Raw genomic sequence first — 55,713 nt, 5'->3', positions numbered from 1 at the left:
AAATAGGCTGAGATGGCTGTGAGCTTGAATTGCTCTGTGTATTTGCCCATAGGTCCCCCAAGGGTTGGATTTTTTGTCCAACTTCTTGGGGGCAGTCCACCCTGTGGGAGCGGGTTTACCCGCGAAGAGGCCGGTACAGGCAATAGAGATCTGTCACACCGCCATCGGCGCCGTCATCGGCGCATGGTGCTCATACCCTTCCAGCCAGAAATCGCTAGGCTCGATCTTCTCCAGCCACTCCGGCTCGTACTTCCCTGTGTCGGCAAACGCTGGCACGCGGTCGCTGATCACCAGCTTCGGCGCCTCCAGCGGCTCACGCTTGAGCTGCTCGTTGAGCATGTCCAGGTGGTTCTCATACACATGGGCATCGCCGATGAAGTAGGTGAACCAGCGCGGGGTGTAGCCGGTCAGGCGGCCGAACAGCGACAGCAGCGCCGCGCCTTCGGTGAGGTTGAACGGCGTACCCAGGCCCAGGTCGTTCGAGCGGATGTAGAGGGTCAGGGAGATTTCTCTGGTCTCAACGTTCGGGTGGAACTGGTACAGCAGGTGGCACGGCGGCAAGGCCATTTCGTCCAGCTGCGCGCAGTTCCAGCCGTGGAACAGGATACGGCGGCTGCCCGGGTCATTGGCGATGGTGTCCAGGCACTGCCGCACCTGGTCGATGGCCTTGTACAGGATGACGAACGCGACGCCGTCCTCCTCGTCCTGAGCGATGCGGCGGAAGCCCGCCTTCTCGGCCATTTCGATGGCCGCCGGGTTGCTCAGCGGGATGCGCTTGTAGCCCGGCCACTGGCGCCATTGCACGCCGTAGATCTCACCCAGGTCGTCATGGCCCTGACGGAACGGGTTGGCCAGCCACTGGGCGTTCTCGTTGGCGTTCTGGTCCCACACCTTGCAGCCCAGTTCGCGGAATTCACCGGCGTTCTTCACGCCACGCAGGAAACCGACCATTTCGCCGATCGCCGACTTGAACGCCAGTTTGCGCGTGGTAATGGCCGGGAAGCCCTTCTGCAAGTCGAAACGCAGCATGGCGCCCGGCAGGCTGATGGTGCGGATGCCGGTGCGGTTGCCCTGCAGCGTGCCGTTGTCGATGACGTCGCGGACCAGGTCCAGATACTGTTTCATGGCTTACCTGTAGCAAAAACGGCAGGGGGATCGCCCCTGCCGTGGGATTAATCAGGCGGGTTTCGCCGTAGGCTTGCGATTATAAGCCCACCAGATCAGGCCAAGGCCAGCCAGGATCATCGGCACGCACAGAATCTGACCCATGGTCAGCCAGCCCCAGGCCAGGTAGCCAAGCTGGGCATCCGGTACGCGGACGAATTCGACGATGAAGCGGAAGATACCGTAGAACAGCGCGAACATGCCGGATACCGCCATGGTCGGCCGCGGCTTGCGCGAGAACGCCCAGAGGATCAGGAACAGCGCCACACCTTCGAGTGCGAACTGGTAAAGCTGCGATGGGTGACGCGGCAGCTGCGCCGGGTCGCTGAACGGCGGGAAGACCATCGCCCATGGCACGTCGGTGGCCTTGCCCCACAGCTCGGCGTTGATGAAGTTGCCGATGCGCCCGGCCCCCAGGCCGATCGGCACCAGCGGGGCGACAAAGTCCATCAGCTCGAAGAACGACTTGTTGTTGCGCTTGCCGAACCACAAGGCCGCCAGCATCACGCCGATGAAACCGCCGTGGAACGACATGCCACCCTTCCACACTTCGAAGATCAGCGTCGGATTGGCCAGGTAGGCGTGCAGGTCGTAGAAAAGCACGTAGCCCAGGCGACCACCGACGATCACACCCATCGACAGCCAGAACACCAGGTCGGAGAGCTTTTCGCGCGTCCAGGTGGGGTCGAAGCGGTTCAGCCGGCGCGAGGCGAGCAGCCAGGCACCGCCGATGCCGACCAGGTACATCAGGCCGTACCAATGGATTTTCAGCGGCCCGATGGCCACGGCCACGGGGTCTATCTGCGGGTAAGGCAGCATGGAACTTCCTCTCGATTCAAATCAAAAAGCTGAGGCCGACACAGAACAGCAGGGCTGCGAACAGGCGTTTCAACAAACGTGGCGACAGCTTGTGCGCCAGGCGCGCGCCGAAGCGGGCGAAAAACATGCTGGTCACGGCAATGCCGAGCAGCGCCGGCAGGTACACGTAACCCAGGCTGTGGGCCGGCAGGTGCTGCTCGTGCCAACCCAGCAGCATGAAACTCAGGGCACTGGCCAAGGCAATGGGCAGGCCACAGGCCGAAGACGTGGCCACTGCCTGCTGCATGGGCAGGCTGCGCCAGGTCAGGAACGGCACGGTCAGCGAACCGCCGCCGATGCCGAAAATGGCCGAAGCCCAGCCGATCACCCCACCTGCACCGATCAGCGCGGGCTTGCCGGGGATGCCACGACTGGCCTTGGGTTTGAGGTCCAGGGCCATCTGCGCGGCGATGACCAGGGCGAACACACCGATGATCTTTTGCAGCAACGGCCCCTGTATCAGCGAGGCGGTCTTGGCGCCGACACCGGCCCCAAGGAGGATGCCGAGGGTCATCCAGGCGAAGATCGGCCATTGCACCGCACCCTTGCGATGGTGCTCGAGCACGGCGTTGATCGAGGTGAAAACGATGGTTGCCAGCGACGTACCGACAGCCAGGTGGGTCAGCACCGAGGCATCGAAACCCTGCAAGGTGAAGCTGAACACCAGCACCGGCACGATGATGATACCGCCGCCCACGCCGAACAGCCCGGCCAGCACACCGGCGCAGGCGCCCAACAGCAGATAGAGCACGAATTCCATTCGTCTTCCCCGAGAAAACAATCCGGCATGGTAACGGAAGCCGGGCTCGGGGCTCTAGTGAACAGTGTGTCAGGATGGATCCTCCCTGCCGCTGTGGGTACAGTGGCGAAAAAACGGAGGCCCTACCGATGTGCCTGATCGTATTCGCCTGGCGGCCGGGGCACACCCTGCCGCTGATCGTGGCGGCCAACCGCGATGAGTTCTATGCCCGCCCCACCCAGGCCCTGGCGGCCTGGGAGGATGCACCCGGGGTATATGCCGGGCGCGACCTGGAAGCCGGCGGCACCTGGCTGGGCGTCGGCCCGCAGGGGCGGTTCGCGGCGCTGACCAATATTCGCGACCCGGCGCAGGCACTGGGGCCACGCTCGCGGGGCGAGCTGGTGTCGGCGTATCTGCAGGGGGAGTTGGGGGTCGAGGCCTATCTGGACCAGGTGGCCAGCCGCAGCAGGCAATATTCAGGGTTCAACCTGCTGGTGGGCGATGGACGGCAGTTGGGCTACCTGCATGCCCAAGACGCGGCGCCGCGCTTGCTGGAGGCCGGGGTTTACGGGCTTTCCAATGCCGGGCTAGATACGCCTTGGCCGAAGCTGGTGAAGGCGCGCAGTGGGCTGGAAGGGTTACTGGAAACGCCAGAGCCACAGCGCTTGCTAGCGTTGCTGGCCGATGCCGAACCGGCGCCGGAGGGCGAGTTGCCGGAGACGGGCGTGGGGTTGGCGACCGAGAAGTTGCTGTCGAGCGTGTTCATTGCCAGCCAGAACTACGGGACGCGGGCGAGCACGGTGCTGATAGTGGATGATCAGGGGAAAAGGCGGCTTATTGAGCGCAGTTTTGGGCCATTTGGCGGGCACTTGGGGGAAGTTGAGTTACTGGCCTGATAATTTGATGTTGCTTGCTCCGGCCCCTTCGCGGGTAAACCCGCTCCCACAGGGATTGCGCCGCATCTGACGGCTGCGCTGTACCTGTGGGAGCGGGTTTACCCGCGAAGAGGCCGGACCAGGCCACCTCACATTCAGAGGGTTTTATTAGCCCCAGGCCCGATCATCCGCGCCAACCCAAGGTTTTTCAGGGCCAGTTGCAGCGAGCTGTGGATAACCTGCGGGTTGTCATGGCTCAGGGCCTCGGTCAGCAATTCCTTGGCCTTGCCCAGGTTGATCTGGCGCAGCATCCACTTCACCTTCGGCAGGTTGGTGGCGTTCATCGACAGACTGTCGAAGCCCATGGCCATCAACAGGATCGCCGCTGCCGGGTCACCGGCCATCTCACCGCAGATACTCACCGGCTTGCCTTCGCCATGGGCGTCGCGCACCACCGTGTTCAGCGCCTGCAACACCGCCGGGTGCAGGTAGTCGTACAGGTCGGCGACCCGCGGGTTGTTGCGGTCCACCGCCAGCAGGTACTGGGTCAGGTCGTTGGAACCGACCGACAGGAAGTCCACCTGCCGCGCCAGCTCCTTGGTCTGGTAAACCGCCGCAGGAATTTCCACCATCACGCCAACTGGTGGCATCGGCACATCGGTGCCTTCGTCACGCACCTCGCCCCAGGCGCGGTGGATCAGGTGCAGCGCCTCTTCCAGCTCATGGATGCCGGAAATCATCGGCAGCAGGATACGCAGGTTGTTCAGCCCCTCGCTGGCCTTGAGCATGGCGCGGGTCTGAACCAGGAAGATTTCCGGGTGGTCGAGGGTGACGCGGATGCCGCGCCAGCCGAGGAACGGGTTTTCTTCCTTGATCGGGAAGTACGACAGCGACTTGTCGCCACCGATGTCGAGGGTACGCATGGTCACCGGCAGCGGGTGGAAGGCCGCCAGCTGCTCGCGGTAGATGGCCAGCTGCTCTTTCTCGCTGGGGAAGCGCTGGTTGATCATGAACGGCACTTCGGTGCGGTACAGCCCCACCCCTTCGGCGCCACGCTGCTGGGCACGGGCCACGTCGGCGAGCAGGCCGGTGTTGACCCACAGCGGCATGCGGTGGCCGTCCGGGGTAACGCACGGCAGTTCGCGCAGGGCATCCAGGCCCTGGGCCAGCTGGCGCTCCTCCTCGACCACGTCGCTGTACTGCTTGCGCAGCACTTCGCTGGGGTTGGTGAATACCTCACCCTTGTAGCCGTCGACGATCATCTCGATGCCGTCGACCTTGGAATAAGGCAAATCGACCAGGCCCATCACCGTGGGGATGCCCATGGCGCGAGCCAGGATGGCGACGTGGGAGTTGCCCGAGCCCAGTACCGAGACCAGGCCGACCAGCTTGCCTTCAGGCACTTCGCCGAGCATCGCCGGGGTCAGCTCTTCACTGACCAGTATGGTGTTGTCGGCATACACCAGCGACTGCGCGCGGGCTTCCTGCAGGTAGGCCAGCAGGCGCCGGCCCAGGTCCTTGACGTCGGAGGCGCGCTCGCGCAGGTAGTCATCGTCCATCAGCTCGAAGCGGTTGACGTGCTCGCCCACCACCTGGCGCAGTGCGCCCTGGGCCCACTGGCCGGTCTTGATGACTTCGGTCACCTCACCGCCCAGAGCCGCGTCTTCGAGCATCATCAGGTACACATCGAACAGTGCACGCTCCTCCGGGCGCAGCTGGGTGGCCAGCTTGGCCGACAGCTTGCGCATATCGTCGCGCACACCTTCGAGGGCGTTCTGGAACAGCTTCAGTTCGGCGTCGATGTCATCGACGGTCTTGTCCGGCACCACTTCCAGATCGGCTGGCGGTAGCATCACCACTGCGCGCCCCACGGCGGCGCCAGGCGAGCCCGGTACGCCGACGAAGCGCGCTTCCTGGATGCCCTTGCCCTGGCGGCCGAGGCCACGGATCGAGCCAGTAGCCTCGGCGTGGGCGATAACCCCTGCGAGCTGGGCGCTCATGGTGACCAGGAAGGCTTCTTCGCCCTCGTCGAACTGGCGGCGCTCCTTTTGCTGGATGACCAATACCCCGACCACGCGGCGGTGGTGGATAATCGGCGCACCGAGGAAGGAGGCGAATTTTTCCTCGCCGGTTTCGGCAAAGTAGCGGTAACGCGGGTGGTCGGCAGCGTTTTCCAGGTTCAGCGGCTCTTCCCGGGTACCGACCAGGCCGACCAGGCCTTCGTTGGGGGCCATGCTGACCTTGCCGATGGAGCGCTTGTTCAGGCCTTCGGTGGCCATCAGCACGAAGCGGTTGGTTTCCGGGTCGAGCAGGTAGACCGAGCAGACCTGGCTGCCCATGGCCTCCTTGACACGCAAGACAATGATCCCCAACGCCGACTTGAGATCTTTGGCGGAGTTTACTTCCTGGACGATCTTGCGCAGCGTATTGAGCATGGCTCGGGGTCGAACTCCGTCGTCAGTCGCGCGTCAGCAGACGCGGTGCTAGCTCTTTCAGGGCGCGTCGGTAGACCTCGCGCTTGAATGTCACAACCTGGCCCAGCGGGTACCAATAGCTGACCCAGCGCCAGCCGTCGAATTCCGGCTTGCCGGTCAGGTCCATCCGCACCCGTTGTTCGTTGCTGACCAGACGCAGCAGGAACCATTTCTGCTTCTGGCCGATGCACAGCGGCTGGCTATGCGTACGCACCAGTCGCTGGGGTAAACGATAACGCAACCAGCCACGGGTGCAGGCAAGAATTTCCACATCATCGCGTTCAAGGCCAACTTCTTCGTTCAGCTCGCGGTACAGGGCATCTTCCGGCGTCTCGTCAGGGTTGATGCCACCCTGGGGAAACTGCCAGGCATCCTGGTTGATCCGTCGAGCCCATAGCACCTGCCCGGCATCATTCGTGAGAATGATCCCGACATTGGGGCGAAAACCATCCGGGTCGATCACGGCAGCAACCTCGCAAACGCATGTCACCGCATTGTTCCACAAAGCTTGCGAGCGCAGCAACGCGCCCGCCAAGCTTATGTGCAGCAGCGTGAAAACTCCGTATTCTGCGGGCCTACCCTGTGGCTTATGCGAGTGACCGCGATGCGCCTGGCTTTATTCGACCTGGACAATACCCTCCTCGGTGGCGACAGCGACCATGCCTGGGGTGACTACCTTTGCCAGCGCGGCATCCTCGACCCGGTTACCTACAAGCAACGCAACGATGGCTTCTATCAGGAATACCTGAATGGGACCCTGGACCTGCAGGCCTACCTGGCCTTTTCCATGGAAATCCTTGCGGCAACACCGGTAGCCCAGCTCGACGAATGGCACCGCGACTTCATGCGCGCCTGCATCGAGCCGATCATCCTGCCCAAGGCGCTGACCTTGCTGCAGCAGCACCGCGAGGCCGGCGACCAGCTGGTGATCATCACCGCCACCAACCGCTTCGTCACCGCACCGATTGCCCGGCGCCTGGGGGTTCGCGTGTTGCTGGCGACCGAATGCGAAACGCGTGATGGCCGCTATACCGGACGTAGTACCGATATACCGTGTTTCCGTGAAGGCAAGGTGACGCGGCTGGAGCGCTGGATGCTGGAAAACGGCTTCGACCTTGAGGACAGCTATTTCTATAGCGACTCGATGAACGATTTGCCGCTGTTGCAGCGGGTGGCGCATGCGGTGGCGGTGGACCCCGACCCGAAGCTGCGGGCGGAGGCCGAGATGCGTGGGTGGCCTGTGGTTTCGCTGCGGGATTGAGGTTTTCCTGTAGCGGCCACTTCGCGGGCATGCCCGCTCCCACAGGGATCACCACAGGCCTGGAGGGCTGCGCCGTACCTGTGGGAGCGGGCGCGCCCGCGAAGAGGCCGGTACATACAGCACTAGGCTGTCAGACCGGCTTGGCCCCCATCAGCCCGGCGATGGACAGGAAGCAAACCCCACTGAACACCGCCAGTGCCAAGGTAAAGCGCAGCCCCACCACCTCGGCCTTGCGCAGCCGGTTCAACCGCACCAGCAGCCACCACACGGCAAACGCGCCCAGCGTATAGATGACGCTGGACGCCAGCACCCAGGTCTGCCCCAGCGGCCAGCCCACCAGGTGCACCAACCACCAGCCGGTGAACGGCATGCTCACCAGGCACAGGCCCATCACCAGCCAGACGAACACCAGCGGCCGACGCAGCAGCTTGGCGTAGGCCTCGGCATCGCCCTGGCGGCGAGCGCGCACGGTCCAGAGCGCCAGGCCCAGAGCACCCAGCAGCAGGAGCGCGGTGGCGATGATGTGCAGGGTCTTGAGGGTGGTCAGGTGTTCCATGTCTCGGTTGTCCTTAAGCAGGCCATTTTGTGCAGGCTTCTTCGCCGACTTGCCTGCTCCCACAGGGATATCACAGGTCCTGAAGCCTGCGCAGTACCTGTGGGAGCGGGCAAGCCCGCGAAAGGGCCGTCAGCCCCAGCTTAGCCGCTCAGCCCAGGAACAGCTTGTAAGCCGGGTTGTCGGTTTCGTCCCAGTACGGGTAGCCGATCTTCGCCAGCGCCGCCGGCACCATGTGGCGCTCGTCCTCCGGCACCTGCAACCCCGCCACCACGCGCCCGTCAGCGGCGCCATGGTTGCGGTAATGGAACATCGAAATGTTCCAGCGCCCGCCCAGCTTGTTGAGGAAGTTGAACAGCGCCCCCGGCCGCTCGGGGAACTCGAAGCGCAGCACCATCTCGTCACTGGCACCGGCCGAATGACCACCAACCATATGGCGAATATGCAGCTTGGCCAGCTCGTTGTCGGTCAGGTCGGTAACCGGGAAGCCCTGCTCGGTCAGTTGCTGTACCAGCGCCGCACGCGGGTCGTTTTCCGGGTGGGTCTGCACGCCGACGAAGATATGCGCCTCGTCGGAGGTGTGCTTGCGGTAGTTGAATTCGGTGATCTGGCGCTTGCCGATAGCCTCGCAGAAGGCCTTGAAGCTGCCCGGGCGCTCAGGGATGGTCACGGCGATGATCGCTTCGCGCTTTTCACCCAGCTCGGCACGCTCGGCCACATGGCGCAGGCGGTCGAAGTTGACGTTGGCACCGGAGTCGATGGCCACCAGGGTCTGCCCGGTCACGCCGTACAACTCGACGTACTTCTTGATGCCCGCCACGCCCAAGGCACCGGCAGGTTCGGTGATCGAGCGGGTATCGTCGTAGATATCCTTGATAGCCGCGCAGATTTCGTCGGTACTGACGGTGACCACTTCATCCACATGATGGCGGCAGATGTCGAAGGTGTGCTGGCCGATCTGCGCCACCGCCACGCCGTCGGCGAACAGCCCGACCTGCGGCAGCACCACGCGCTCGCCGGCCGCCATGGCCGCCTGCAGGCAGTTGGAGTCGTCCGGCTCGACACCAATCACTTTGATTTCCGGACGCAGGTATTTCACGTAGGCAGCAATGCCGGCGATCAGGCCACCGCCACCCACCGGCACGAAGATCGCGTCCAGCTGGCCTGGGTGCTGGCGCAGGATCTCCATGGCCACGGTGCCCTGCCCGGCGATGGTGTGCGGGTCGTCGTAGGGGTGCACGTAGACGAAGCCCTTTTCATCGACCAGTTTCAGCGAATAGGCCAGCGCCTCGGGGAACGAGTCGCCATGCAGCACCACCTTGCCGCCCCGCGAACGCACGCCCTCGACCTTGATCTCCGGGGTGGTCTTGGGCATCACGATAGTGGCCTTGATGCCCATCTCGCGCGCGGCCAGGGCCAGGCCCTGGGCGTGGTTGCCGGCCGAGGCGGTGACCACGCCACGGGCCAGTTCTTCCGGGGTCAGTTGGGCCAGCTTGTTGTAGGCCCCGCGGATCTTGAACGAGAACACCGGCTGCAGGTCTTCGCGCTTGAGCAGAATCTGGTTGCCCAGGCGCTTGCTCAGCTGCCCGGCGCTCTGCAGCGGGGTTTCGACCGCAACGTCGTAGACGCGCGAGGTGAGGATCTTCTTGACGTACTGTTCGAGCATCGGGAATGCATCACTGGGCCGCGGGACAAGGGCTGGGAGTCTACCCCAGCGCTACGTCGGGCGACCACAGCAATGCCGCCCGAGCCGTTATACTAGGCTCTTTTCAAAACCGCCCTGCCCCCTCTCGGAGCCCGCATGACCCAGGACCAACTCAAACAGGCCGTCGCCCAGGCCGCTGTCGACTTCATTCTGCCCAAGCTGGATGAAAAGAGCGTCGTCGGCGTCGGCACCGGTTCGACCGCCAACTTCTTCATCGACGCCCTGGCTCAGCACAAGACCGCCTTCGACGGCGCGGTCGCCAGCTCCGAAGCCACTGCCCAGCGTCTGAAGGGCCATGGCATCCCGGTCTACGAGCTGAACAGCGTCAGCGAACTGGAGTTCTACGTGGACGGCGCCGACGAGAGCGACGCGCACCTGAACCTGATCAAAGGCGGCGGCGCAGCCCTGACCCGCGAGAAGATCGTCGCCGCCGTGGCCAAGACCTTCATCTGCATCGCCGATGCCAGCAAGCTGGTACCGGTGCTGGGCGCGTTCCCGCTGCCGGTCGAAGTGATCCCGATGGCCCGCAGCCACGTGGCGCGCCAGCTGGTCAAATTGGGCGGTGACCCGGTGTACCGTGAGGGCGTGGTTACCGACAACGGCAACGTGATCCTCGATGTGCACAACCTGCAGATCACCAACCCGGTGGAGCTGGAAGCGCAGATCAATGCCATTGTTGGCGTGGTGACCAACGGCCTGTTCGCGGCGCGGCCGGCAGATTTGCTGCTGCTGGGTACCTCTGAGGGCGTGAAGAGCCTCAAGGCCGAGTAACTTTCTGCTAGAGCTTCGCCCTCGATTCGCAGCACAAGGCTGCTCCTACAGGGGTACGCGGTTTCCTGTAGGAGCAGCCTTGTGCTGCGAATGGGCTGCAAAGCAGCCCCACCTGCTCACTCCGCTGGCTGTTTGAACACATAGAACAGGTTCGGCTCACTGACCAGATAGATGGTCCCCGCCTCATCCATCGCAATCCCCTCCGCCTGTGGCACCGTCGCCTGCAACCCCTGGAACCCCTTGCGCAACGACAAGGTACTCAGCGGCCGGCCCTCCACATCCAGCTCCAGCACCAGCCGCGACTCGTCCGACAGCGCCAGCAGGTGCCCGCTGCGCTCATCGAACTGCAAGCTCGACAGGTCCCGCACGAACAGCTGCGAATCGCGCTTGCGGTCCTGCACCACATGCACCGCATAGGGCTGCTCAGGATTGTCGTGCGGGAAGCCATGCACCTCGTAGATCAGCATTGGGTCACGCTCCTTGGCCACGAACAGGCGCTTGCCCGCCGAATCATAGGCCAGCCCCTCGAAGCCCTTGTTGCCATTCAGGCCAATGCCCAGGGTCAGCTGCTCGGCATCGCCGGCATCGAGGAACATCGTGTCGTCCTCCAGGCGCACGCGAATCAGCCGCTGCTGACGCTCGTCGGTGATCACATAGCTGTTGGGCCCGACGTACTCCACGGCTTCCGGGTCGCCGAAGCCGGTCAGCGGCACTCGGCGCAGGATGCGCCCGTCCAGCGACAGCTCGATCAGCTCCGAGCGTGCATTGGTAACGGTAAACAGAGTCTTGCGGTCGGGGTCGTAGGTCAGCGCCGAGATGTCGTCATCCAGCCCCTCGATCGGCTGCGCCTCCACCACCACCCGGTAACGGTCCAGGCCGATGCTTTGCTCGGCTGGCTGCCACCAGGCCTTGAGGTTGAACCAGCCACGCTCGAACAGGCGAAACTCCTGCCCGGCCAAGCCGAGCAGGATCAGGCCGATAACGACCAGAACAGGGAACGGACGAACAAAACGGCGCATGAGGGAAGACTCGACACAGGGGTGACGAATCTAATCACGAACAACTGAAGTAAAGCTTAATGCCAGCATCCGAAAAGTCGGACGTTTGGGTCAGTTTTTGCTGAAGCGATAGAACAGTGCAGGCTCGCTGACCATGTACAGGTTGCCCTTGTCGTCCATGGCCACCCCTTCGGCACGCGGGATGGTGTCCTGCAGGCCGTTGAAACCGCCGAGCAGGGTCATGAAACTGACTTGCTGGCCCTGCTCGTCCAGTTCCAGAAGCATGTTGGAGTCGGACGACAGCACCAGCAAGTGGCCGGTACGCGGATCCACGCCAAGCGCCGATAGGTTGCGCAGGTCCAGTTCATCACTGGGCAAAAGCTGTTTTTCACCCGTGAGCGGGCTGCGGCCGTCGGTATTCCAGGTATACAGCCTGGGCGGGCGCTCCTCGCCGATGACCAGGCGCTGGCGCAGCGGGTCCCAGGCCACCGCCTCGAAGCCCTTGTTGCTCTTCACCGACGGGCCCAGGTCGTGGCTCTGGAAATCATCATGGTTCAACGAGGTGGTCTGCGCATCCACCTTGACCACGGTCAGGTCGTGCAGGCGCTCATCGGTGATTGCCAGGTAGCCGTCTTCCAGTACGGCGACGCCTTCCGGGTTGTTCCAGCCGTTGAGGGGGATCTTGCGCAGTACATCGCCATCCAGGCTCAGTTCGACCAGGATCGGGTTCTTGCCCATGACTGCGAACAGGGTGCGGGTACGCGGGTTGAAGGCCACATCTGAAGCTTCATCGTCGTCCATGCCCGGCAACGGTTTGGCATCGATGTCGACCTTGTAGTCTGGTAGCCATACGCTCTCGCTGCGCTCGGCGGCGCTTTCGAAACTTTCTTTGACCCACAGCGCACCGCGGTCATCCCAGTGCATGGCTACGGCCACGCCATAGCCGACTACCGCCGCCACAGCCAGGCCGAAGGGCCAGCGCAGAAAGAAACGACGCTTGGGGGTTGCCGGGGCGCTGGAGGGAGATGGCATGCAGGGGTCCTGGGGAAATGGGCGAAGATTCGCGCATTATCCGGATCAGGTGTGAAAAATCGGTAAACAGGACCGGCCTCTTCGCGGGTTTACCCGCGAAGAAGGCGACGCGGTCTCGAGTCAGAGCACCCGGCTTTCGAAGCGGCTCACACCCGGCAACTCCAGCACCAATTCGTCACCGACATTGAACGGCCCCACACCCGCCGGGGTACCGGTGAGGATCACATCCCCCGCCTGCAGCGAGAAATGCGCGGCCATGTGCTGGATCATCGGCACGATCGGGTTGAGCATCATCGCGCTGTTACCATCCTGGCGAACTTCGCCGTTGACGGTCAGGCGCACCGGGATGTCGGTCACATCCTCGAAGCTGGCGGCCGACACGAACGGCGGCAGTACGCAGGCGCCATCGAAGCACTTGGCCAACTCCCAGGGCAGGCCCTTCTCTTTCAGCTTGGCCTGCACGTCACGCAGGGTAAGGTCTAGCGCCGGTGCATAGCCGGAAATGGCGTCCAGCACCTCTTCCTCACTCGGGTGAGTCGACAGCGGCTTGCCCAGCAGCACGGCAATTTCCGCCTCATAGTGCACCGAGCCACGTTCCGTCGGGATCTTGAAGCCGCCCTCGGCTGGTACCACGCAGCTGCCCGGCTTGATGAACAGCAGCGGTTCGGTGGGGATCGGATTGTCCAGCTCCTTGGCATGCTCGGCATAGTTACGGCCGATGCACACCACCTTGCCCAGCGGGAAGTGAATGCGTGTGCCGTCTACGTACTGATGCTGGTAACTCATGGCCGACTCCTCTGGACACTGCTTTCTATTCAGGTGCGAAGATCTTACCCGGATTCATGATGCCGTTAGGGTCGAACACGGCCTTTATTGCCTTCATGCAGGCAATTTCTTCGGGCGAGCGGCTATAGCCCAGGTAGTCACGCTTGGTCATGCCCACACCATGCTCGGCGGAGATCGAGCCGTTGTAGCGCTCGACGATCTCGAACACCCACTTGTTGACCTTGGTGCACGAGGCGAAGAAGTCGTCCTTGCTCATGTGCTCGGGCTTGAGGATGTTCAGGTGCAGGTTGCCGTCGCCGATGTGGCCGTACCACACCACTTCGTAATCCGGGTAATGTTCGGCGACGATGGCATCTATATCGCGCAGGAACGCTGGCACTTTCGACACCGTGACAGAAATGTCGTTCTTGTACGGGGTCCAGTGCGAGATGGTTTCCGACAGGTACTCGCGCAGTTTCCACAGGTTTTTCAGCTGGGTCTCGCTCTGGCTCATCACCCCGTCCAGCACCCAGCCTTGCTCGACGCAGTGCTCGAAGGTGGCCAGGGCCTCGTTGGCCACCTCCTCCGTGCTGGCCTCGAATTCCAGCAGCGCATAGAACGGGCAGTCGGTCTCGAACGGTGCCGGCACATCGCCACGCGCCAGGATCTTGGCCAGGCCCTTGTCGGAAAAGAACTCGAAGGCGGTCAGGTCCAGCTTGCCCTGGAAGGCATGCAGCACCGGCATGATCGAGTCGAAATCCGGGGTCCCCAGCACCATCGCGGTGAGGTTGCGCGGCGCACGGTCCAGACGCATGGTGGCCTCGACCACAAAGCCCAGGGTACCTTCGGCACCGATGAACAGCTGCCGCAGGTCGTAGCCGGTGGCGTTCTTGATCAGGTCCTTGTTCAGCTCCAGCAGCTCACCCTTGCCGGTCACCACTTTCAACCCGGCCACCCAGTTGCGGGTCATGCCGTAGCGAATCACCTTGATTCCGCCGGCATTGGTGCCGATATTGCCGCCAATCTGGCTGGAACCGCTGGAGGCGAAGTCCACGGGGTAATACAGGCCCTGTTCTTCGGCGTAGGCCTGCAGCTGGCGGGTAATCACCCCTGGCTGGCAGACCACGGTGCGGTCGAAGGCATTGAAGCCGAGAATCTGGTTCATGTAGTCGAAGGCGACCACCACTTCGCCATTGGCCGCCACGGCGCCTGCGGAAAGCCCGGTACGCCCGCCAGACGGCACCAGCGCCACCTTGTGCGTATTGGCCCAGCGCACGATCGCCTGCACCTGCTCCACCGTCTTGGGAAAGACGATGGCGCTGGGTGCCGGTGGGTAATGCTTGGTCCAGTCCTTACCATAGGCTTCCAGGGAAGCTGCGTCGGTCAGGACCTTGCCAGGGTCGACAAGGGTCATCAGTTCATCAATTACAGCGGGGTGGGTCATCGCTGGAACTCTCGACTTATTCATAGTCACCCTGAGCACTCTTCACCTGTCGGGATAAGCTCAGATTGTGTCGCGTATGCTAGCATAGCCCTCCCGCTGTTCATGCTAAGGCCGCCTTTGCGCCTGGCATCACCCTCGCCATTTTTTCTCCGGGATACAGGTTTACGCAGATGAGCAAGACTTCTCTCGACAAGAGCAAGATCCGGTTCCTTCTTCTTGAAGGTGTGCACCAGAACGCGGTCGATACCCTCAAGGCCGCCGGCTACACCAACATCGAATACCTCACTGGTTCGCTGCCGGAAGCCGAGCTGAAGGAAAAGATCGCAGATGCCCACTTCATCGGCATCCGTTCGCGCACCCAGCTGACCGAAGAGATCTTCGACTGCGCCAAGAAACTGGTCGCCGTTGGCTGCTTCTGCATCGGCACCAACCAGGTCGACCTGGAAGCTGCCCGCGAGCGCGGTATCGCCGTGTTCAACGCGCCATACTCCAACACCCGTTCGGTAGCCGAACTGGTACTGGCCGAAGCCATCCTGCTGCTGCGCGGCATCCCCGAGAAGAACGCTTCCTGCCACCGTGGCGGCTGGATCAAGAGCGCGGCCAATTCCTTCGAAATCCGCGGCAAGAAGCTGGGTATCGTCGGTTACGGCTCGATCGGCACCCAGCTGTCGGTCCTGGCCGAGAACATGGGCATGCAGGTGTATTTCTACGACCCGCTGACCAAGCTGCCACTGGGCAACGCCGTGCAGGTCACCAGCCTGCACGAGCTGCTGGGCCTGGCCGACATCGTTTCGCTGCACGTGCCTGAGCTGCCGTCCACCCAGTGGATGATCGGCGAGAAGGAAATCCGCGCGATGAAGAAGGGCGCGATCCTGATCAACGCCGCACGCGGCACGGTGGTCGAGCTGGACCACCTGGCCGCCGCCATCAAGGACCAGCACCTGATCGGCGCCGCCATCGACGTGTTCCCGGTGGAGCCGCGCTCCAACGACGAGCAGTTCGAAAGCCCGCTGCGTGGCCTGGACAACGTGATCCTGACCCCGCACATCGGTGGTTCCACTGCCGAAGCCCAGGCCAACATCGGCCTGGAAGTGGCCGAGAAGCTGGTCAAGTACAGCGACAACGGTACCTCGGTATCCTCGGTCAACTTCCCGGAAGTGGCCCTGCCGGCGCACCCAGGCAAGCACCGCCTGCTGCACATCCACGAAAACATCCCGGGCGTGCTCAGCGAAATCAACAAGGTCTTCGCCGAGAACGGCATCAACATCTCTGGTCAGTTCCTGCAGACCAACGAGAAAGTCGGTTACGTGGTGATCGACGTTGACGCCGAGTACTCCGACCTGGCGCAAGAGAAGCTGCAACAGGTCAAGGGCACCATCCGTTCCCGCGTGCTGTTCTAAGTTCGCTGGCGGCATGAAAAAAGGGAGGCCCTGGTGGCCTCCCTTTTTTTGCCTGTGACATTGGTGTCGCTTGCTTCGCGGGCTTGCCCGCGAAGAGCTCAACCCCTATTTCACGTCGACAGTAATCTTCTGCGACACGACGCTCGGCTTGAACGGCACGTGATACTGGTCACCCAGCACCAGCTGCAGGGTGTGCTTGCCTGGGGTCAGGGTAATGCTGGTTTCGGTCTGCGCCTTGCCGAAGTGCAATACTTGCGGGCCATCCGGCAACGCGGTGCCGGCCTGTGGCATCAGGCTGGCCGGCAGGGCCATGTCGGCCACCGGCTCTTTATCCACATCCACCAGCAGGTGGTGGTGGCCGGAGTGCGGGGTGTTGTCACCCGCAGGCTTGAGCGCCATGCCCTCGATGCCGAACTTGACGGTGAAGGTCTTGTCGACCGTGGCGCCATCGGCGGGGGAAACGATGAAGACCTTGGCATCCTTGGGCGGCTCCTGGCTCTTCAGGGCATCTGCGGCACTGGCGAACATCGACGCTCCCATCATCAGACCAGCAACGGCAGCACGCGAAAATAGGCTGTTCATTCACTTCTCCTGTGATTCACTTATTGACCGCCGCCAGTATTCCAGTGGCGGCGGTGGTTCACCTTAGTTGATATGTTTGCCCAGATGTTCACATCCTCAGGCAGAAATATTTCAATCAGGGTTAAACAATGCCGAGGCTTCAAGGTCATAGGCTGCGCTCGACCACGGCGAGGAAGAAAGCCGTGGCGAAGGTTATTCATCTGCCAAAGAGAAAAGGGGCTTTAATGCGTTCGACCATAGGAGTAATGCTGGCGGTACTGATCACGCCATTGGCTCAGGCCGAGCTGATAGACGAAATTGCCGACCGGGGCGAACTGCGCATAGCCGTACAGGCCGACAACTCGCCGTACGCATTCAAGGAAAATGACCACCTGAGCGGCTTCGAGATCGACTTCGGCCAGGCGCTGGCCAAGGAACTGGACCTGCGCGCCGAGTTCATCGAAGCCCCTGCGGCAGAGGTACTGCCCGGTGTCGAGAGTGGCAAGTACGACATCGCACTGACCCCGTCGAGCGAATCGCCCAAAGGTGACGGCCAGCTCGATATGAGCCTGCCGTTTGGCGAGAAGCAGCTGGTGATCCCGTTCCAGAAGGACAACCCGGCGTTCGAGAGCGCGGTGAACAATGCACTGCAGCGGCTCAAGGACAGCGGGCGGACTGCCGAGCTTGAGCAGAAGTGGTTCAAGGGTGTGCCTGAGACTGCGTCCGGGCAGTAAGCGCTTTATTGCCTATCACGGCCTCTTCGCAGCACAAGGCTGCTCCTACAGGGATCGCTTACCCTTGTGCTGCGAAAGGGCCGGGACAGGCTCAAGCCGAAAGCCCAGCCAACGCCTGCTCCGCCAGTTCCAGCTCCAGCTCGCTGAACACCAGCACCCCCGCCCGCCGCAGTAATGCCGTGGTCACCCCTTCCCCGGCCACCTTCACACCACTGAACGTGCCGTCATAGGTCAACCGGTTGCCACACGAAGGGCTTCCAGCCTTCAGCACGGCCACGCGAATGCCATGCCGGCGCACCAGGTCCAGCGCCCGCTGCGCCCCGGCCAGGAACTCGGCGCTGACATTCTCGCCCGTCACCGTAAGCACCTGCGCGTCACCATCGAGCACCTCCCCACCCTGCCCGCCCGGTATCTCTGCAGGCGGCCGTGGAGTCGGCAAGCCACCCGCCACTTCCGGGCACAACGGCACCACGCGACCTTCGGCCTGCCAGCGCTGCAACAGGTCGGGGTGACCACTGGCTCGGCCGTCATAGCGCACTGGCTGCCCCAGCAGGCAGGCGCTGACCAGCACCTTGGGCAGGTCAGAACGGGTCATTGCCACGGCGTCGGAACCAGCCGGTCAACGACAGCCGCTCACGCCCGGCCGGCAGCACCTCATGGGGCACCTCGCCCGACAGGAACACTACCAGGCAGCCCGCCACCGGCTCGACATCATGCTCGACACCATCCGCCAGGAACATGCGCAACTGGCCACCGTCCTGCGGCTGCCAGCCTTCATTCAGGTACAGGACTGCCGACACCATGCGCCGGTCATCATCGCGGAAGCGGTCAAGGTGCCGGCGATAGAACGCCCCTGGCGGGTACAAGGCAAAATGGCACTCGAAGTCTTCCAGGCCAAGGAACAGGCCCTGGTTGATGGCCTGGCGCAGCTGGTCCATGGCGCTCAGGTACTGGTCGCAGGCCTCGGCCTGGCCGGGGTCGATCCACTGGATCTGGTCGCCGCGAATGGCCTCGCGCACCTCCTGGGCAGCACCGCGCCCAACCCCTGCAGGGTTGAGTTCGCCTTCGGCATCACGGCGCCGGCACTCGGCCGCGAGCGCACGCACCAGGTCGGCGGGCAGAAAAAGCGCCTGCTCGGACCAGCCATGGGTGGCCAGATCGTCGACGACGGCCGCAAGCATCGGGTGTTCAGGGGAGATGTGCATGGCGCGCATCATATCCATTAGCCATGCCGGCGCACAGCGCCACTTGGCCGAGAAGCACGCGGATATCTCGACAAACCGGCGCCCGGCCACGGACAATAGCCACCTGCCGACAGGAGTCCTGAATGCGCCGTCTGTTTTCCCTGATTCTGCTGATGATCTGCACCGTGCCTGTCTGGGCAGACAACCTGGATCAACTGTACAAGGCCGCCGGCTGGCCCGACCAGCGCGCCCATTTCAATGATGCACTGACCGCTGCCCAGGAACGCTACCGCAACAGTTTGCCACCCGCCGTGTACCAGGCGCTGGTAAACAACAGCAACCAGCGCTTCCAGGCCCAGGCGGTGGACCGTCGCGCCCAGGCGCAGCTGCGCGCAACCTTGGCCAACCCGGCACCGGCGCTGGCTTTCTTCCGGTCGCCGCTGGGGCGCAAGGTGGTGGCTGCGGAGCTCAAGGCCACACGCAAGGACGAACTGGCCAGGAATGCCAAGGGCTTGCCGAAGATCCAGGCCAGCGATGATCGCCTGCTGATAATCGGGCATCTGGCCCAGGCCCTGCCGGCGCGCGAAGCCGGCGCCGAAGTGAGCCTGGCCATCGCCGGCGTGGCTGCCGACAGCCTCAGTTCGATGATCCCCGGCCTGTTCGGCGGCGGTCAGGCCCAGGGCCTGCTCGATGGTCAGCGCCAGCGTCTGATGAGCCAGATTGGCGAAGACCTCAACAACACGCTGCTGTATGTCTACCGCGACCTGTCCGATGCCGAGCTGGAAGAGTTCGCCACCTTTGCCGAGTCGCCGGACGGCAAGGCTTACTACCAGGCAGCCCTGGCCGCTGTACGCGCAGGCCTGGCGGTTGGCCAGAGCACCAACGACCTGAAGTGATCAGTTCAGGCGCTGGTCGATGAAGTCGAAGTAGCGCTTGCGAATGCCAGGTAGCTCGTTGGCCAGGTGGTGACGGGCCTCGGGCAGCATCAGAATCTGCGGCTCGGCAAACTTGGCCTTGAGTACTTCGAGGTTGTACGGCCAGTCCACTGTGCCATCCGCTTCTCCTTGCACGATCAACGGCCGCCGCGAGCTGCGCGGCGCGGCTTCGATACGCTTGACCCAGGCAATCAAGGCGCCCACCCAGGCGGTTGGCAGACGGCGCGGTTGCAGCGGGTCGGCTTCGAGGAACGGCAGGAAGGTCGGGTCATTGGTGTTCTCGCTGAAGCGCCGCTCGATGCCATTCACGAAGTGACGCAACACGCGATAGCTCAGCTTCGACCAGCGCCAGGCACAGGGCCGCACCAGCGGTGCCAACAGGATGACCTGGCCATCGATGGGGCTGCGCGCGCCTTGGTACAACAGGTGGTCCACGGCGATGGCGCCACCGGTGCTTTGCCCGCACAGGTGCCAGGGGCGCGGCAGTTGCAGCGTGCGCGCCTGTTCGAGCAAAGCCTCCAGCACCTGCTGGTAAACCGCGAAATCACTGATGCTGGCCCGCTCGCCGCTGGACAGGCCATGGCCGGGCAGGTCGCAACTGATCACGGCGAACCCCTGTTTGAGCGCCCAATCGATCACGTGACGGTACAGCCCCATGTGATCGTAATAGCCGTGCAGCAGAAACAGAGTCGCGCTCGGCTGCTCGGGTAGCCAGGCCTGCCCGACCAGATCGAACCCCGCGGCCTGGAAGCCGCCCAGCCAACTGTGAGCCGACAGGTTGAGGCCATAGAAGCGCTGGTAGTCTTGCGCCTGCGCCGACAACGGCTGGCGAACGGTCAGCGGCGCCAGGCTGGTGCGCAGGAGGTCGGGATGAAAGGCAGCGGGCATCGGGTACATCCACAGTGAAGCAAGTATTGATCTGGGATATTCAGCTCTGGCTGGCGTCGTGGCAAGCTTGCTCGATTTCAGGCCGATAGCGGTATCCCCCGGTAGGAGCAGCCTTGTGCTGCGAAGAGGCCGGTACTGCCACAACAACTCCCTCAGTCATGCCGGCCCTTTCGCAGCACAAGGCTGCTCCTACAGAGGGCCGCGGAAACTTCATGAAGACTCGGATCATCAAACCGCTGTGCACGGCAATCGCCCTTCTGGTCGGCGTGACCATCCTCTGGCAGGCCTACACCACCTTCCAGGCCCGCTACCTGCGCCCGTTCGACAACCAGGCCACGCTGTTCGACGGCAGCCAGCTGCAGTTGCCCCCCGAACTGGCAGGCCCCGGCCCGATCCGGGTAGTGCATTTCTGGGACCCGGCCTGCCCGTGCAACGTCGGCAACCAGCAGCACCTGGGCGACCTGGTCAGCCGGTTCGCCAGCCAGGGCGTGACCTTCCACGTGCTGCAAAAGCCCGACAGCCACGGCCAGCTGCCAGCCAACCTCACCGCCCTCAAGCCACTCGCCAGCCTGCCCGGCAGCGAACACCTGCCCGCCTCCCCGGCCGTGGCCATCTGGGACCGGCAAGGCCACCTGGCCTACTTCGGCCCCTACAGCGAAGGCGCGGTGTGCAATGCCAGCAACAGCTTCATCGAGCCGATCCTCAAGGCGCTACTCGACGGCCGCCAGGTGAGTGCCTCAAATACCCTGGCGGTGGGCTGCTACTGCCCCTGGGCCGGCTGACGCACCCGCGCAGGGTTGCCCACCACCACCGCCCCAGCCGGCACATCCCGAGTCACCACACTACCGGCACCCACCACGGCGTTATCGCCAATGGTCACCCCCGGCAGGATGATCGCCGCGCCGCCGATCCACACGTTGTTGCCGATGGTCACCGGCCGGCCACTCTCCAGCCCAGTGCGGCGCACCTCGGGGTCGAGCGGGTGGTCGGCGGTATAGATCTGCACGTTGGGGCCGATCTGGCAGTCATCACCGATACGCACCGGCAGCACATCGAGGATCACGCAGTTGAAATTCATGAAGGTGTTGCGGCCGACGCTGATGTTGTAGCCATAGTCGCAATAGAACGGCGGGCGGATCACCGCGCCTTCGCCGACCTGGCCAAAGTGCTCTACCAGGAGCCCATGACGTGCGTCGTTGAGCAATTCGACACTGCTGTTGTAGCGGTGCATCCAGTGCTTGTTGGCGATCTGCTCGGCCTGCAGCTCGGGGCAGCCAGCGTGATAGAGCTGGCCTGTAAGCATTTTCTGTTTTTCGCTGAGGGACATGGAAACTCCTTCCTGGGGCTATGCTCTGGTCGCGAATCCGCCGATCATCGGACCACATTTTTCGCTTGAACGCACAAGGAGCCTGCATGAAGCGCAGCTTGACCCTGTTGGCCGTGATGGTTGCCGTGGCCGCCGGCGCCGGATACTGGTATGTGCAGGGCAAGCTGCCGCAACGCGAGGGCGACGTGGCCATCGCCGGCCTGCAGGCGCCGGTCAACGTGCGCTACGACGCCCGTGGGGTGCCGCACCTGCAGGCGCAGAGCGAGCCGGACCTGTATCGTGCTCTCGGTTACGTGCATGCCCAGGACCGGCTGTTCCAGATGGAGATCCTGCGGCGCCTGGCCCGGGGCGAGCTGGCCGAGGTACTGGGCGACAAGCTGCTGCCCACCGACACCCTGTTCCGCAGCCTGCGCATTCGCGAACAGGCAGCACTGATGGCCAAGCGTCAGGACCGCCAGTCACCCGCCTGGCAAGCCCTGCAGGCCTACCTCGACGGGGTGAACAGCTGGCAGGCCAGCCACCCAAAACCCGTGGAGTTCGACCTGCTCGGCATCACCCCACGCCCCTTCAGCGCCGAAGACACCCTGAGCATCGCCGGCTACCTGGCCTACAGCTTCGCCGCCGCGTTTCGCACCGAGCCCGCGCTGACCTACATCCGCGACCAGCTGGGCCCTGAGTACCTGAACATCTTCGATCTCGCCTGGCAGCCCGAGGGCGCCTTGGGTACACCGCTAGCTGCTGCCGACTGGCAAAGCCTGGAGGCCCTCGCCCACCTCAGCCATGACGCGCTGGGCGATGCGGGCATCCCGCAATTCGAGGGCAGCAACGCCTGGGCCGTGGCCGGCAGCCGCACCCGCAGCGGCAGGCCGCTGCTGGCCGGCGACCCGCACATCGGTTTTGCGGTGCCGGCGGTGTGGTACGAGGCCGAGCTGTCGGCGCCGGGCTTCAACCTGTATGGCTACTTCCAGGCGCTCAACCCGTTCGCCCTGCTCGGCCACAACCGCGACTTCGGCTGGAGCCTGACCATGTTCCAGAATGACGACGTCGACCTGATCGCCGAGCGCACCAACCCTGCCGACGCCAACCAGGTGATGGTCGATGGCAAATGGCAGGCGCTGGAAAAGACCGAGCAGCAGATTGCCGTCAAAGGCGAAGCACCGGTCACCCTCAGCCTCCGCCGCTCGCCCCATGGCCCGATCGTCAACGACGTGCTGGGTGCCATTGCCGGGCCCACGCCAATCGCCATGTGGTGGGCGTTCCTAGAAACCGAAAACCCGCTCCTCGACGGTTTCTACCATCTCAACCGCGCGGATACCCTGGGCAAGATGCGCGAGGCTGCGGCCAAGGTGCATGCGCCAGGGCTGAACCTGGTCTGGGCCAATGCCCGTGGCGATATCGGCTGGTGGGCGGCGGCGCAGTTGCCGATCCGCCCCGACGGCGTCGACCCCGTGTTCATCCTCGATGGTGCCAGTGCGCAGGCGGACAAGCTCGGCTTCTACCCCTTCAGCGTCAACCCCCAGCAGGAGAACCCGGCACGCGGCTACATTGTCTCGGCCAACTACCAGCCTCCAGCAGCAGTGCCGATACCCGGTTACTACAACCTGCCGGACCGAGGCCGCCAGCTCGATCGCCACTTGGCCAACCCCGACGTGAAGTGGGATACCCAAAATAGCCAGGCGCTGCAGTTGGACACTGGCAGTGACTATGGTCCGCGCACACTTGCACCACTGCTGGCAACGCTGCGCGCAGTGGCCGAAGGTGACGAAGAGAAGGAGCTGGTCGAGCAACTGGCAGCCTGGAGCGGCGACTACCCGCTCGACTCGACCAGTGCCACGCTGTTCAACCAGTTCCTCTACGAGCTGGCATTCGCGGCCTTGCATGACGAGCTGGGCGACACCTGGTTCCCGGTGCTGATCAGCACCCGCGCCATCGACGCAGCCCTGCCGCGCCTGGCGGCGGATGCCGATTCACCGTGGTGGAACACCCGCGGAGCCAACCAGCGCACCGACCGTAACGCCGTGGTGCGGATGGCGTGGCAGAACAGCTTGAAGCACCTGCGGGAAACCCTGGGCAACGACCCGGCCAGTTGGCAGTGGGGCAAGGCCCATACCCTGACCCACAACCACCCGCTGGGGGTCAAAAAGCCGCTGAACCTGCTGTTCAACGTCGGCCCGTTCGCCGCACCGGGCACCCATGAAGTGCCGAACAACCTCTCGGCGAAGATCGGCCCGGCGCCATGGCCGGTGACCTATGGGCCGTCGACGCGGCGGCTGGTCGACTTTGCCGATGCCGGGCAGGCGCTGACCACCAACCCGGTCGGGCAGAGTGGTGTGCCGTTCGACAGGCATTTTGCGGATCAGGCCGAAGGGTATGTGCAGGGGCAGTACCAGAAGGCGCAGATGGGGGTGATTCCGGCGCAGAGTACCTTGCGTCTGGTGCCAGCCCATTCGCAGCACAAGGCTGCTCCTACAAGAGACCGCGATCCCCTGTAGGAGCAGACTTGTGCTGCGAATGGACCGCAAAGCGGCCCCCGACAATTTCGAATACCCTACAGCGCTCCCAGCCGAGACCCATTCCATGCAAAGACACTTCATCGAAATCGACGGCGCCCGCATGAGCTACATCGACCAGGGCCAAGGCTTCCCGGTCCTGCTCGGCCACAGCTACCTGTGGTCCGCCGAGATGTGGCAGCCGCAAATCGAAGCCCTGTCAGCACACTTCCGCGTCATCGTCCCTGAGCTTTGGGGCCACGGCGGCTCCGATGCTCCGCCTGCCACGACCATCGACATTAACAGCCTGGTCCGCCAGCACCTGACGTTGCTGGACAAACTGGAAATCACCAGGTGCCACCTGGTCGGGCTGTCGGTAGGCGGTATGTGGGGGGCACCGCTGGCTGCTACCCACCCTGACCGAATTGATCGCCTGGTGCTCATGGACACTTACCTGGGCGCCGAGCCGGAGGAGACTCGGCTCAAGTACTTCGCCTTGCTGGATGCCGCCAGCGAAGCCGGCGAATTCAGCGACCTGCTGCTCGACATCATCGTGCCTATTTTTTTCCATGCAGGCGGCCAGACCGTGCCTGAAATCCGTAAGCGGTTTCGCGCTCAGCTAAAGGCAAGCAGTGCACAAACAATTTCCGAGAGCCTCGATCCCATGGGGCGGATAATCTTTGGACGACACGACCTGCTGGAGCAACTCGAGCAGCTGCCGAGCGAGAGAACCATCCTGATGTGCGGCGACCAGGACATTCCGCGGCCGCCGGAAGAGTCCAATGAAATGGCGCGGATCATTGGCTGCCTGGCGGCGCAGATTCCGTTTGCGGGGCATATCTCCAGCCTGGAGAACCCACGGGTGGTGAATGAGTTCCTGTTGAACTGGCTGCCGCGCAACCAGTGAGATTGCCGGGGCTGCTTTGCAGCCCTTGTGGGAGCGGGTTCACCCGCGAAGCAGGCAACGCGGTGCATGGCACCGGCTTCGCCGGTGTTCGCGGGTGAACCCGCTCCCACAACAGCCTCATTTACCCGACTAACCCTGCCACTTGCCCCCTTCCACAATCACGCTTTCCGGCTTGGTGTCATCGCTCAGTTCCTTGCGTACATACTGGTCATACAGCTTCAGCAGAAACTTCTCCTCCCCCAATTTGGCCAGCTCGGCATTCACCCAGTCACGCAGCTCGGTGTTGCCCTTTTTCACCGCCGGTGCAATCGGTGCCTCGTCACCCAGCAGCTCAGGCAGCACGCGGTACCCCGGGTTCTGCTTGGCCCAGCTGAACAGAATCAGGTTGTCCTGCGCATAGGCATCGCCACGCCCGGTGGCCAGCGCCTGCAGCGACTCGCTGTTCTTCTCGAACTTGAGCAGTTTCCAGTCCGGGTGGTTCTTGGTCAGCCAGATATCAGCGGTAGTGCCGGTGGTGACGATGATGGTCTTGTCGGCCAGGTCGTCGAGCTTCTGCACCGGGCTGCCATCCGCGACGATGGCCTGCACGGCAACGCGCAGGTTGGGGTTGGTGAAGTCCACCGCTTCCTTGCGCTCCGGGGTCACGGTCATGTTGGCGAGAATCAGGTCGACCTTGTCGCTCTGCAGGAACGGGATACGGCTGGCCGGCTCCACGGCAACGAACTCGACCTTGTTTTCATCACCCAGCAGGTCCTTGGCCAGGCGCCGGCCGATATCGGTATCAAAGCCCACGTAGCGGCCCTGCTCATCGACGAAACCGAACGGTGGCTTGTCGGTGAACACGCCGACAATCAGCTTGTCGCGGGCCTTGATGGTTTCCAGGTAGCTGGTGGCCGGCGAGGCCGCCGCCGGCTTGGGTGGCTCTTCAGCCTTGTTGCAGCCGGCCAGCAGGGCCAGGCCGAACAACGGCGCCAGCAGTTTGGTGAGGTTGGCAGTTTTCATGACAGTTCCTTGTGCAGTGTCTTCGGCAGGCTTTCTACGAAGGAGAATTTCTCCAGGAACTGCTGCGCGCGTGCGGTCCGCGGTCGTGTGAAGAAGCTCTCGGGGTCGCCCTGTTCAAGGATCCTGCCGGCCTCCATGAACACGATGCGGTCGGCCACCGCGCGAGCGAAGGCCATTTCGTGGGTAACGATGAGCAAGGTCATGCCGTCGCGGGCCAGGCCCTGGATCACCTGCAGCACCTCCTTGACCATTTCCGGGTCGAGGGCTGCGGTAACCTCGTCGAACAGCATCACCTCGGGGTTCATGCACAGCGAACGCACGATGGCGATGCGCTGTTGCTGGCCCCCGGACAATTGCCGGGGAAAGGCGTCGCGCTTGTCCAGCAGGCCGACCCGCGCCAGCAACGCCTCGGCCTGGGCCTGGGCTTCGGCGCGCTCGCGCCTTTGTACCTTGAGCGGGCCAAGCAGCAGGTTGTCGATCACGCTCATGTGACCGAACAGGTGATAGCTCTGGAACACCATGCCGACCCGCTGGCGGATCTCGCGCCAATCGGTGCGCGGGTCGAGCAGCTCCTGCCCGGCCAGGCGCAGGTGGCCGCCGTGGGCCTGCTCCAGGCCGTTGAGGCAGCGCAGCAGCGTGCTTTTGCCACAACCGCTGGGGCCGAGGATGACCACCACCTCGCCGGCCGCCACCTGGAGGTCGACGTCCTTGAGCACCTGTTGCTCGCCAAAGAACTTGTTGAAACCCTGAAATTCGATCAATGCGCTCATGAGTGGGCCCAGCGGCGTTCCAGCACGCGTGAAGCGGCGGACAGCGGATAGCAGACGATGAAAAAGAACAGGAACAAGGCGCCGTAGATCAGCACCGACTCGTAGGTGCGTTCGATAATCTGCTGGCCGGCCTTGATCACCTCGACCACGCCGATCAGCACCGCCAGCGAGCTGGTCTTGATGATCCGCGTGTAGATGTTGATGGTCGGCGGGGTCATGCGCTTGAGCGCCTGTGGCAACAGCACGTAGCCATACAGCTGCCAGCCGGCCAGGCCGATCGACAACCCCGCCTCGCGCTGGCCGCGCGGCAGCGAGCGCAGCGCGCCACGCACCACCTCGCCCACCTCGCTGGCGCCCCACAGGCCCAGCACCAGTACCGCGCACCAGAAGCTGGGGATGCTCAGGGCAAAGAAGATCGGCAGGCCGAAGAACACCAGGTACAGCCAGACCAGCACCGGGATGGCACGGAACAGTTCCAGATACACCTGCAAGGCGATATTCAGGGCCCGGTTGCCCAAGGTTGCCAACACACCATAAAGCACACCGCCCAGCGTCGCGAAGAGGATGCCCAGCGCGGAGATGGCCAGGGTCTGCGCCGCGCCGCCAGCCAGCTGCGGCAATGCCTGCAGCAGCAGTTCAGACGCCGAACTGGCCATGTTGCAGCCTCCTTTCGATATAGCGCAGCAGCAAGGACAGCGGCAGGAACAGCAGCACACAGAGCAGGGTCAGCACGGTGAGCATTTCATAGGTCTTGTAGTACAGCGCGATGTAGTTCTTGGTCGTGTAGAGAATTTCCGGCACGGCCACCGCCGACACCACGGTGGTTTCCTTGAGCAGGAAGACGAAGTTGGCGAACAGTGCCGGCAGGCTGAGGATGCCCGCCTGGGGCAGCACCACATGGCGCAGCAGCTGGCCTTCGGACAGGCCGATGGAGCGCCCGGACTCCAGCTGGGCACGGGGCACGGCCTCGATGCCGGCACGCAGCACCTCGGTGAGGTAGGCACCGCCCATGAAGGTCATGGTGATGATTGCAGCGGCAAAGCCGGAAATCTTCAGGCCCAGGCTGGGCAAGGCGAAGTAGACGAAGAACAGCTGGATCAGCAGCGGCGTGTTGCGGGCCAGCTCCACGTAGGCTTTTACCAGGCGCCACAGGTACGGGGTGCGTAATACCAGCAGTGTGGCGTTGACCAGAGCGACCAGCAGCGAGGTGGCGATGGCGATCAGGCCGACCTGCAGGGTCACGCCCACGGCCTTGAGGAAGGCGGGCAGCGTGCCGAGGATGAATGCGGTGTCGAGGGTCATGGGTAAAGCAGATCTGCAGGGTGCGCGTGGGCACGATAGCTAGACTCTAATGATCTAAAAACTTTTTAATAAATATCTTTATCGCATATACATATCACTGAGAATTCAGCGCTGATGGCATGTATTGCCGGCGCACACAGGACCTTGTGGGAGCGGCTTCAGCCGCGAACACCGGCGCAGCCGGTGCCATGCACCGGGTTGAATTCTTCGCGGCTAAAGCCCAGAAATGAAAACGCCGACACAAGAGTGTCGGCGTTGGGTCATGCAAGGTAATGCAAGCGCATCAGAACGCCGGCAGCACCGCACCTTGGTACTTCTTGGCGATGAATTCCTTCACTTCCGGGCTGGTCAGGGCCTTGGCCAGTTTCTGGATGGCTTCGCTGTCCTTGTTGTCCGGGCGGGCGACCAGGAAGTTCACGTATGGCGAGTCGCTGCCTTCGATCACCAGCGCGTCCTTGGCCGGGTTCAGGCCGGCTTCCAGGGCGTAGTTGGTGTTGATCATGTCCAGGTCGACCTGGTCCAGCACGCGCGGCAGCATGGCCGACTCAAGCTCGCGGAACTTCAGCTTCTTCGGGTTCTCGGCAATGTCCTTGGGGGTGGCCAGGGCGTTCTTCGGATCCTTCAGGGTGATCAGGCCAGCCTTCTGCAGCAGTAGCAGGGCGCGGCCGCTGTTGCTGCCCTCGTTAGGGATGGCAACGGTAGCGCCTTCTTTCAGTTCGCTCAGGCTCTTGACCTTCTTCGAGTAACCACCAAAGGGTTCGACATGCACGCCGATCACGGTTTCCAGGTGGGTGCCCTTGCCTTCGTTGAAGTTCTGCAGATAAGGCAGGGTCTGGAAGTAGTTGGCGTCCAGGCGCTTCTGGTCAACCTGCACGTTCGGCTGCACGTAGTCGGTGAAAACCTTGATCTGCAGGTCCACACCTTCCTTGGCCAGGGTCGGCTTGATCAGCTCGAGGATTTCGGCGTGCGGTACCGGGGTGGCGGCGACAACCAGTTTCTCGGCGGCGGTAGCCAGGCCGGCAAACGACAGGGCAGCGGCCAGGGCAGTGGTCAGCAGGGTTTTCTTCATGGTGATCCTTGTTCTGGTTCTGGGCCATCGACGATGGCGAATCGGGTGCCCAACCGGTTCACCAGCGGGCGTGAGGCGGACAATACCCAGATTTTTTATTCCGTAAAAATATCTTTTATTTAGCTGCTTATTCCAAAAACAAAATGCTATCAGCCATTTTGCTTTTGAGCAGTGTCTAGCGCTCAGGGTCGGGCAGGTCCAGGTCGTCTGCCAGGATCTCCTCGCCATCATTCACCAGCAAGGCAAAGTGGATGACATTCTCCAGTTCACGGGTGTTGCCGGGCCAGGGGTGTGCCTCCAGCGCCTGCTGCGCCGCCTCGCTCACCAACGGCACAGGCCGCTGCAGGCGCACGCTGTAGATGCCCACGAAGTACTCGGCCAACGGCAGGATATCGCCCGGCCGCTCGCGCAGTGGCGGCAGCTCCAGCGCGCCCTCGCGCAGGTACTGGTACAGGCGCTCGTTGAAGCGCCCCGCGCGCACCACCCGCGCCAGATCGATGCTGGTAGCGGCCACCAGGCGCACGTCCACCGGTTGCGGCTGCTGCGCGCCCACCCGGGTAACCTCGCGGTTTTCCAGGGCGGCCAGCAGCTTGCCCTGGATGGCCAGCGGCAAGTCGGCGATCTCGTCCAGGTACAACGTGCCGCCGTTGGCCGAGCCGAACCAGCCGGCACGGCTGCTGGCTGTGCCACCTTGGCTGCCGGCACTGTAGCCGAACAGCTCGGCATCGGCGTAGGTGGGGCTGATGGCAGCGCAGTTGACCGACACGAACAACCCGCTGCGGTCACTGGCACGATGGATCTGCCGGGCCAGCAGTTCCTTGCCGGTGCCGGTTTCGCCACGGATCAGCACCGGCAAGGGTTGTGGCGCCAGGTGCTCGAGCTCCTCGCGCAACTGCTGCGAACGTGGGTCGATGAACACCAGCGCCTTGGCGCGGATGCTCAGCGGGCTCTTGTCCAGTTCAGGGAAGGTCAGCAACGGCTGGCCAAAAGGGTTTTGAAAAGTCATGACGAACTCCCGCCCCAGGCCTTCAATGGCCGGGCGTCAGGCAAACGGTAAACAGTAAGGGCGATCAGGCGCGGCGCAGTGCGCGCTGCTCGACCCGGCTCTGCAAGCGATACAAGTAGGCGAAACCTTGTTCCCAGCGCTCGTGGCCGGACTTGACGTTGATGTGCCCGGCGTTGGTCAGCAGCCCTGCTTCGGCGCCCCAGACCTGGGCCAGATACAACGCCCTTGGCACGCTCACGGCCGGGTCGTTGTCCGAGCTGACCACCTGGCTGGGGAATGGCAGTGCTTCGGTCGGGATCGGTGCGAAGTTGCGCAGAGCTGGCGCGCAGGTCGGCCGCTCCACGTCAGCGGGTGCCACCAGCAGCGCGCCACGTACCCGCCGCAGCAGGGCCGGGCTGGCCTGCGCGGCCCAATGAGCGACGGTTATGCAGCCCAGGCTATGGGCAATCAGAATCACCGGCGAGCGCTCGGCGGCAATCGCCTGCTCCAGTGCCTGCACCCAGTCCTGGCGTTGCGGAGTCAGCCAGTCGTTCTGCTCGACCCGCACACTGTTCGGCAGGGTGCGCTGCCAGTGACTTTGCCAATGATTGTCTGGCGATCCTTGCCAGCCCGGCACAATCAGGTAACGAATCGACTCATTGCGCATGGGGACGCCTCCGGTGAGTTTGCGTGCTTGGAGACAAGTATAGGGAGGGAGTTATATCAGTAAAGGAATAAGAAGCTATTTATTAATAACCAAAAAATCTCAATATCTTGTGCGACCCCTGTGGGAGCGGGCATGCCCGCGAAGCAAGCACCGCGGTGGATGGCACGGGCTTCGCCCGTGTTCGCGGGCACGCCCGCTCCCACAGGGATCACGCAAAAAAAGGAGCCATCCCCTGCCAAGAGATATGGCCCCTAAGCACTTGCCTGAAGAAAGTTGACGGGTTCAGCGCGCGGTAATCACCGCCAGCTTGCTGATCCCGGCACGTTCGATAGCCGCCATGGCCCGCGCCACTTCGCCGTAGTTCACGCCATCATCGGCCTGCAGCTGCACGCGCAGCTCCCCGTCCTTGTCCTTGGCAGCCTTGAGGCTGGTTTCCAGCAGGTCTGGCTGGATCTCGTCCTTGTTAATGAACAACTTGCCGTCACCATCAATGCTGACCACCAGCGGGTCCTTCTGCTCCACCGGGGCCACAGCCTCGGTCTTGGGCAGGTTGATGGGGATGGCATTGGTCAGCAGCGGCGCGGTGACGATGAACACCACCAGCAGCACCAGCATGACGTCCACCAACGGCGTGACGTTGATTTCACTGAGGACTTCGTCGCTGTCCTGGGTCGAAAAGGCCATGTCAGGACGCCTCCTTCACCGGTTGGGTGAAACCGGCCTGGGGCCTGTGCACGGCCGGGTGCACCAGCACGCGGAAAGCACTCTTCTGCGCCAGGCTGTAGAAGTCGTGGGCGAAGTCATCGAGGTCGGCGGCGGTAAGCTTGAGGCGGCGCAGGAAGTAGTTGTAGACCAGCACCGCCGGCACCGCGACGGCGATACCCACGCCGGTGGCCACCAGTGCCGCGCCAATCGGCCCGGCCACGGTTTCCAGGCTGGCGGAACCAGCCGCGCTGATGCCCTTGAGCGCTTCCATGATGCCCCAGACGGTGCCGAACAGGCCGATGAAGGGCGAGGTACTGCCGATACTGGCGACCACCGCCAGGCCGGTTTCCAGCGAACGGCGCTCACGCACGATCTGCTGGCGCAGGGCGCGCTCCAGGCGGTCCTGGTGGTTGATGGCGTGGCTCAGGTCATTGGCCTGGCTGTCACCGACTGCGATGGCGGCATAACCGGCCTGGGCAACGCGGGCGGCAGGGCCAGGCAGGTCGTGGCTGGGCTCGGCAGCCGAGTCCAGGCTCGAGGCGGCCCAGAATTGCTGGTGGAAGCGTTTGTCCTGGTTCTTCAGCCGCACGAACTGCACGACCTTGACCAGGGCCAGGCCCCAGGTGACGACAGAAAAACCGACCAGCAGCCAGATGACTGCGCTTTCAACGGATTGGAGGGGGGATGCCAGCAGGCTCATGATGATGTCTTCCTGTGTTCTGCGAAAAAGTTAGCGAAGCTTGAAATCAATCGGCACGCTGACCCAGCCGGTCTGGGCCACGTCACCCTGCTTGGCAGGCACGAAACTCCAGCGCTTGACCGCGGCCAGTGCGGCAGCGTCGAGGGCATCACGGCCGCTGCTCTTCTGGATCTGGATCTGTCCGGGCTTGCCGCTGGGCAGCACCTCGACGCGCAGCAGCACGGTGCCTTCCCAACCGCGGCGCTGGGCCATCTGCGGGTACTCCGGCGCCGGGTTCTTTAGGTACGCCGCGTTGGCCGATGCCGGGGTGACCGGGGCCGGCGCGGGTGGTGCTGGCGGTGCCGGGGCAGCCACAGGCGCTGGCGGCGGCGCTTCGACCGGCTTGGGCTGAGGTTTGGGCTGTTGCTTGACCACCGGTTTGGGCACGGGCTTTGGCTTGGGTTTGGGCTTGGCGGCCAGCTCGTCGACCACGGGCGGCGGTGGCGGCTGGACCACCGGCGGTGCCGGGGCTGGTGGCGGTGGTTCGACCACAGGCGGTGCCGGCGCGGCGAACTCGATGGTCATCGGCGGTACTTGCGGAGGCACCACCGGCAGCTCGGGCGTTGGAGCCTGGCTGACCCAGTACGCTGCTGCGCCATGCAGGGCCAGCACCAGCATGCCCAGCACCAGCTTGTCGCGGCGCTTGAGCCCACTGACAGGCGTGCGTTGCAAGCGCAGCTGGCCAAGCGGGAGGCGAAGCATGCGTCCAAGGTCGACCAGGTCACCCGGGGCCGGGCGCCATGGCTGGTCGTAGGCCCTGACGGCCGACTGGACATTACCCATTGATCAAACTCCTGGGACTCGATTCCGGTGTGTGGCTGAATCATCGGGGTCAGGGGCTTATCTCTAAAAGCAATATTTAACATTAAGCAAATAGCTAATCGCGATATGAAAAGTCATATCATTCCTGGATCCCGCATCCCCCGCCGCTTGTACCGCTCAGAGGGTGGACCGCATACCTTGCAGGCATAAAAAAAATGTCCGCGAGGCATCGCTCATCGACGCATCATTTGACCATCCATACGAACACTCATCGCTGGCACACTTATCGACCTCAAGTAATTCACCGCCGCCTGTGAGTTTCTGTAACTAGGAAGATAATGACCCGAATGATTATCAACATAAGTTTGACCATTTTCCCTATATATATATCCCGCAGCTACAACCGGAGAGACCGACCTTAATTGACGTCTACCAAGTTCCGCAAGACTGGCGTGAGAAAGAGGAGCGTCATCAAATTCGGAAAAGGTACTGATAAAAAAATTTTCATCCTGCCTTAGAATGAATTTATGCTTTTTCTCAGAAAAGTCCAACACCGACAAGCCCTTCTGATTAACCACATGCGTCACGCTCTCTTTACCAGATGAAATTTTTTCTCTGGCATATCTAATCTCTGGCACAATCGATTCTTTCTTCCAGTTCCGTAATGGGCGCCATTCAACGGGACCTTTAATCTTGGCAAAGAGCAGACTTTTAAAGCGACGCGCCGCGATCGCGGTCAACGCCAACGTCGCGAAAGAAGTGTTTCCGTTAGGGTCTTGACGATTAACAGGATCCCCTAAGCAATAACAGTAACAATTCAACCCACCACTATCGAAAGGACTTAACTCATCAGGTCTATTGAAACGCATCAACGCTGGACTGAACGCTCTGTATCCGCGCCCTAGAAAATATAGATCACTTAGACCATCAAGGTGTTCACCATTAAAATTCAATGCACCCACAAAAGCGCTGGCAGAGAATAAATATCCATAAGGAGAGTATGAATTAAACATATTACAAACCCCATGATTTTCTACGCGATGAATTTAAACCTCAGGACGCCTTAAGAACAATGGCCGTGGGAACAGCCCAGAAAAGCGCACTCGACAATTCCTTGATTCAGGCCCACCCAAAAACCCAATACTCCGCCGATTCCCGGTGATTGAAAACTAGCAAATTTACTAGGCCAAGAATCAAGAGCTTCTAGATCGACAGCTATATAGGACCTCCGCCGTTATCCACAGCGAGAAGCCGATTACTTAACCAACCGCTAAATCTTGCGCACGCATCGTTTATCCATAAAAAGCAGAGGGTTCTGCTTAGCATTAGCGCCGCCATTCTGTCAGGCATAAAAAAGCCCGGGACCAACCCCGGGCTTTTTCATCATCAAAGGCGACTCAGATATCCGCCACCTTCTGCCAAACCTTCGGCCGGAAGAACAATGTCTCCCCACGCGCCAACCCGGTCAGGCTGTCATGGTCCTTGACCACTTCGGCCTCGATCAGCTCGCTCTGCCCCTCCACCTTCAAGGTCACCCGCGTGGTCGCGCCCAACGGCCGAATGTCGCGCACCTCGGCCGCATGGTGCCCTTCGGTCTCGTGCCGCGACAGCGACACTTCGTGGGGGCGGAACAGCACATGATGTCCTTCGCTCAGGGCCAAGCGGTTGGAGTCACCAAGGAAGTGGTAGACGAAATCGTTGGCCGGGTGCTCGTACACCTCGCCCGGCGAGCCGATCTGCTCGATCACGCCCTTGTTCATCACCACGATGCGGTCAGCCACCTCCATGGCTTCTTCCTGGTCGTGGGTGACGAACACCGACGTCAGGTTGATGTCCTCGTGCAGGCGCGCCAGCCAGCGGCGCAGCTCCTTGCGCACCTTGGCATCCAGCGCACCGAAAGGCTCGTCCAGCAGCAGCACCTTGGGTTCCACCGCCAGCGCACGGGCCAGGGCGATACGCTGGCGCTGGCCACCGGACAACTGCTCGGGGTAGCGGTCGGACAGCCAGTCCAGCTGCACCATGTTCAGCAGTTCATGCACCTTCTCGGCTATCTTGCTCTCGCTCGGGCGCTCGCCCTTGGGCTTCATGCGCAGGCCGAAGGCAACGTTGTCGAACACACTCATGTGGCGGAACAACGCGTAGTGCTGGAACACGAAACCGACGTTGCGGTCGCGCACGTCATGGCCGGACACGTCCTCGCCATGGAACACGATATTGCCCTGGTCGGGGGTTTCCAGGCCGGCGATGATGCGCAGCAACGTGGTCTTGCCGCAGCCGGAAGGGCCGAGCAGGGCCACCAGCTCGCCGCTGTTGATGTCCAGGTTGATGTTGTCCAGGGCCTGGAAGCTGTTGAAGCGCTTGCTGACGTTACGAACTTCGATCGACATGAATCATTCCTCCGCGGCGCTGTGGCGCAGGCGGTTAATACGGTTCTCGCTCCACTGCTTGAGCAGCAGGATGAAGAGCGCCAGGATCAGCAGCAGGCTGGCCACGCTGAAGGCCGCGACATGGTTGTACTCGTTGTAGAGGATCTCCACGTGCAGCGGCAAGGTGTTGGTCACGCCGCGAATGTGGCCGGACACCACCGACACCGCGCCAAACTCGCCCATGGCCCGCGCGGTGCACAGCACCACCCCGTAGATCAGGCCCCATTTGATGTTCGGCAGGGTCACGTGCCAGAACATCTGCCAGCCATTGGCGCCGAGCAAGCGCGCGGCCTCCTCTTCCTGCGTGCCCTGCTCCTGCATCAGCGGGATCAGCTCACGGGCCACGAACGGTACGGTGACGAAGATGGTGGCCAGGACGATGCCCGGCAGGGCGAACACGATCTGGATATCGTGGTCCTGCAGCCATGGCCCGAACAGGCCTTGAGCGCCGAACATCAGCACGTAGACCAGGCCGGCGATCACCGGCGATACCGAGAACGGCAGATCGATCAGGGTGACCAGGATACTCTTACCACGGAAGGTGTACTTGCTCACGCACCAGGCGGCGCTGACACCGAACACCAGGTTCAGCGGCACCGAAATGGCCACGGCGAGCAGGGTCAGCTTCAGCGCCGACAATGCGTCAGGCTCGAAGATCGCCTCGAAGAAGGTGCCAAAGCCGTTCTTCAGCGCCTGCGACACCACGATCACCAGTGGCAGCAGCAGGAACAGCGCGAACACCAGCCAGCCAAGGCCGATCAGGATACGCCGCGAAGTGGCGCTGCCCCTGCGGGCAGCGTTGGCGGCGGCGGTTGCATTCAGGGATGAACTGGACATGCCGGCCTCCTTCAAGGGGTTTCGATGCGGCGCTGCAGCAGGTTGATCAGCAGCAGCAGGATGAAGGAAACCACCAGCATCAGCACGCCGATGGCGGTCGCGCCGGTGTAGTCATACTGGTCGAGCTTGACCATGATCAGCAGCGGCAGGATCTCGGTCTTCATCGGCATGTTGCCGGCAATGAAGATCACCGAACCATACTCGCCCACGCCGCGGGCGAAGGCCAGGGCAAAACCTGTCAGCCAGGCAGGCAGCAGCGCTGGCGCCAGCACATGGCGGAACACCTGCAGCGGCTTGGCGCCCAGGCAGGCAGCGGCCTCCTCCACTTCACGCGGAATGTCGGCCAGCACCGGCTGCACCGTACGCACCACGAACGGCAGGGTGACGAAGGTCAGCGCCAGGGTGATGCCCAGTGGGGTGTAGGCGATCTTGAAGCCCAGGTCGGTGGCGAACTGGCCGACCCAGCCCGAGGGCGCGTACAGGGCGGTCAGGGCGATACCGGCTACAGCCGTGGGCAGGGCGAACGGCAGGTCGATCATCGCATCGATGATCTTGCGCCCGGGGAAGGTGTAGCGCACCAGCACCCAGGCCAGCAGGGTGCCGATCACTCCGTTGATGATGGCGGCGAACAGGGCGGTGCCGAAACTCAGCTTGAGCGCGGCGATCACCCGCGGTGCGCTGATGATGTTCCAGAACTGCTCCCAGGTAAGCTGCGCGGCATGCACGAACATGGCGGCCAGCGGTATCAGCACGATCAGGCTGAGGTACACCAAGGTGTAGCCCAGCGTCAGCCCGAAGCCGGGTATGACGGGGGAAATGCGGCGTGACATAAATATCCCTGGTTGAACGCACTTGGCCCGGGAACGATCCCGGGCTGGTGCTAGCTTCTGAAATCCTGGGGCTGCTTTGCAGCCCATCGCGACGCAAGGCCGCTCCTACAGGGGTGCGCGTACCTCTGTAGGAGCGGCCTTGTGTCGCGATGGGCCGCATGGCGGCCCCGCTTTTCCTTGGCCCTTACTGTGCCTGATAGATCTGGTCGAACACACCGCCATCATTGAAGAATTTCGGTTGTGCAGTCTTCCAGCCACCAAAGTCCTTGTCGATGGTTACCAGGTCCAGTTTCGGGAACTGCTTGCCAAACTCGGCAGCGACCTTCTCGTCACGCGGGCGGTAGAAGTTCTCGGCTGCGATCTTCTGCCCGGCCGGGCTGTACAGGTGCTTGAGGTATTCGGTGGCAATCTCGGTATTGCCCTTCTTCTCGGCGTTCTTGTCCACCACCGCCACCGGCGGTTCGGCGAGGATCGACAACGACGGCACGACGATCTCGAACTTGTCGGCGCCACCGTCTTCCTTCAGCGCCAGGAAGGCTTCGTTTTCCCAGGCCAACAGCACATCGCCCTGGCCGTTATTGACGAAGGTGATGGTCGAGCCACGGGCGCCGGTATCCAGCACCGGGACGTGCTTGAACAGCTCCTGCACGTACTCCTTGGCCTTTTCTTCGCTACCGCCGGCCTTCAGGCCATAGGCCCAGGCAGCCAGGAAGTTCCAACGGGCGCCGCCGGAGGTTTTCGGGTTGGGGGTGATGACCGACACATCCTTCTTGATTAGGTCGCCCCAGTCCTTGATGCCTTTCGGGTTGCCCTTGCGCACCAGGAACACGATGGTCGAGGTGTACGGGGTGCTGGCATCCGGCAGACGGGTCTGCCAGTTGTCTGGCAGGGTCTTGCCGAGCTTGGCGACTTCATCGATGTCGCCGGCCAGGGCCAGGGTCACCACGTCGGCACGCAGGCCATCGATCACCGCACGGGCCTGCTTGCCCGAACCGCCGTGGGATTGCTGGATCTTCACCTTGTCGCCCGGGTGGGCCTGCTGCCAGTGCTTGATGAACTCGGCGTTGTACTGCTGGTACAGCTCGCGGGTCGGGTCGTAGGACACGTTCAGCAGTTCGTAGTCCTTGGCGATGGCGGAACCGGCAAAAACAGCACTGGCCAGGGCGGCAAGCGCATAACGGCGGATGGACATGGTGAAGCTCCCGATTGGCATTTTTCTAGTTTTTGAATGTGTGGTGCGATCAGCCGGTCTTGTTGCCGGGCTGCTGTAGGCGGAACTTCTCCTTGCGCTCGATCTGTACGACCTGAGCGTTGTGCACGGTGATCTCCACCGCACCGAATCGCAGGTCGCGCAGAGCGCTCTGGATTTCCCGCAGAATGGTGGCTTCGTCCTGACCGTCGATGCTACGCAGAGATGCACTCATGCTCGTTCTCCTTGGAGTGAGGGTGCCGGGCTGAGGTTTGAAGGGGATTTGCGCCTGGCTTGAGGGCAATAGTAGTGAGGCGGGATTATTCTTAAAAATACTGTTTGAGAATGTTTATATAACCATTTTTCAAGCACCGCATTTCCCTTGTAGGAGCAGCCTCGTGCTGCGAAGAGGCCGGCAATCCCATCAGCATTTGATGATGAATTTACCGGCCTCTTCGCAGCACGAGGCTGCTCCTACAAGGGGATGCGTGGTCAGGAGGGTTTCTTCTGTGGCTCGCGGATCTTGTACCAGGCCACATACAAGGCCGGCAGGAACAGCAGCGTCAGCAGGGTCGCCACGATGATCCCGCCAATCATGGCGTAGGCCATCGGCCCCCAGAACACTTCGCGGGCAATCGGGATCATGCCCAGGCTCGCCGCCGCCGCGGTCAGCAGAATCGGCCGGCGCCGGTGGTTGGTTGCCTCCACCACCGCATCCCACGGCGACAAGCCCTGGGCTTCGAACTCATCGATCTGCGTCACCAGGATCACCGAGTTACGAATGATGATGCCCGCCAGCGCGAGAATGCCGAGAATCGCCACGAAGCCCATGGGCGTACCTGTGGGCACCAGCGCAATGATCACGCCAATCAACCCCAGCGGCGCCACGCTGACCACCAGGAACAGCTTCTGCACGCTGTGCAGCTGGATCATCAGGAACGTCGCCATCAGGAACAGCATCAGCGGGATGACCTTGCGGATCGGCCCCTGCGCCTTGGCGCTCTCCTCCACCGTGCCGCCGGTGGCCACTTCGAAGCCCACCGGCAACTTGCTGGCGAACTCGTCGATCTTCGGCTTCAGCTGGGCCACCAGGTCGGTGGGCTGGATGTCACCGTTGACCGATGCCTTGATGGTGATGGTCGGCTTGCGGTCACGACGCCACACAAGCGGCTGCTCCAGCTCGTAGCGCACAGTAGCGAACGCAAGCAGCGGGATCGAAGTGCCGTTGGGTGTCAGGATCTGCAGGTTCTGCAAGGTATCCGGCGAGCCACGCTCGCTGTCCTCGGCACGGGCGACCACGTCGACCAGGTAGATGTTGTCGTTGACCTGGGTGATCTGCACGCCGCTGACGATGCTGTTCATCACATTGGCCACGTCCTCCGACGACAGGCCCAGCTGGCGCGCCTTGTCCTGGGCGATTTCCACGCGCAGCACCTTACCCGGCTCGTTCCAGTCGTAGATCATCTCGCCGATGTGTTCGTTCTGGTCGAGCAAGGTGGCCAGCTCGATGGCGTGCTTGCGAACCTCGTCGATATTGGCACCGCTTACCCGATACTGGATCGGCCGGCCCACCGGTGGGCCCATTTCCAGCGATTGCACGTTGGTGCCGACGCCAACGAATTCTTCATGCAGGATCTTCTGCAGGCGCTCCATCATGGCCTGGCGTTCTTCGAAGCCCTTGCTGACGATCACCAGCTGCGCGTAGTACGGGTTCTGCAACTGCTGGTCGAGGGGCAGGTAGAAGCGGATCGCGCCCTGGCCGATATAGGTACTCCAGTGCACCAGGTCCGGGTCGTCCTTGATTCGCGCCTCGAAACGGTCGACCACCTTGCGCGTCTCCTCGATCGAGGCGTTCTGCGGCAGGTTGAGGTCGACGAGGATTTCCGGGCGGTCAGAGGACGGGAAGAACTGGTTCTGCACGAAGCGTTCGCAGAAGATCGCCAGGGCGAACAGCACCACGGTGCCGATGATGGTCAGCCAGCGGTTGCGCATGCACCACAACAAACCATGCTCGAAGGCCCGGCCGACGCGCCCGGGCTCGGCTTCATGGTGCTTGAGCTTGGCACTGCTGAGGATGTGCACGCCTAACACCGGGGCGAAGAATACCGCCACCACCCACGACACCATCAGTGCCACGGCAATTACCGCAAACAGCGTGTAGGTGTATTCACCCGCCGAACTGGCGTTGAGGCCGATCGGCACGAAACCGGCCACAGTCACCAGGGTGCCGGTGAGCATGGGGAAGGCTGTGGAGGTATAGGCAAAAGTCGCCGCCTGCTCCTTGCTTTCGCCCATTTCCAGCCGTGTGACCATCACTTCCACAGTGATCATCGCATCATCCACCAGCAGGCCCAGGGCGATGATCAGCGCCCCCAGCGAAATCCGCTGCATGGTGATACCGCTGTACTCCATGAACACGAACACCATGGCCAGCACCAGCGGGATCGAGCAGGCCACCACCAGCCCGGCACGCACGCCGAGGCTGACGAAGCTCACCGCCAGCACGATCACCACCGCCTCGAACAGCGCACTGGTAAAGCCGCCGACCGCTTGCTTGACCACCACGGCCTGGTCGGAAACAGTGTGCACCCCGACGCCCACCGGCAGGTCTTCGACCACCTGGTCCATGCGCTTTTTCAGCGCCGCGCCGAACACCTGGATATTGCCGCCGGCCTTCATGCCGATGGCCAGGCCCAGCGCCGTCTGGCCGTTGTAGCGGAACATCGGCGAAGGAGGGTCGACGTAGCCGCGCTCGATATCGGCGATGTCTGCCAGGCGGAAGAAGCGGTCGTTGATCTTCAGGTTGACGGTTTCCAGGTCCTTTTCCGAGGTGAATTGCCCAGATGTACGCACCGAGATACGTTCAGGCCCTGCCTCGATCACACCGGCAGGGGTCACGGCGTTTTGCGATTGCAGGGCCTGCATGACCTGCCGCTGGTCGATGCCCAAGGCTGCCAGCTTGCGGGTGGAGAAGTTCAAGTACAGCACTTCGTCCTGGGTGCCGATCAGCTCGATCTTGCCGATGTTGGGCACATCGCGCACTTCGGCCCGCGCCTGCTCCACGTAGTCGCGCAGCTGGCGCAGGGTCAGGCCGTCGGCAGTGAAGGCATAGATAGAACCGAACACATCGCCGAATTCATCGTTGAACCCGGGCCCCTGGATACCTGCAGGGAATTCACCGCGAATGTCCTGGATCTTCTTGCGCACCTGGTACCAGATTTCCGGGATGTCCTTGGCCTTGGTGGTGTCGCGCAGGTACACGTAGACCGTGGATTCGCCGGGGCGGGTGTAGCTTTTGGTGTAGTCGAGGGAGTCGAGTTCCTCGAGCTTCTTCTCGATACGGTCGGTGACCTGGTACAGGGTTTCGTCCTGGGTAGCGCCGGGCCAGCGGGTCTGGATGACCATGGTCTTGATGGTGAACGACGGGTCTTCCTCACGGCCCAGGTTGAAGTAGGAGAAAATCCCCATCAACAGGGCAACGAACATCAGGTACCAGACGAACGATTGATGCTTGAGCGCCCAGTCGGACAGGTTGAAGCTTCCTTTCATTGCGCATCCTCGTCGAAGGTGACCTTCTGGCCAGGCTTGAGGCTATTCACGCCCGCAGTCACCACCCGCTCGCCGGGTTGTACGCCCGAGCTCAGGACGACGCTGTCGGCGGTGCGGCCGATCAGGGCCACATCACGAGTGGCCACGGTCTTCTGTTGCGTATCGATCACCCATACCTGGGTCTTGCCGTCGCGCTCGAGCAAGGCACTCAAGGGCAGTTCGCTGCGCGGCGACACCTCCGAACTCAGGGTCACGCTGATGGCGGTGCCCAGGTGGAAGGCCGCCGGGGTGCTGGCCAGGGTCAGGCGCGCACGGCGGGTGCGCGTGGTGGCGTCGGCCTGGGGTTCCAGTTCCCGCAGGCTGGCGGTGGTGTTGATGGTCGGGTCCAGCTGCGAAGCAACGGTGAAGGTCAGGCCTTTGCTCAACTGCTCGGCCAGGCCGATCGGCAGGTCAATCACCGCTTCCTTCACATCCGGTCTGGCCAGGGTTACCACGGCCTGGCCAGCGGTGACGGTCTGCCCGGCTTCAGCCTGCCAGGCAGTGATTACCGCGGCGTGGTCGGTGCGCAGGGTACTGTAATCGAGCTGGTCACGCGCCTGGCTGAGCGCAGAGCGCGCTTGCTCCAACGCCGCGCTGGTGGTTTTCAGGTTGGTCTGGGCGATATCCAGCTGGGCCTGGGCACCTACGCCACGGTCATATAACTGTTGCTGCCGGCGGGCATCGGCCTGGGCGTTGATCCACTGCGCCTGCACCTTGGCCAGGTCGCCCTCGGCGGCGCGCAACTGGTTCTGCTGGTCGGTCGGGTCGAGGGTGGCCAGGGTGTCGCCCGGTTTCACCTGGGCGCCCACATCCAGCCAGCGCCGGGCAATTCGCCCGGAAACCCGGAAGCCCAAGGTGCTTTCGAAACGGGCCTGGATACTGCCGGCGAAGCGGCCCAGCTGCGACTGCACCTGGGGTTCGACCTTGACCGACAGCACCGGCCGAATCGGCTCCGGCACTTCATCCTCGCTACTGCAGCCGGCCAACAGCACGCCGGCCGACAGCATCAGCAGCAGGCGCTTCATAGCTCACCCCCTTTGGCCTTGGCATCGATCTTCAGTACCTGCATGCCGGGGTGCAGCAACTGCCCGCCATTGACCACCACGGTCTCGCCGCCTTTCAGGCCACTGGCGACCACGATCCTGCCGGTGAGGTAACGGCTGACCTCGACCTTGCGCAGCTCTACCTTGTCACCCTCGCCCACTACCCAGACGGCGGGCTCATGCAGGGCCTTGGTCAGTGCCGACCATGGCAGCTCGATACTTGGTCGGCCCTGGGCATTGGTGGTGGCCGTCACCGGTGCACCCAGTTGCATCCCTGGCGGCACATCCCTCAGCCCGACCTTGACCTGTACCGTGCCGCTTTGCGCGGACACCGTAGGGGTGATTTCGCGCACGAAGCCACGGGCCTGAACCTTGGGGTCGTCCAGCAGGCTGACGATCACGCCGGCATCGCTGGGCGGGGCCACCAGCAGCGATTCGTAGACATTGAACACGGCATCACGGTCGCCATCGGTGGCCAGGCTGAAGATTGGCATGGTCGCCTGCACCACCTGGCCGACTTCGGCCTGGCGCTCGGTGATGACACCATCGGCCTCGGAGACCAGCGCGGTATAGCTCAGTTGTTCGTTGGCGTTGGCCAATTGCGCCTGTGCGGCCTTGAGCGCGCTCTGGTTACTACGCAGCGCGGCTTCGGCGGAATCGTATTCGCTCTGGCTGGTGTAGCCCTTGGGCAACAGCTTTTGCTGGCGCACGAACGCGGCACTGGTCTGGGTGACCCGCGCCTGCGCGGCGAACACCTCGGCCTTGGCCGAGTCGACATTGTTCTGCAGGTCTTTCGGGTCCAGCCGCGCCAACACCTGGTTGGCCTTTACGTGGTCGCCGACATCGACACTGCGCGAAATGATCTTGCCGCCCACACGGAACGACAGGTCGGTCTGCACCCGCGCCTGCACATCGCCAGTCAGGGTGACCCTGGCAGCGAAATCGGTGGGTGATACCTGTTGCACGCCTACGCGTGGCAGTGTTTCGGTGGTTTCTTCCTTACTACAGCCCGACAGCAGGGACACAAGCCCCAGGCAGACGACCAACAGCGGACGTATCAACGTCATGCAGGCTCCTTGCTTGCGCGCAAATGATTCGTGGAATGCGACTGTTAGCGTAGATCAGGGTTCGATAAACGGCACTGACTGCGATCAAGCTGGCATTTTCGGCGCCTGCGCGGGCCTCTTCGCGGGCACGCCCGCTCCCACAGGATGGTCGCCAGCCTCAAGCGTGCGCTGTACCTGTGGGAGCGGGCGTGCCCGCGAAAGGGTGAAGGTCAGAGCTGAACTGAAGCCTTGTTCAGTCCAAGTTCGATGTCATCGATCAGTGCTTTTGCAAAGCCACTGAGAATTCTCGCGGCACTACCGGCCAGCCGGTCATTTTCCATCTCGGCTTCGGTCGTCAGGTGATTGATGCAACCGAGCATTACGGAGAGTTCGGAGAAGGCATGGTTGAAGGGGATATTGGCCTGGACGCGGAAAAGGTCCATGCAGGTTTCGCGGCCGACGGTGCTGCTGTGTGATGGATGGGAAGTGCCTGGAGCAGAATTGGTCATGGTGGATCTCCTATATCTGGACAAGGAGTTGCCACCTGCATCTTTCTCACGGATCAGGGCGGCAACCGTACGCGAGGTGAGAAACCGCGGATATAGGAACGCAGCCAGACGTAAGTCTGCCCGCGCACGGTTGCCATGACGAAAGCACTATATCGTTGGGTTCTCACACCCAGTCCCGACGACGTTATCCCTAGGGCATTTCCCCTACAACAGAGCAGCTTCCACACGGCTCGTAGGATAATTCCCAAGCCGATCCAGCTGAAGCCTTTGGTTTGAGTTGATGAAAAGTCGTACGCCTTCAGGGCCTCTTCGCGGGCATGCCCGCGAAGAGGCCGGCACAGCAATGCATGAGCTTCTGCCATATTCAGAAACCATCAGCCACCCGGTCCCCCCGCTTCAGCCACTACCTTTCAAAAGGAGGTTCAATTTCAAGGAAGATCACAATGCCATTAGCCGAATCCCACCGACTGCGTCGTGGGCGCTACTCCGAGCCAGGCAGGCTCTACCTGCTGACCACCATCACCCACCAACGAAAACCACTGTTCCATGACTTCGACAATGCTCGCCTGGTGGTCAAACATCTGCGGGTTTCAAATGACATTCAGGATTGCCATTCCCTGGCCTGGGTAGTGATGCCGGACCACCTGCACTGGCTGGTCGAGCTGAAGGAAGTGGCATTGGGAACGTTGATGCGCAAGTTCAAATCACGCACAGCCATTGCGTTACGCAAGGCAGGTGTCAGGCACAAACCGATCTGGCAACCCGGTTACCATGACCATGCGCTGCGGCGGGAAGAGTGTGTGGTGCATGTAGCCCGGTACATTGTTGCCAATCCCTTGAGGGCAGGATTGGTCAGAAGTGTCAGGGACTATCCACACTGGGATGCGGTATGGCTTTGAGTCGGCGTTGGGGCCTTCGCGGGCTTGCCCGCTCCCACAGGGCTCACCACAAACCTGAAGGTTTTGGTACCTCTGTCCCACAAGGATCACCACAAGCCTGAAGGCTGTGATGTCCTTGTGGGAGCGGGCAAGCCCGCGAAAGGGCCAGGTCAGGCCGACGCAGCAACCTGCGCCGGGCGCTTGACCTGTGGCTGCGAAGCATTCGCCGCAGCGCCCTCTTCGATCGCCTGCTGTATCGCCTTGCGCCGGCGCTCTTCCGCTTGGCGGCTGAAGTACCAGACGAAGAAGGTCACCAGCGACACCGACAGCAGGATCAGGCTGGCCACGGCGTTGATCTCCGGCTTCACGCCCAGGCGCACAGCCGAGAACACTTCCATCGGCAAGGTGGTCGAACCAGGGCCGGAGACGAAGCTGGCCAGTACCAGGTCATCCAGCGACAGGGCGAACGACATCATGCCGCCCGCCGCCAGCGATGGCGCAATCATCGGGATGGTGATCAGGAAGAACACCTTCCACGGCTTGGCACCCAGGTCCATCGCCGCTTCCTCGATCGACAGGTCCAGCTCCCGCAGGCGTGCCGACACCACCACCGCCACATACGCGGCACAGAACGTGGTATGGGCAATCCAGATGGTGACGATGCCACGCTCCTGCGGCCAGCCGATCATCTGCGCCATGGCCACGAACAGCAGCAACAGCGACAGGCCGGTGATCACCTCGGGCATTACCAGCGGCGCGGTGACCAGGCCACCGAACAGCGTGCGTCCCTTGAAGCGGGTAACCCGGGTCAGCACGAACGCCGCCAAGGTACCCAGCGCCACCGCCGCCACCGCCGTGTAGCAGGCGATTTCCAGCGAACGCATCACCGACCCCATCAACTGGGTGTTGTCGAGCAGGCCGACGTACCACTTCACCGACCAGCCACCCCACACCGTCACCAGCTTGGAGGCGTTGAACGAGTAGATCACCAGGATCAGCATCGGCAGGTAGATGAACAGCAAGCCGAGCACCAGCATCAGCTTGGAGAAACTGAAGCGCTTCATGCCCTGCCCTCCATTTCTTTGGCCTGGCTGCGGTTGAACAGCAGGATCGGCACGATCAGGATCGCCAGCATGACCACCGCCAGCGCAGAGGCCACCGGCCAGTCACGGTTGTTGAAGAACTCTTGCCACAGCACCTTGCCGATCATCAGGGTTTCCGGGCCGCCAAGCAGTTCAGGGATCACGAACTCGCCTACCACCGGGATGAACACCAGCATGCAGCCGGCGATGATGCCGTTCTTCGACAGTGGTACGGTGATCTTCCAGAAGCTGTTGAAGGTGCTCGAACCCAGGTCCGAAGCGGCCTCGAGCAGGCTCGGGTCGTGCTTCACCAGGTTGGCGAACAGCGGCAGGATCATGAACGGCAGGTACGAATAGACCACGCCGATGTACACCGCCAGGTTGGTGTTGAGGATTTGCAGCGGCTGGTCGATCAACCCGGTCCACAGCAGGAAGCCGTTGAGCAGGCCGTTGTTGCTGAGAATACCCATCCAGGCATAGACGCGGATCAGGATCGCGGTCCAGGTCGGCATCATGATCAGCAACAGCAGGACCGTCTGGGTTTCCTTCTTGGCGTTGGCAATGGCATAGGCCATCGGGTAGCCGATCAACAGGCACAGCAGGGTGCTGAAGAAGGCCATCTTCAGCGAGCCCAGGTAGGCCGAGATATACAGCTCATCCTCGGTCAACAGGCCATAGTTGGCCAGGTTGAGCACCAGCTGGACCTTGTCTTCGACGTAGCTGTAGATCTCGGTATACGGCGGGATCGCCACGTCGGCTTCGGCGAAGCTGATCTTCAGCACGATGAAGAACGGCAGCATGAAGAACAGGAACAGCCAGATGAACGGCACGCCGATCACCAGGTGCCGCCCCTCCGGGGTAATACGCTGGAAGGCTCGCTTGAGCTTGCGCAGTTTCATGACCGCAGTACCACGCCGCTGTCGTCTTCCCACCACACGTACACTTCATCGCCCCAGGTCGGGCGGGTGCCCTGGCGCTCGGCGTTGGCGACGAACGACTGGACGACCTTGCCGCTCGGCAACTCGACGTAGAACACCGAGTGGCCACCCAGGTAGGCAATGTCGTGAACCTTGCCGCGCGACCAGTTGTGCTCGCAGGTCGGTTGCTGGGTGGTGACCAGCATCTTTTCCGGGCGCAGGGCGTAGGTGATGTGCTTGTCTTCCACCGACGTGGTGATGCCGTGGCCGACATAGATCTTGCGCTCCAGCTCCGGGCTGGCAATGATCGCGTGGCCTTCGGCGTCGTCGACCACTTCACCTTCGAACAGGTTGACGTTGCCGATGAATTCGCACACCAGGCGGCTGGTAGGCGTCTCGTAGATGTCCACCGGCGAGCCGATCTGGGCGATCCAGCCCAGGTGCATGATGGCGATGCGCTGGGCCATGGTCATGGCCTCTTCCTGGTCGTGGGTCACCATCACGCAGGTCACGCCAACGCGCTCGATGATCTCCACCAGTTCCAGCTGCATCTGCGAACGCAGTTTCTTGTCCAGTGCACCCATCGGCTCGTCGAGCAGCAGCAGCTTGGGGCGCTTGGCCAGCGAGCGGGCCAGTGCCACGCGCTGGCGCTGGCCGCCGGACAGCTGGTGCGGCTTGCGCTTGGCGTACTGGGTCATGTGCACCAGCTTGAGCATCTCGGCCACGCGGGCGTCGATCTCGGCCTTGGGCATCTTGTCCTGCTGCAGACCGAAGGCGATGTTCTGCGCCACGGTCATGTGCGGGAACAGCGCGTAGGACTGGAACATCATATTGATCGGCCGCTCGTAGGGCGGCATGTCGGTGATGTCGACGCCATCGAGGAAGATCCGCCCTTCGGTCGGGCGTTCGAAGCCGGCCAGCATGCGCAGCAAGGTGGACTTGCCAGAACCGGAGCCCCCCAGCAGGGCGAAGATCTCGCCCTTGCGGATTTCCAGGGACACATCGTCCACGGCTACCGTTTCGTCGAACTTTTTCGTGACCCGGTCGATCTTGACCAGCACCTGCTTGGGTTGCTGGCCACCCTCGAGGGCTTTTTTATAGGCACCGGAGGCAACTGCCATGAGTGAAACTCCCAACAAGATTTTTGTGCCCGCGAGCCCTGTGCTACAGGTGCCGCCACGGGCCTGGATTTTTACTTGCCCGACTTGACCTTGGTCCAGCTACGGGTCATCAGCCGTTGCACCTTGGGTGGCAACTCTGAATTCACGAACATCTTGTTCAGCACTTCCTGCGGTGGGTAAACCGCGGCGTCAGTCCTCACGGCCTGGTCCATCAGGTCGCCAGCCTTGGGGTTCGGGTTGGCGTAACCGACGTAATCACTGACCTGGGCGATAACCTCAGGCTTCAGCAAATAGTTGATGAAGGCATGCGCCTCTTTGACGTTCTTGGCGTCCTTGGGAATCGCCAGCACGTCGAACCAGAGGTTGCCGCCTTCCTTGGGAATGGCGTAGGCCAGGTTCACGCCCTTCTTCGCTTCTTCGGCGCGGGTCTTGGCCTGGAACACATCACCTGAGAAACCTGCCGCGACGCAGATGTCGCCGTTGGCCAGGTCGGTGATGTACTTGGACGAGTGGAAGTAGGTCACGTACGGGCGTACCGCCAGCAGTTTCTTCTCGGCGGCCTGGTAGTCCTTGGCATTGGTGCTGTTGGGGTCCAGCCCCATGTAGTTGAGCACCGCCGGCAGCATTTCGTCCGCCGAGTCGAGGAAGGCCACGCCGCACTTGGCGAGCTTCTTCATGTTCTCGGGCTCGAACAGCACTGCCCAGGAGTCGATGGTGTCCACGCCCAGCGCGGCCTTCACCTTGTCGACGTTGTAACCGATGCCGTTGGTGCCCCACAGGTAAGGCACGGCGTACTGGTTGCCCGGGTCGTTCCTTTCCAGGCGCTTCATCAGCGCCGGGTCCAGGTTGGAATAATTGGGCAGCAGGTTCTTGTCGAGCTTCTGGAACGCGCCCGCCTTGATCTGCTTGCCGAGGAAATGGTTGGACGGCACTACCACGTCATAGCCGGTATTGCCGGCCAGCAGCTTGCCTTCCAGAGTTTCGTTGGAATCGAACACATCTTGCACGGGCTTGATGCCTGTGGCTTTCTCGAAGTCCGCGAGTGTGGTCGGGCCGATGTAGTCGGACCAGTTGTAGAAGTGCACCGTAGGCGCCGCTTGGACGCTGCATGCCAGCGTCAGGCCCGCTCCAGCCATCAAGGCCTTGCGGAATACAGAAATGGACAAGTGGGTGGTCCTCACAATCAGTGCCTGGGTAGCGACAATGCTGCCGCACACGCAAAACCGGCGCGCAACTTACCTTCGCAGCTTCGATGCCGCAATCATCAATTGCCTTTCACTGGCTCTGGGCCGGGATTCCCCGACCCAGAGGTACCGCATCGGGCTTATTTGCCCGACTTGATCTTGGTCCAGCTGCGGGTGATCACACGCTGGGCAGAAGCTTCAGGCGCAGCGATCGCGTACAGCTGCTTCTTCACTTCAGCTGGTGGATAGATGCTCGGATCGCTGGTGATTTCCTTGTCCACGAACTGGGTGGCGGCAGCGTTGCCGTTCGGGAAGCGCACGGCGTTGGTGATCTCGGCCATGATTTCCGGCTGCATCAGGAAGTTCATGAACTGGTAGGCAGCGTCTTTATGCTCGGCATCCTTGGGGATGGCGACCATGTCGTAGAAGGTACCGGCACCTTCCTTCGGAATGACGTAGTCCACCTTGACCTTGTCGCCAGCTTCGTGGGCACGGGCCTTGGACTGCTCCAGGTCACCCGAGTAACCGACAGCTACGCAGATGTTGCCGTTGGCCATGTCGCCGATGTACTTGGACGAGTGGAAGTAGGTGATCGAAGGACGGATCTTGAGGAACAGGTCCTCGGCGGCCTTCAGGTCTTCCTTCTTGGTACTGTCGGTCGGCAGGCCCAGGTAGTGCAGAGCAGCCGGGAGCATTTCGGTCGGGGCATCGAGGAAGCTAACGCCGCAGCTCTTGAGCTTGGCGATGTTCTCAGGCTTGAACACCACGTCCCACGAGTCGATCTTGTCCACGCCCAGCGCGGCCTTGACCTTCTCCGGGTTGTAGCCGATACCGATCGAGCCCCACATGTACGGGAAGGCGTGCTTGTTGTCCTTGTCGCTGGCATCGCCAACGGCCTTGAGCAGGTCAGGGTCGAGGTTTTTCCAGTTCGGCAACTTGGAGCGGTCCAGTTCCTCATACACGCCAGCCTTGATCTGCTTGGCCAGGAAGTTGTTGGACGGCACTACGATGTCGTAGCCGGACTTGCCGGCCAGCAGTTTGGCCTCGAGGGTTTCGTTGCTGTCGAATACGTCGTACTTGACCTTGATGCCCGACTGTTTCTCGAACTTGGCGATGGTGTCCGGAGCGATGTAGTCCGACCAGTTGTAGACGTTCAACACCTTGTCTTCAGCCTGAACAGCGGTAGCCATGGCACCCATCAGGGCGGTGGCCAGCAACGTCTTGCCCAATTTATTCATGCGTAATGCTCCAGAATTTTTTATTTAGCCATCTGTTCAGCAGCCAGGACCTACGGTGCAGAGCGCGCGGCGACTGAAACAGTCGCTAGTCTGGCAAGTTACAAGGCCCTGTATCAAGGAAAGCAGGGCCTTGTAACGACTTAATGTCACATCGCTAGCCTAGCAAACTGTCAACGAATCGCTTCGAGCGTCAGGTCCAGGCATTTGCGTGCCTTTTCCACCAGTTCGTCGATCTCTGCATGGCTGATCACCAGCGGCGGCGCAATGATCATGGTGTCACCCACCGCACGCATGATCAGGCCGTTTTCGAAGCAGAAGGTGCGGCAGATCATGCCCACGCCCTTGCCTTCGTAACGGCTGCGGGTGGCCTTGTCCTTGACCAGCTCGATCGCGCCGAGCAGGCCCAGGCCGCGTACCTCGCCCACCAGAGGGTGGTCCTGCAGCTCACGCAAACGCTTTTGCAAATAAGGTGCCGCTTCGGTGCGCGCCTTCTCGACGATTTTCTCGTCGCGCAGGATGCGCAGGTTTTCCAGGCCCACCGCCGCCGCTACCGGGTGGCCGGAGTAGGTGAAGCCGTGGTTGAAGTCGCCGCCTTCGCTGAGTACCTGGGCCACGGTGTCACGCACGATCACACCGCCCATGGGGATGTAACCGGAAGTCAGGCCCTTGGCGATGGTCATCAGGTCGGGCTTGAGGTCGTAGTAGTCGGAGCCGAACCACTCGCCGGTGCGGCCGAAACCGCAGATCACTTCGTCGGCAACGAACAGGATTTCGTACTTGGCGAGGATCTCCTTGACCTTCGGCCAGTAGGTTTCCGGCGGGATGATCACGCCGCCGGCACCCTGGATCGGCTCGGCGATGAAGGCGGCGACGTTGTCTTCGCCGACTTCGAGGATTTTCTGCTCCAGCTGCTCGGCCGCCCACACCCCGAACTCATCCGGGGTCATGTCGCCGCCTTCGCCGAACCAGTAAGGCTGTGGGATATGCACGATGCCAGGAATCGGCAGGCCGCCCTGCTCGTGCATGCCGCTCATGCCACCCAGGCTGGCACCAGCCACGGTGGAGCCGTGGTAGCCGTTGATGCGGCCGATGATGGTCTGCTTCTGTGGCTTGCCTTTCAGCGCCCAGTAATGGCGGACCATGCGCAGCACGGTGTCGTTGCCTTCGGAGCCGGAGCCGGTGAAGAACACATGGGTCATGCCTTGCGGCGCCACGTCGGAGATCGCCTTGGCCAGTTCCAGCGCAGGCGGGTGGGCAGTCTGGAAGAACAGGTTGTAGTACGGCAGCTCGCGCATCTGCTTTTCTGCCGCCTGCACCAGTTCTTCACGGCCATAGCCCACAGCCACGCACCACAGGCCAGCCATGCCGTCGAGGATCTTGTGCCCCTCGCTATCCCACAAATGCACACCCTGGGCCTTGGTGATGATGCGCGGCCCCTTCTCCTTCAGCTGCTTGTAGTCGCTGAAGGGCGCGAGGTGATGCTCCCCGCTCAGGGTTTGCCATTCACGGGTTTGCGGGTTGTTGACGCTCATGTGCTTCTCCGTTGTTCGACAGCCGCGTCCTGCGGCACCAAGTTGATCAGACAGCAAACAGCAGGAACTCACGCTCCCAGGAACTGATGACTCGCTTGAAGTTCTCGTGCTCGGCGCGCTTGGTGGCGACGTAGCCGGTGATGAACTTCTTGCCCAGGTACTGCACCAGTGCACGGCTGTTTTCCATGCGTTCCAGGGCATCTTCGATGGTCAGTGGCAGGCGCAGGTTGCGGCGTTCGTAGCCACGGCCCTGCACCGGCGCGCTGGCGTCGATGCCTTCGACCATGCCGATGTAGCCACACAGCAGGCTGGCGGCGATGGCCAGGTAAGGGTTGGCGTCGGCGCCTGGCAGGCGGTTCTCGACCCGGCGGCTTTGCGGGCCGGCGTCCGGCACGCGCAGGCCGACGGTACGGTTTTCCTCGCCCCATTCCACGTTCACCGGCGCCGAGGTGTCGGGCAGGAAGCGGCGGAACGAGTTGACGTTGGGGGCGAACAGCGGCAATGCCTCGGGGATGAACTTCTGCAGGCCACCGATGTGGTGCAGGAACAGTTCGCTCATGCTGCCGTCGTCGTTGCTGAAGATGTTCTTGCCGGTGGCCACGTCGACCACGCTCTGGTGCAGGTGCATGGCACTGCCTGGCTCACCGGTCATGGGCTTGGCCATGAAAGTGGCGGCCACATTGTGCTTGAGCGCGGCCTCGCGCATGGTGCGCTTGAACACCAGGATCTGGTCGGCCAGGTGCAGAGCGTTGCCATGACGGAAGTTGATCTCCATCTGCGCCGTGCCGTCTTCATGGATCAGCGTGTCGAGGTCCAGCTGCTGCAGTTCGCACCAGTCGTAGACGTCTTCGAACAGCGGGTCGAATTCGTTGGCGGCTTCGATCGAGAACGACTGGCGGCCGGTTTCCGGCCGGCCCGAACGGCCTACCGGGGGCTGCAGCGGGAAGTCCGGGTCTTCGCTGCGCTTGGTCAGGTAGAACTCCATCTCCGGCGCGACGATCGGCTGCCAGCCCTTGTCGGCGTATAGCTTGAGGACTTTCTTCAGCACGTTGCGCGGCGACAGTTCGACCGGGTTGCCCTTCTTGTCGTAGGTGTCGTGAATCACCTGGGCGGTCGGCTCGATGGCCCATGGCACCAGGAACACGGCGTTCTCGTCGGGGCGGCAGATCATGTCGATGTCCGCCGGGTCCAGCAGTTCGTAATAGATGTCGTCGTCGACGTAGTCGCCGGTCACGGTCTGCAGCAGCACGCTCTCAGGCAGGCGCATGCCTTTTTCGGCGATGAACTTGTTGGTAGGCGAAATCTTGCCGCGCGTGATGCCGGTCAGGTCACTGATCATGCATTCGACTTCGGTGATCTTGTGCTCTTTCAACCAATCGGTGAGCTGGTCGAGGTTGTTACTCATAAATACCTCAGGAGGTAAGGTGGTCCGCGCACTGATTCTGGATGGAGTACATTGCTAAAGCAAAAACCCCCGCGCAGAGCCGCAGTGGATACACTGAAAACAAGTGTGTCCGTAATGAGTTCGAAAGGCAGGAAGACGAAACGAAGGGCGGCAAGCCGCTGCGAGGGCAGGTCCGGGAGCACCAAACGTCAATTATTGCGGCCAGGGCGGCCACGCCATTGACGAAGCTTGCAAAAATGACGGATGTACCCGATGGCACTGCGCAGGCAGTGCTTTCAGGTCTCGGCAAGCGGACCATGTGACCCTCGTATTATTGTGTTCTGGGTTGAGACCGAGCTTAGCCTTGTTCATTTTTTTACACAACACCTCCGTAAAAAATAAAACACGGTTGGTCGGAGATAGCCCTTTGCGAGAGAAATAGCGGATAATGGCTTGCCCCGATATGCAGCAAATCTGCCGTCGATGTGCCATTTCAGGGCATCATGGGGTTGGCTTGACATCAGTTTGTCTTTTCGATTGACTGGTCTTGCAAGCCCCCCTTGATTGATATTTTTAACAACAAAGGTGTTGCATCATGTCGGTACCCCCGCGTGCCGTTCAGCTTAACGAAGCGAACGCGTTCCTTAAGGAACATCCTGAGGTTCTCTACGTTGACCTTCTGATTGCAGATATGAATGGTGTGGTGCGTGGCAAGCGCATAGAGCGCACCAGCCTCCACAAGGTTTACGAGAAAGGCATCAACCTGCCTGCCTCCCTCTTCGCCCTGGACATCAACGGTTCCACCGTCGAAAGCACCGGGCTGGGCCTGGACATCGGCGATGCTGACCGCATCTGCTACCCGATCCCCGGCACCCTCTCCAACGAACCCTGGCAGAAGCGCCCGACCGCCCAGCTGCTGATGACCATGCACGAGCTCGAAGGTGAGCCGTTTTTTGCCGACCCGCGTGAAGTGCTGCGCCAGGTGGTCGACAAGTTCACCGAAATGGGCCTGACCATCTGCGCCGCGTTCGAGCTGGAGTTCTACCTGATCGACCAGGAGAACGTGAACGGCCGCCCGCAGCCGCCGCGCTCGCCAATTTCGGGCAAGCGCCCGCAGTCGACCCAGGTGTACCTGATCGACGACCTCGACGAATACGCCGACTGCCTGCAGGACATCCTGGAAGGCGCGAAGGAGCAAGGCATCCCGGCCGACGCCATCGTCAAGGAAAGCGCCCCAGCGCAGTTCGAAGTCAACCTGCACCACGTGGCCGACCCGCTCAAGGCCTGCGATTACGCGGTACTGCTCAAGCGGTTGATCAAGAACATCGCCTACGACCATGAAATGGACACCACCTTCATGGCCAAGCCCTACCCGGGCCAGGCAGGCAACGGCCTGCATGTACACATTTCCGTGCTGGACAAAGATGGCAACAACATCTTCACCAGCGAGGATCCCGAGCAGAACGCCGCGCTACGTCACGCTGTCGGCGGTGTGCTCGAGACCCTGCCCGCGTCCATGGCGTTCCTTTGCCCGAATGTCAACTCGTACCGCCGCTTCGGCGCGCAGTTCTATGTACCGAACGCGCCAAGCTGGGGCCTGGACAACCGCACCGTGGCCCTGCGCGTGCCGACCGGTTCGCCGGACGCCGTGCGCATCGAGCACCGCGTGGCCGGTGCCGACGCCAACCCGTACCTGATGATGGCCGCCGTACTGGCCGGCGTGCACCATGGCCTGACCAACAAGGTCGAGCCGGGTGAGCCGATCGAGGGCAACTCGTACGAGCAGTTGGAGCAGAGCCTGCCGAACAACCTGCGCGATGCCCTGCGCGAGCTGGACGACAGCG

The 55,713-nt window shown here is 62.2% G+C and carries 55 protein-coding genes (1 of these 55 only partly in view); 12 read left to right on the top strand and 43 right to left on the bottom strand.

What is annotated here, in order from left to right; translation table 11 throughout:
• Positions 1-153: 153 nt before the first annotated feature.
• The 3 genes from CAG18_RS18980 to CAG18_RS18970 are packed head-to-tail and all read right to left on the bottom strand — an operon-like array spanning position 154 to position 2,782.
• The gene (locus CAG18_RS18980; RefSeq protein ID WP_061550295.1) at positions 154-1,125 is read right to left on the bottom strand and encodes a thymidylate synthase; all 972 of its coding nucleotides are present in this window, start codon (positions 1,123-1,125) and stop codon (positions 154-156) included.
• A 51-nt stretch (positions 1,126-1,176) separates the two neighbouring features.
• Positions 1,177-1,983, bottom strand: coding sequence for a prolipoprotein diacylglyceryl transferase (gene lgt, locus CAG18_RS18975; RefSeq protein ID WP_013974665.1), 807 nt, complete (start codon positions 1,981-1,983; stop codon positions 1,177-1,179).
• A gap of 16 nt (positions 1,984-1,999) precedes the next feature.
• Entirely contained in the window at positions 2,000-2,782 is a 783-nt protein-coding gene (locus CAG18_RS18970) for a sulfite exporter TauE/SafE family protein (RefSeq protein WP_015272184.1), read from the bottom strand.
• Positions 2,783-2,910: 128 nt separating this feature from the next.
• On the opposite strand from CAG18_RS18970, the gene CAG18_RS18965 reads away from it, so the two are divergent.
• A complete protein-coding gene (locus tag CAG18_RS18965) occupies positions 2,911-3,657 on the top strand; it encodes an NRDE family protein (protein ID WP_085721363.1) in 747 nt (248 codons plus the stop codon).
• Positions 3,658-3,791: 134 nt separating this feature from the next.
• Here the strand turns inward: CAG18_RS18965 and ptsP are convergent, their stop codons facing one another.
• Positions 3,792-6,071, bottom strand: a complete 2,280-nt coding sequence (gene ptsP / locus CAG18_RS18960; RefSeq protein WP_023660917.1) for a phosphoenolpyruvate--protein phosphotransferase — start codon at positions 6,069-6,071, stop codon at positions 3,792-3,794.
• Positions 6,072-6,093: 22 nt separating this feature from the next.
• On the bottom strand, positions 6,094-6,573 hold the full coding sequence (locus CAG18_RS18955) for an RNA pyrophosphohydrolase (protein WP_003249017.1): 480 nt from the start codon (positions 6,571-6,573) through the stop codon (positions 6,094-6,096).
• 141 nt (positions 6,574-6,714) lie between these two features.
• Here CAG18_RS18955 and CAG18_RS18950 point away from each other — a divergent pair, with 141 nt between their 5' ends.
• Positions 6,715-7,371, top strand: coding sequence for an HAD family phosphatase (locus CAG18_RS18950; protein WP_003258535.1), 657 nt, complete (start codon positions 6,715-6,717; stop codon positions 7,369-7,371).
• 130 nt (positions 7,372-7,501) lie between these two features.
• On the opposite strand, the gene CAG18_RS18945 is transcribed toward CAG18_RS18950, so the two are convergent.
• Positions 7,502-7,927, bottom strand: a complete 426-nt coding sequence (locus tag CAG18_RS18945) for a DUF2269 domain-containing protein (RefSeq protein ID WP_015272187.1) — start codon at positions 7,925-7,927, stop codon at positions 7,502-7,504.
• Between the two features lie 148 nt (positions 7,928-8,075).
• The gene (gene ilvA / locus CAG18_RS18940; protein WP_015272188.1) at positions 8,076-9,590 is read right to left on the bottom strand and encodes a threonine ammonia-lyase, biosynthetic; all 1,515 of its coding nucleotides are present in this window, start codon (positions 9,588-9,590) and stop codon (positions 8,076-8,078) included.
• A gap of 135 nt (positions 9,591-9,725) precedes the next feature.
• Between ilvA and rpiA the strand changes: the two genes are divergently transcribed.
• Positions 9,726-10,400, top strand: coding sequence for a ribose-5-phosphate isomerase RpiA (gene rpiA / locus CAG18_RS18935; RefSeq protein WP_013974672.1), 675 nt, complete (start codon positions 9,726-9,728; stop codon positions 10,398-10,400).
• A gap of 116 nt (positions 10,401-10,516) precedes the next feature.
• Here the strand turns inward: rpiA and CAG18_RS18930 are convergent, their stop codons facing one another.
• From CAG18_RS18930 to CAG18_RS18915, 4 genes are all read right to left on the bottom strand, one after another.
• Entirely contained in the window at positions 10,517-11,419 is a 903-nt protein-coding gene (locus CAG18_RS18930; RefSeq protein WP_085721362.1) for an SdiA-regulated domain-containing protein, read from the bottom strand.
• A gap of 90 nt (positions 11,420-11,509) precedes the next feature.
• The gene (locus tag CAG18_RS18925; protein WP_085721361.1) at positions 11,510-12,430 is read right to left on the bottom strand and encodes an SdiA-regulated domain-containing protein; all 921 of its coding nucleotides are present in this window, start codon (positions 12,428-12,430) and stop codon (positions 11,510-11,512) included.
• A 120-nt stretch (positions 12,431-12,550) separates the two neighbouring features.
• Positions 12,551-13,216 carry a fumarylacetoacetate hydrolase family protein gene (locus CAG18_RS18920; RefSeq protein WP_015272191.1) on the bottom strand — a complete coding sequence of 222 codons (666 nt, stop codon included), beginning with the start codon at positions 13,214-13,216 and terminating at the stop codon, positions 12,551-12,553.
• 25 nt (positions 13,217-13,241) lie between these two features.
• A complete protein-coding gene (locus tag CAG18_RS18915) occupies positions 13,242-14,639 on the bottom strand; it encodes an FAD-binding oxidoreductase (protein WP_015272192.1) in 1,398 nt (465 codons plus the stop codon).
• Positions 14,640-14,809: 170 nt separating this feature from the next.
• Between CAG18_RS18915 and serA the strand changes: the two genes are divergently transcribed.
• On the top strand, positions 14,810-16,039 hold the full coding sequence (gene serA, locus CAG18_RS18910; RefSeq protein WP_003258542.1) for a phosphoglycerate dehydrogenase: 1,230 nt from the start codon (positions 14,810-14,812) through the stop codon (positions 16,037-16,039).
• Between the two features lie 105 nt (positions 16,040-16,144).
• On the opposite strand, the gene CAG18_RS18905 is transcribed toward serA, so the two are convergent.
• On the bottom strand, positions 16,145-16,621 hold the full coding sequence (locus CAG18_RS18905; RefSeq protein ID WP_015272193.1) for a DUF4399 domain-containing protein: 477 nt from the start codon (positions 16,619-16,621) through the stop codon (positions 16,145-16,147).
• A gap of 224 nt (positions 16,622-16,845) precedes the next feature.
• On the opposite strand from CAG18_RS18905, the gene CAG18_RS18900 reads away from it, so the two are divergent.
• Complete coding sequence (locus tag CAG18_RS18900; protein WP_043935986.1) at positions 16,846-17,334, top strand: ABC transporter substrate-binding protein; 489 nt, start codon at positions 16,846-16,848, stop codon at positions 17,332-17,334.
• 91 nt (positions 17,335-17,425) lie between these two features.
• Here CAG18_RS18900 and CAG18_RS18895 read toward each other — a convergent pair whose 3' ends face one another.
• A complete protein-coding gene (locus CAG18_RS18895; protein ID WP_015272195.1) occupies positions 17,426-17,929 on the bottom strand; it encodes a DUF523 domain-containing protein in 504 nt (167 codons plus the stop codon).
• A complete protein-coding gene (locus CAG18_RS18890; protein WP_085721365.1) occupies positions 17,916-18,548 on the bottom strand; it encodes a 2OG-Fe(II) oxygenase in 633 nt (210 codons plus the stop codon). Before CAG18_RS18890 ends, CAG18_RS18895 begins: the two co-directional genes overlap by 14 nt.
• A gap of 113 nt (positions 18,549-18,661) precedes the next feature.
• Here CAG18_RS18890 and CAG18_RS18885 point away from each other — a divergent pair, with 113 nt between their 5' ends.
• Complete coding sequence (locus CAG18_RS18885) at positions 18,662-19,414, top strand: DUF2059 domain-containing protein (RefSeq protein ID WP_015272197.1); 753 nt, start codon at positions 18,662-18,664, stop codon at positions 19,412-19,414.
• Here CAG18_RS18885 and CAG18_RS18880 read toward each other — a convergent pair whose 3' ends face one another.
• Positions 19,415-20,341: an alpha/beta hydrolase gene (locus tag CAG18_RS18880; protein WP_015272198.1), complete on the bottom strand. Its 927-nt coding sequence runs from the start codon at positions 20,339-20,341 to the stop codon at positions 19,415-19,417. It abuts the gene before it with no gap.
• A gap of 212 nt (positions 20,342-20,553) precedes the next feature.
• Here CAG18_RS18880 and CAG18_RS18875 point away from each other — a divergent pair, with 212 nt between their 5' ends.
• Complete coding sequence (locus CAG18_RS18875; protein ID WP_015272199.1) at positions 20,554-21,123, top strand: DUF6436 domain-containing protein; 570 nt, start codon at positions 20,554-20,556, stop codon at positions 21,121-21,123.
• On the opposite strand, the gene CAG18_RS18870 is transcribed toward CAG18_RS18875, so the two are convergent.
• A complete protein-coding gene (locus tag CAG18_RS18870; RefSeq protein ID WP_015272200.1) occupies positions 21,102-21,668 on the bottom strand; it encodes a sugar O-acetyltransferase in 567 nt (188 codons plus the stop codon). The genes CAG18_RS18875 and CAG18_RS18870 overlap by 22 nt on opposite strands.
• Before the next feature lie 86 nt (positions 21,669-21,754).
• Here CAG18_RS18870 and CAG18_RS18865 point away from each other — a divergent pair, with 86 nt between their 5' ends.
• Both CAG18_RS18865 and CAG18_RS18860 read left to right on the top strand, forming a co-directional pair.
• Positions 21,755-24,160, top strand: a complete 2,406-nt coding sequence (locus CAG18_RS18865) for a penicillin acylase family protein (protein ID WP_015272201.1) — start codon at positions 21,755-21,757, stop codon at positions 24,158-24,160.
• Positions 24,161-24,245: 85 nt separating this feature from the next.
• Positions 24,246-25,064 carry an alpha/beta fold hydrolase gene (locus CAG18_RS18860; RefSeq protein ID WP_085721364.1) on the top strand — a complete coding sequence of 273 codons (819 nt, stop codon included), beginning with the start codon at positions 24,246-24,248 and terminating at the stop codon, positions 25,062-25,064.
• Between the two features lie 129 nt (positions 25,065-25,193).
• Here CAG18_RS18860 and CAG18_RS18850 read toward each other — a convergent pair whose 3' ends face one another.
• From CAG18_RS18850 to CAG18_RS18750, 20 genes are all read right to left on the bottom strand, one after another.
• Positions 25,194-26,066, bottom strand: a complete 873-nt coding sequence (locus CAG18_RS18850) for a transporter substrate-binding domain-containing protein (RefSeq protein ID WP_015272203.1) — start codon at positions 26,064-26,066, stop codon at positions 25,194-25,196.
• Positions 26,063-26,836, bottom strand: coding sequence for an amino acid ABC transporter ATP-binding protein (locus tag CAG18_RS18845; RefSeq protein ID WP_085721360.1), 774 nt, complete (start codon positions 26,834-26,836; stop codon positions 26,063-26,065). The genes CAG18_RS18850 and CAG18_RS18845 overlap by 4 nt, the downstream gene beginning before the upstream one ends.
• Complete coding sequence (locus CAG18_RS18840) at positions 26,833-27,492, bottom strand: amino acid ABC transporter permease (protein ID WP_085721359.1); 660 nt, start codon at positions 27,490-27,492, stop codon at positions 26,833-26,835. Before CAG18_RS18840 ends, CAG18_RS18845 begins: the two co-directional genes overlap by 4 nt.
• The gene (locus tag CAG18_RS18835; protein ID WP_085721358.1) at positions 27,473-28,138 is read right to left on the bottom strand and encodes an amino acid ABC transporter permease; all 666 of its coding nucleotides are present in this window, start codon (positions 28,136-28,138) and stop codon (positions 27,473-27,475) included. Before CAG18_RS18835 ends, CAG18_RS18840 begins: the two co-directional genes overlap by 20 nt.
• Before the next feature lie 283 nt (positions 28,139-28,421).
• Complete coding sequence (locus CAG18_RS18830; protein WP_013974690.1) at positions 28,422-29,207, bottom strand: MetQ/NlpA family ABC transporter substrate-binding protein; 786 nt, start codon at positions 29,205-29,207, stop codon at positions 28,422-28,424.
• Between the two features lie 175 nt (positions 29,208-29,382).
• Positions 29,383-30,213 (bottom strand): sigma 54-interacting transcriptional regulator, encoded by an 831-nt coding sequence (locus tag CAG18_RS18825; protein WP_085721357.1) that lies wholly within the window; start codon positions 30,211-30,213, stop codon positions 29,383-29,385.
• Between the two features lie 64 nt (positions 30,214-30,277).
• Positions 30,278-30,859, bottom strand: coding sequence for an alpha/beta hydrolase (locus tag CAG18_RS18820; RefSeq protein WP_085721356.1), 582 nt, complete (start codon positions 30,857-30,859; stop codon positions 30,278-30,280).
• A gap of 282 nt (positions 30,860-31,141) precedes the next feature.
• Positions 31,142-31,543 carry a biopolymer transporter ExbD gene (locus CAG18_RS18810; protein ID WP_054573412.1) on the bottom strand — a complete coding sequence of 134 codons (402 nt, stop codon included), beginning with the start codon at positions 31,541-31,543 and terminating at the stop codon, positions 31,142-31,144.
• Position 31,544: 1 nt separating this feature from the next.
• On the bottom strand, positions 31,545-32,264 hold the full coding sequence (locus tag CAG18_RS18805; RefSeq protein ID WP_085721355.1) for a MotA/TolQ/ExbB proton channel family protein: 720 nt from the start codon (positions 32,262-32,264) through the stop codon (positions 31,545-31,547).
• Between the two features lie 30 nt (positions 32,265-32,294).
• Positions 32,295-33,086 (bottom strand): energy transducer TonB, encoded by a 792-nt coding sequence (locus tag CAG18_RS18800; protein ID WP_085721354.1) that lies wholly within the window; start codon positions 33,084-33,086, stop codon positions 32,295-32,297.
• A gap of 212 nt (positions 33,087-33,298) precedes the next feature.
• The gene (locus CAG18_RS18795; protein WP_085721353.1) at positions 33,299-34,078 is read right to left on the bottom strand and encodes an RHS repeat-associated core domain-containing protein; all 780 of its coding nucleotides are present in this window, start codon (positions 34,076-34,078) and stop codon (positions 33,299-33,301) included.
• A 384-nt stretch (positions 34,079-34,462) separates the two neighbouring features.
• Positions 34,463-35,452 (bottom strand): sulfate/molybdate ABC transporter ATP-binding protein, encoded by a 990-nt coding sequence (locus tag CAG18_RS18790; protein ID WP_013974693.1) that lies wholly within the window; start codon positions 35,450-35,452, stop codon positions 34,463-34,465.
• A gap of 3 nt (positions 35,453-35,455) precedes the next feature.
• Positions 35,456-36,328, bottom strand: a complete 873-nt coding sequence (gene cysW, locus CAG18_RS18785; RefSeq protein WP_015272212.1) for a sulfate ABC transporter permease subunit CysW — start codon at positions 36,326-36,328, stop codon at positions 35,456-35,458.
• Between the two features lie 11 nt (positions 36,329-36,339).
• Positions 36,340-37,158 (bottom strand): sulfate ABC transporter permease subunit CysT, encoded by an 819-nt coding sequence (cysT, locus tag CAG18_RS18780; protein WP_013974695.1) that lies wholly within the window; start codon positions 37,156-37,158, stop codon positions 36,340-36,342.
• Positions 37,159-37,342: 184 nt separating this feature from the next.
• Positions 37,343-38,350, bottom strand: coding sequence for a sulfate ABC transporter substrate-binding protein (locus CAG18_RS18775; protein ID WP_013974696.1), 1,008 nt, complete (start codon positions 38,348-38,350; stop codon positions 37,343-37,345).
• 49 nt (positions 38,351-38,399) lie between these two features.
• Positions 38,400-38,582: a sulfur starvation response protein OscA gene (gene oscA, locus CAG18_RS18770; protein WP_003258557.1), complete on the bottom strand. Its 183-nt coding sequence runs from the start codon at positions 38,580-38,582 to the stop codon at positions 38,400-38,402.
• Positions 38,583-38,839: 257 nt separating this feature from the next.
• On the bottom strand, positions 38,840-41,896 hold the full coding sequence (locus CAG18_RS18765; RefSeq protein ID WP_054573415.1) for an efflux RND transporter permease subunit: 3,057 nt from the start codon (positions 41,894-41,896) through the stop codon (positions 38,840-38,842).
• On the bottom strand, positions 41,893-42,960 hold the full coding sequence (locus CAG18_RS18760; protein WP_025341031.1) for an efflux RND transporter periplasmic adaptor subunit: 1,068 nt from the start codon (positions 42,958-42,960) through the stop codon (positions 41,893-41,895). Before CAG18_RS18760 ends, CAG18_RS18765 begins: the two co-directional genes overlap by 4 nt.
• Positions 42,957-44,045 carry an efflux RND transporter periplasmic adaptor subunit gene (locus tag CAG18_RS18755; protein WP_024087886.1) on the bottom strand — a complete coding sequence of 363 codons (1,089 nt, stop codon included), beginning with the start codon at positions 44,043-44,045 and terminating at the stop codon, positions 42,957-42,959. The genes CAG18_RS18760 and CAG18_RS18755 overlap by 4 nt, the downstream gene beginning before the upstream one ends.
• A gap of 209 nt (positions 44,046-44,254) precedes the next feature.
• Positions 44,255-44,533: a DUF3077 domain-containing protein gene (locus CAG18_RS18750; protein WP_054573416.1), complete on the bottom strand. Its 279-nt coding sequence runs from the start codon at positions 44,531-44,533 to the stop codon at positions 44,255-44,257.
• Positions 44,534-44,976: 443 nt separating this feature from the next.
• On the opposite strand from CAG18_RS18750, the gene CAG18_RS18745 reads away from it, so the two are divergent.
• Entirely contained in the window at positions 44,977-45,432 is a 456-nt protein-coding gene (locus CAG18_RS18745; protein WP_054573417.1) for a transposase, read from the top strand.
• 149 nt (positions 45,433-45,581) lie between these two features.
• On the opposite strand, the gene CAG18_RS18740 is transcribed toward CAG18_RS18745, so the two are convergent.
• The 7 genes from CAG18_RS18740 to CAG18_RS18710 form a co-directional block, all read right to left on the bottom strand.
• A complete protein-coding gene (locus tag CAG18_RS18740; protein ID WP_003258560.1) occupies positions 45,582-46,475 on the bottom strand; it encodes an ABC transporter permease subunit in 894 nt (297 codons plus the stop codon).
• Positions 46,472-47,392, bottom strand: coding sequence for an ABC transporter permease subunit (locus CAG18_RS18735; RefSeq protein WP_015272217.1), 921 nt, complete (start codon positions 47,390-47,392; stop codon positions 46,472-46,474). The genes CAG18_RS18740 and CAG18_RS18735 overlap by 4 nt, the downstream gene beginning before the upstream one ends.
• The gene (gene potA / locus CAG18_RS18730) at positions 47,389-48,531 is read right to left on the bottom strand and encodes a polyamine ABC transporter ATP-binding protein (RefSeq protein WP_013974704.1); all 1,143 of its coding nucleotides are present in this window, start codon (positions 48,529-48,531) and stop codon (positions 47,389-47,391) included. The genes CAG18_RS18735 and potA overlap by 4 nt, the downstream gene beginning before the upstream one ends.
• 71 nt (positions 48,532-48,602) lie before the next feature.
• Positions 48,603-49,697, bottom strand: a complete 1,095-nt coding sequence (locus tag CAG18_RS18725; protein WP_015272218.1) for a polyamine ABC transporter substrate-binding protein — start codon at positions 49,695-49,697, stop codon at positions 48,603-48,605.
• Between the two features lie 158 nt (positions 49,698-49,855).
• Positions 49,856-50,953, bottom strand: coding sequence for a polyamine ABC transporter substrate-binding protein (locus tag CAG18_RS18720; protein WP_039615410.1), 1,098 nt, complete (start codon positions 50,951-50,953; stop codon positions 49,856-49,858).
• Positions 50,954-51,123: 170 nt separating this feature from the next.
• Positions 51,124-52,485, bottom strand: a complete 1,362-nt coding sequence (locus CAG18_RS18715) for an aspartate aminotransferase family protein (protein ID WP_015272220.1) — start codon at positions 52,483-52,485, stop codon at positions 51,124-51,126.
• A gap of 46 nt (positions 52,486-52,531) precedes the next feature.
• The gene (locus tag CAG18_RS18710; RefSeq protein WP_013974708.1) at positions 52,532-53,890 is read right to left on the bottom strand and encodes a glutamine synthetase family protein; all 1,359 of its coding nucleotides are present in this window, start codon (positions 53,888-53,890) and stop codon (positions 52,532-52,534) included.
• A gap of 41 nt (positions 53,891-53,931) precedes the next feature.
• On the opposite strand from CAG18_RS18710, the gene CAG18_RS18705 reads away from it, so the two are divergent.
• Positions 53,932-54,192, top strand: a complete 261-nt coding sequence (locus CAG18_RS18705) for a hypothetical protein (protein WP_015272221.1) — start codon at positions 53,932-53,934, stop codon at positions 54,190-54,192.
• Between the two features lie 272 nt (positions 54,193-54,464).
• A protein-coding gene (locus CAG18_RS18700) for a glutamine synthetase family protein (protein ID WP_015272222.1) crosses the window boundary here: on the top strand, positions 54,465-55,713 show its 5' portion. It continues 128 nt past the right edge of the window; only the first 1,249 of its 1,377 coding nucleotides appear in the window; the start codon lies at positions 54,465-54,467; its stop codon lies beyond the right edge, outside the window.

Source organism: Pseudomonas sp. B22(2017), from assembly GCF_002113105.1.
Classification (GTDB): domain Bacteria; phylum Pseudomonadota; class Gammaproteobacteria; order Pseudomonadales; family Pseudomonadaceae; genus Aquipseudomonas; species Aquipseudomonas asiatica.
The sequence above is the reverse complement of the archived record's forward strand: the minus strand, read 5'-3'. Positions and strand labels throughout refer to the sequence as shown.

Bases quoted from the DNA above. Each gene is read 5' to 3' on its own strand.
- CAG18_RS18745 (WP_054573417.1), top strand. From the start codon at position 44,977: ATGCCATTAGCCGAATCCCACCGACTGCGTCGTGGGCGCTACTCCGAG.
- CAG18_RS18765 (WP_054573415.1), bottom strand. From the start codon at position 41,896: ATGAAAGGAAGCTTCAACCTGTCCGACTGGGCGCTCAAGCATCAATCG.
- rpiA (WP_013974672.1), top strand. From the start codon at position 9,726: ATGACCCAGGACCAACTCAAACAGGCCGTCGCCCAGGCCGCTGTCGAC.
- CAG18_RS18900 (WP_043935986.1), top strand. From the start codon at position 16,846: ATGCGTTCGACCATAGGAGTAATGCTGGCGGTACTGATCACGCCATTG.
- CAG18_RS18865 (WP_015272201.1), top strand. From the start codon at position 21,755: ATGAAGCGCAGCTTGACCCTGTTGGCCGTGATGGTTGCCGTGGCCGCC.
- cysT (WP_013974695.1), bottom strand. From the start codon at position 37,158: ATGTCACGCCGCATTTCCCCCGTCATACCCGGCTTCGGGCTGACGCTG.
- CAG18_RS18930 (WP_085721362.1), bottom strand. From the start codon at position 11,419: ATGCGCCGTTTTGTTCGTCCGTTCCCTGTTCTGGTCGTTATCGGCCTG.
- CAG18_RS18870 (WP_015272200.1), bottom strand. From the start codon at position 21,668: ATGTCCCTCAGCGAAAAACAGAAAATGCTTACAGGCCAGCTCTATCAC.
- CAG18_RS18950 (WP_003258535.1), top strand. From the start codon at position 6,715: ATGCGCCTGGCTTTATTCGACCTGGACAATACCCTCCTCGGTGGCGAC.
- CAG18_RS18945 (WP_015272187.1), bottom strand. From the start codon at position 7,927: ATGGAACACCTGACCACCCTCAAGACCCTGCACATCATCGCCACCGCG.
- CAG18_RS18860 (WP_085721364.1), top strand. From the start codon at position 24,246: ATGCAAAGACACTTCATCGAAATCGACGGCGCCCGCATGAGCTACATC.
- CAG18_RS18795 (WP_085721353.1), bottom strand. From the start codon at position 34,078: ATGTTTAATTCATACTCTCCTTATGGATATTTATTCTCTGCCAGCGCT.
- CAG18_RS18820 (WP_085721356.1), bottom strand. From the start codon at position 30,859: ATGCGCAATGAGTCGATTCGTTACCTGATTGTGCCGGGCTGGCAAGGA.
- CAG18_RS18710 (WP_013974708.1), bottom strand. From the start codon at position 53,890: ATGAGTAACAACCTCGACCAGCTCACCGATTGGTTGAAAGAGCACAAG.
- CAG18_RS18830 (WP_013974690.1), bottom strand. From the start codon at position 29,207: ATGAAGAAAACCCTGCTGACCACTGCCCTGGCCGCTGCCCTGTCGTTT.
- CAG18_RS18905 (WP_015272193.1), bottom strand. From the start codon at position 16,621: ATGAACAGCCTATTTTCGCGTGCTGCCGTTGCTGGTCTGATGATGGGA.
- CAG18_RS18720 (WP_039615410.1), bottom strand. From the start codon at position 50,953: ATGAATAAATTGGGCAAGACGTTGCTGGCCACCGCCCTGATGGGTGCC.
- CAG18_RS18920 (WP_015272191.1), bottom strand. From the start codon at position 13,216: ATGAGTTACCAGCATCAGTACGTAGACGGCACACGCATTCACTTCCCG.
- CAG18_RS18880 (WP_015272198.1), bottom strand. From the start codon at position 20,341: ATGCCCGCTGCCTTTCATCCCGACCTCCTGCGCACCAGCCTGGCGCCG.
- CAG18_RS18890 (WP_085721365.1), bottom strand. From the start codon at position 18,548: ATGCGCGCCATGCACATCTCCCCTGAACACCCGATGCTTGCGGCCGTC.
- CAG18_RS18790 (WP_013974693.1), bottom strand. From the start codon at position 35,452: ATGTCGATCGAAGTTCGTAACGTCAGCAAGCGCTTCAACAGCTTCCAG.
- CAG18_RS18735 (WP_015272217.1), bottom strand. From the start codon at position 47,392: ATGAAACTGCGCAAGCTCAAGCGAGCCTTCCAGCGTATTACCCCGGAG.
- CAG18_RS18750 (WP_054573416.1), bottom strand. From the start codon at position 44,533: ATGACCAATTCTGCTCCAGGCACTTCCCATCCATCACACAGCAGCACC.
- CAG18_RS18845 (WP_085721360.1), bottom strand. From the start codon at position 26,836: ATGAGCGCATTGATCGAATTTCAGGGTTTCAACAAGTTCTTTGGCGAG.
- CAG18_RS18755 (WP_024087886.1), bottom strand. From the start codon at position 44,045: ATGACGTTGATACGTCCGCTGTTGGTCGTCTGCCTGGGGCTTGTGTCC.
- CAG18_RS18875 (WP_015272199.1), top strand. From the start codon at position 20,554: ATGAAGACTCGGATCATCAAACCGCTGTGCACGGCAATCGCCCTTCTG.
- potA (WP_013974704.1), bottom strand. From the start codon at position 48,531: ATGGCAGTTGCCTCCGGTGCCTATAAAAAAGCCCTCGAGGGTGGCCAG.
- CAG18_RS18740 (WP_003258560.1), bottom strand. From the start codon at position 46,475: ATGAAGCGCTTCAGTTTCTCCAAGCTGATGCTGGTGCTCGGCTTGCTG.
- CAG18_RS18760 (WP_025341031.1), bottom strand. From the start codon at position 42,960: ATGAAGCGCCTGCTGCTGATGCTGTCGGCCGGCGTGCTGTTGGCCGGC.
- CAG18_RS18970 (WP_015272184.1), bottom strand. From the start codon at position 2,782: ATGGAATTCGTGCTCTATCTGCTGTTGGGCGCCTGCGCCGGTGTGCTG.
- CAG18_RS18895 (WP_015272195.1), bottom strand. From the start codon at position 17,929: ATGACCCGTTCTGACCTGCCCAAGGTGCTGGTCAGCGCCTGCCTGCTG.
- CAG18_RS18885 (WP_015272197.1), top strand. From the start codon at position 18,662: ATGCGCCGTCTGTTTTCCCTGATTCTGCTGATGATCTGCACCGTGCCT.
- CAG18_RS18800 (WP_085721354.1), bottom strand. From the start codon at position 33,086: ATGGGTAATGTCCAGTCGGCCGTCAGGGCCTACGACCAGCCATGGCGC.
- CAG18_RS18810 (WP_054573412.1), bottom strand. From the start codon at position 31,543: ATGGCCTTTTCGACCCAGGACAGCGACGAAGTCCTCAGTGAAATCAAC.
- serA (WP_003258542.1), top strand. From the start codon at position 14,810: ATGAGCAAGACTTCTCTCGACAAGAGCAAGATCCGGTTCCTTCTTCTT.
- CAG18_RS18835 (WP_085721358.1), bottom strand. From the start codon at position 28,138: ATGACCCTCGACACCGCATTCATCCTCGGCACGCTGCCCGCCTTCCTC.
- CAG18_RS18825 (WP_085721357.1), bottom strand. From the start codon at position 30,213: ATGACTTTTCAAAACCCTTTTGGCCAGCCGTTGCTGACCTTCCCTGAA.
- cysW (WP_015272212.1), bottom strand. From the start codon at position 36,328: ATGTCCAGTTCATCCCTGAATGCAACCGCCGCCGCCAACGCTGCCCGC.
- CAG18_RS18965 (WP_085721363.1), top strand. From the start codon at position 2,911: ATGTGCCTGATCGTATTCGCCTGGCGGCCGGGGCACACCCTGCCGCTG.
- CAG18_RS18715 (WP_015272220.1), bottom strand. From the start codon at position 52,485: ATGAGCGTCAACAACCCGCAAACCCGTGAATGGCAAACCCTGAGCGGG.
- oscA (WP_003258557.1), bottom strand. From the start codon at position 38,582: ATGAGTGCATCTCTGCGTAGCATCGACGGTCAGGACGAAGCCACCATT.
- CAG18_RS18925 (WP_085721361.1), bottom strand. From the start codon at position 12,430: ATGCCATCTCCCTCCAGCGCCCCGGCAACCCCCAAGCGTCGTTTCTTT.
- ilvA (WP_015272188.1), bottom strand. From the start codon at position 9,590: ATGCTCGAACAGTACGTCAAGAAGATCCTCACCTCGCGCGTCTACGAC.
- lgt (WP_013974665.1), bottom strand. From the start codon at position 1,983: ATGCTGCCTTACCCGCAGATAGACCCCGTGGCCGTGGCCATCGGGCCG.
- CAG18_RS18705 (WP_015272221.1), top strand. From the start codon at position 53,932: ATGGAGTACATTGCTAAAGCAAAAACCCCCGCGCAGAGCCGCAGTGGA.
- CAG18_RS18805 (WP_085721355.1), bottom strand. From the start codon at position 32,264: ATGAGCCTGCTGGCATCCCCCCTCCAATCCGTTGAAAGCGCAGTCATC.
- ptsP (WP_023660917.1), bottom strand. From the start codon at position 6,071: ATGCTCAATACGCTGCGCAAGATCGTCCAGGAAGTAAACTCCGCCAAA.
- CAG18_RS18915 (WP_015272192.1), bottom strand. From the start codon at position 14,639: ATGACCCACCCCGCTGTAATTGATGAACTGATGACCCTTGTCGACCCT.
- CAG18_RS18980 (WP_061550295.1), bottom strand. From the start codon at position 1,125: ATGAAACAGTATCTGGACCTGGTCCGCGACGTCATCGACAACGGCACG.
- CAG18_RS18775 (WP_013974696.1), bottom strand. From the start codon at position 38,350: ATGTCCATCCGCCGTTATGCGCTTGCCGCCCTGGCCAGTGCTGTTTTT.
- CAG18_RS18840 (WP_085721359.1), bottom strand. From the start codon at position 27,492: ATGGCCAGTTCGGCGTCTGAACTGCTGCTGCAGGCATTGCCGCAGCTG.
- CAG18_RS18850 (WP_015272203.1), bottom strand. From the start codon at position 26,066: ATGAAAACTGCCAACCTCACCAAACTGCTGGCGCCGTTGTTCGGCCTG.